The following is a 57,671-nucleotide window of genomic DNA, read 5'->3' as shown; positions in this document are numbered from 1 at the left end:
ACACTGGCTCTTGTTAAAAAGTGTGGGTTTCTTGGAGAAATAACGCTAAGAATCATCGCATCGAGCAAAGCATTTTGATGATTTCCGGCTATGATAATTGGACCATCAGAAGGGATTTTTTCTAACCCCTTGATTTTAAATTCGCTGAAATAAAAGTTACATGCAATTCTAACCCAAATTTTTAATGGATAGTATAATATGTTTCCTAATATAATTTTCATACAGATGCAGGTTGGCCTTTATCAGTAGATCTGAAATTGAAAATCTGGGAAATGATAAGGCCTGAAATTATATGCCAAATTCCCCACCATGCAGCGATTAATGCCATTCCACCTTGCCCCTGGAAATAATTAAAAATTATTACAAGACCTAATCCTGAATTCTGTATACCTGTTTCAATTGTGATAGTTTTCGTATCAGCAGATGTTTTACCACTGATTTTACCAACAGTAAAACCAAGTAACAGAGCAAGTAAGTTATGAATAAGGACTAAGAAAAATACGTAGTGCCAGTATTTTAAGAAAAGATCAAGGTTTTTAGAAAATGCAATAACGATGATAGCCAAGAGTATGATCATCGATACAGATTTTATAATTTTTTTTGCTTTTTCACTGAATACCGGGAAATATTTTCTTGTCAGCATACCAGAAATTAATGGGATTCCTATAATGATGCTTATTGTTTGCATCATTTTCCAGAAGTCTACTTCCACCGCGATATTTTTCTTGTTTCCCAGTAATTCACCCCATACTTCCAGATTCAGCGGAGTGAAAATTATTGCCATAAAGGAAGCTATAATAGTAAGAGTTACAGATAAGGCAACATTACCTTTACTCAAATGAGTGAAGAAGTTAGAAACATTCCCTCCCGGACACGCTGCAACTAATATCATGCCCATGGCCAGGCCGGGTAAAGGATTCATAATCAATACTAAAAGAAATGTTAATGCAGGTAAAAGAATAAACTGAGAAACAACACCCCCAATAGCAGGTTTTGGGTTTTTTATTACTTCTTTGAAAGATTTAAGATTTAAATCCAATGAAACCCCATACATAATAAAGGCGATACTGAGATTTAAAAGAAACAGACTTTCTTCATTGAAATTAAGTCTTATACCATCCAGTTCTGACATTAAGTTTGTTTTTAGGACAGGTGCAAAACTATCTAATTTAAGTTTAAAAGGCTTTAAAAAAATAATTATAGGTTGTTAAATTCTTACATAAACTGGATAAAGCGCTAATAATTTGGATTATTTTTACACAGATAAATTAAACATCTAATAAATGAAAGCTGAAATAATAACTGAAAAAGGAACAATGAATGTGGAGTTTTATGAAAAGGATGCTCCAAATACAGTTAAAAACTTTGTTGATCTATCAAAAAAAGGTTTTTACGATGGTTTGACATTTCACAGGGTTATTCCGGATTTTGTTATTCAGGGAGGATGTCCTGATGGAACCGGGGCAGGAGGACCAGGTTATTCAATAGATTGTGAACTTGATGGTGAAAATCAGTATCACGACAGAGGAGTATTGTCAATGGCACATGCAGGGAGAAATACCGGAGGGTCTCAATTCTTTATTTGCCATAGTCGTAATAACACTGCCCATCTAGACAGAAATCATACGTGTTTTGGGAAAGTAATCGAAGGACTGGAAGTAATTGATGATATCCGTCAAGGAGATAAAATCGAAAAGATAAATATTATTGAAGATTAATATTATTAACGGGCTTTAAATTCATTTTAAGATGAAATTTAAAGCCCTTTTTTCTGACCAATACATTCTATCCTGGTTAAACTCCGTAAATCCTACGTGACCGCCTCTTTCAGGAAATTCGAAAGTGATCATTTTGTTTTTACTTAATACATCAGATGGGTAACACTTTCCAGGTAGAAAAGGATCATTTTTAGCATTAATTATCAGGGTAGGAATTTTTATGTTTGTCACATAATTTATTGAGCTGCATTTAGAGTAATAATCAGAAGCATTTTTGAATCCATGAATGGGGGCAGTATAAAAGTCATCAAAATCGTATAAAGTTTTTATTTTCTTTATATGGGTGGTGGAAAGTTGATCTGGCATTTTAGCGGCTTTTTGTTTTACTTTTTCTATCAAGTTATTTAAAAAGCGTTTTTCATAGATAAAATTAGAAGGCTCAGCAATTTTGTTGCTGCCAGCTTCAAGATCCAATGGAACGGAAAATGCAATTACTTTTTTTACTTGCTCCTGAATGTTTCTTTCTTTTTCACCACTGTATTTTAGTACCAAATTTCCTCCGAGGCTGAATCCGATAAGGAATATTTCATTATAGCCTAAAGAAATGCTATGATTTATGACTAATTCGAGGTCATCTGTAGCTCCACTGTGATAAAACCTCAGATTTTTATTCATTTCCCCACTGCATCCTCGGTAATTCCAGGCAAGAATATCAAAGTTATTATTGTGTAATGCTCTGGCCATTCCTTTTACATATGGCCTGTCGCTACTACCTTCAAGACCATGGCAAACAATTACCAACTTATCATTATTGTCTTGTAACCAGTCAAGATCAAGGAAGTCATCATCCGGAGTGTTTAATCGCTCTCGTTGGTATTCAATTCCATCCACTTTTCTAAATAAGGAAGGTAGTATTGTTTCTATATGGGGGGAGAAATATAAATAAGGAGCTTTGTATTTCATGGGATTTTTGTTTGATGACTCGACTTTACTAATTTAACTAAAGTAGTTAATATTCTGTTTATTGATTTTTGAGATAAAAAAAGCCCGGATAATTCCCGGGCTTATATTTGAAATTTATAATTACTTTATAAATCCTGATTTATATCAAATTTCTCAAGGTAGTCGGCAACTCGTCTTACGAACATTCCGCCAAGCGCACCATCTACAACCCTATGGTCATAACTATGCGATAAGAACATTTTATATCTGATGGCAATCGCATCACCATTTGGAGTTTCAACAACAGCAGGTTTTTTCTGTATAGCTCCTAATGCTAAAATGCCTACTTGAGGTTGCATAATAATAGGAGTTCCCATTACATTACCGAAACTACCTACATTTGAAACAGTGTATGTTCCATTCTGCAAGTCATCTGGTTTAAGCTTGTTATCCCGGGCTCTTTTTGCCAGGTCGTTAACCTTGAGTGTTAAACCAGTAATATTTAACTGGTCTGCATTATGGATGACAGGAACAATTAAATTGCCTGTTGGAAGAGCAACAGCCATTCCAATATTTATATCTTTTTTCTTAACTATCTTATTACCATCTACCTGGATATTGATCATCGGGTAATCTTTGATCGCCTTTACAACAGCTTCAATCATGATAGGTGTAAAAGTCAGGCTTCCACCATATCTGTTCTTGAAATCGTTTTTATTTCTGTTTCTCCAGGTAACTAAGTTGGTTACATCCGCTTCAACGAATGAGGTAACATGAGGAGAAATGCGTTTAGAATCGACCATTCTTTCGGCGATCATTTTACGCATTCTGTCCATTTCTATTATCTCATCATCACCACTGACTGAAACTGGTACAGAAGGTTTTACCTGATGACTCGCAGCCCCATTGCTTGAAACAGATGGCGCAGGAGCAGATGTCTTACGTGTATCGAGATAATTTAAGATGTCCTTTTTTGTGACCCTGTTGTCTTTGCCAGTACCAGGGATTCTCTCTAATTCTTCTTCAGATATATTTTCTTCTTTGGCAATATTTTTAACTAAAGGAGAATAAAAACGATCACTTTCAAATCTGGATTTATCTTCTACAGGTGCCGGAGTAGCTTCAGCGGCAATTTTTTCTTCCTTCCTGGCAGGAGCTTCTTCTTTTTCCTCGACTTTTTCTGAAGTAGTATCTCCGGAATCGCCAGATCCTTCACCTTCAGTTTCTATAACACAAATTGGTTTACCAACTTCTACTACGTCACCTTCTTCAACCAAAATCTCTTTTAATACTCCTGCGTGAGTTGCAGGAACTTCTGTGTCAACTTTATCTGTTGCTACCTCAAGAACTGATTCGTCTTGCTCGATGGTATCACCCACCTGTTTTAGCCAAGTGAGAATAGTGCCTTCCATAACACTTTCTCCCATCTTGGGCATCACCATTTTTTCTAATGCCATGATTCGAGTGTTTTCGATGTTGTTTATTGAGTTCTTCAAAAGTAACAACAATTTCATAGATATTCAATAAGGATCTATTGAAATAATCGTCTGTAAATACCAATCTATTTAAGGTTGTTCAGTATAAAATTTGGGCTTATAACTATTATGTAGAATATAATTCTTACATGATGTGTTTTTTGAGTAAGTTTAAGGCAGCAATTGTTGTATATTCGATATTCATAGCGCGGTCTTTACCTAAATTGATTTTCTTTGCAACCACTTGATTATCATCTGCATATCCTAGCCATATTGTCCCGACAGGCTTTTCTTTAGAGCCCCCTCCGGGGCCGGCAATACCACTTGTTGATATTGCTATATCCGTTTTCAGAAGTTTTCTCGCTCCAACAGCCATTTGTTTAACGGTATCTTCACTTACAGCACCTTCTTTTTCAATAGTTTCCTTTTTGACACCAAGGACATTTATTTTTACATCATTACTGTAGCTGACAACAGAACCAAGGAAATATTCTGAACTTCCCGGAACTGATGTTATTTTATGAGCTAACTTTCCTCCGGTACAACTTTCTGCAGTGGCAATTGTTTTGCCTTTAAATTTTAATACTCTACCAATCGCCTCTTCAAGTTTTTCATCATCGTAACCGTAAATATATTTTTCGATTAGTGGTTTAAATTCATCAACTGTTTTATTTACTTCTTCAATTAATTTTGGTTTATCTTCACCTTTTCCCGTAAATCTTAATTTTACTATTCCCGGAGAGGGTAGATATGCCAGCCTGATATGGGATGGTAGGGCTTTTTCTTTTTCACCTATTATTTCGTGCAACCATGATTCGCCTATTCCAACAGTATTTATTCTGCGATGTACAATCGAAGTGGGCATGAATCGTTTTTTTACCTCAGGAAGGACTCTTTCCTTCATTAGAAACTTCATTTCGTAAGGTACACCGGGCATTGAAACGAATACTGTATTCTTTTTACTTTCCATCCATATTCCTGGAGCAGTACCCATATCATTTTTCAGGTATTTAGCCCGGGTAGGCAATTCTGCTTGTTTCTCATTAAGAGGAGAAAGTTCACGATCCAATCTTTTAAATAATTCAGATAGATCATTTAAAGCTTCTTCTCTCATTTCAAGCTTATCATTGAAATATTCTGCAAGACAGGGTTTAGTAAGATCATCAGGAGTCGGGCCAAGACCGCCGGTGATCAATACAAGATCTGAATCTTTTTCAGCTTCATCAAAAGCTGAAAGAATTTCGCTTTTATCATCACCAATGGTAAGCCTCCTGATAGTTTTTATTCCTGATTCATCTAACAGTGCACTCATCCATTGCGCATTTGTATCTACAATTTGTCCGTAAAGGATTTCATCTCCAATTGTTATGATATATGCTCTAATTTCTTGCATGGTATGGTTGTTGATACAATAATTTAATTAAATTCGAATTTAAGTTATTCTTATTATTAGAACACAATTTTTTAATCACATGAGAAAGAATAGATTATTATACTTGTTTGTTTTTGTATTTACTGCCTGTACTACTGCTCAAATTCAGCAGACTATGGATTCAGTAAATGATGCCATTGGGAGTTCAGGGACCGGATTGACATCTGAAGATGTGTCTAAAGCTTTAAAGCAGGCTCTGAAACAAGGAACTATAAAAGGAACTGAAGAGGCTTCGGAGTTAAATGGTTATTTTGGAAATCCGCTTATTAAAATTCCATTTCCAGATGAAATAGAAAAAGTAGAGACCAGGTTGAGAAGTATAGGTTTGGATAAACCAGTTGATGACTTTATTCTTTCTATGAATAGAGCCGCAGAAAAAGCTGCTATAGAAGCTAAACCTATTTTTATCAATGCAATAACCTCAATGACCATTCAAGATGCATGGAATATTTTAAAAGGAGAGGATGATGCAGCGACCAAATATTTACGTCGAACTACTTACGATCAGTTGGTGGGTAAATTTCAGCCCCCGATTCACAATTCACTAGAAGATGTTAATGCTACTAAATATTATAGTGATGTAGCTACTGCATATAATAAAATTCCTTTTGTAGAGCCTGTTGAGGTAAATCTTGATAAATATGTTACTGAAAAGGCCATTGATGGTTTATTTGAATTGATAAGAAAAGAAGAAGCTAATATTCGGGAAAACCCGATAGCTCGTACAACAGACCTCATGAAAAGAGTTTTTTCACAGCAATAATAAATCATCTTATAAAAGGAGCACTGCTATTTCTTTATGAATGGTAGTGCTTTTTTATTTTGATTTGAATCGATTAATATCAAATAATAAGTCCCTGCTGCTAGGGAAGATATGTTAATTTGGTTTCCATATCCTTTTGTGAGGATTTTACCACTAGCTTCAACAATTTTCCATTCACTAATTGTTGATTCACTATCGATATTTAATTTATCATAGGCTGGATTAGGATAGACTTTTACTGAACTGGAAATAGTGTCAATTATTCCTAATAAGGGTTCATTAATTACTTCAACAGTAATATCACTATAATGATCGCATCCAGCACTATCTGTGGCGACAAGGGTGAATAAAAACTGCCCTGTATCTCTAAAAGAGTACTCTGTTTGTGATCCTGTAGAAATAGCCTCATTCGGTAGAAACCAACGATAGTTTATGAAATTGTTATTATCACATCGAAGATTGACTGTTTTTTCAATGTTCAGGTTTATTGTCTGGGTATCTGCAATGATTACAGGTTTTTTATCCTGTGATTTTTGTAAAATGACTTTTTTAGGTGTGTTAATACTGAATTCAGTAAAATTGACTATAAAAACAGAATCAATTTCTGAATTGATGTTATGTATATAGCTTCTGCCTTTTTGAATTAAGTTATTCAATTCATTATCAGCGTAAAAAAGATAAACACCTTGATCTTCAGGTATTATTTCTATTTCTTGAGCATCATGACATATTGCGATGGTATCCTTAATTGTCACATCAAGTTCTTTGGGAATCAGGTTTTTTTGTAAAATCCCAGTACAACCTGTTGAGTCAACTACTTTTAGTTCAAAATAATGATTCTCAGAATTTTGAAGTACATATCGAACATCAATGGATTCAGAAAGCAATTCTCCATTAATATTCCAATCATAAGATAGATGGGATTTTTCTTTGGCTTTCAGTATAATTGATAGCCCAGAAAAAGGAGAAGGATCATGGGAAAAATAAAAATCTGCATTTGCCTCTCCTACGTTTATAATGATTTCAACCGGTTCTGAATATATGTTATTTTCTCTTCTGGAAATAAAAATTGAAGTATCCTGGTTAACATTAGCGACAATTAGTTCATTTCCAGATGTAATGAGTTCGTTCATTTCAGGATTTGTGAAGAAATACAGGGTTTCTTCAGTATCAATCTTGATTTGCAGATCTTCATTTTTGCATATATTATAATATGTAGTACCGATGTCTGCTTTATATGGTCTGGTTATAACCTCAAGATTACTGCTAAATTCATTCATGCATCCATAAGGACTTTCTATTACCAGAGAGATAGGATAAATGCCTTTTTGATTATATTTAACTACTTCTTTTTGATTTGAAGAAGTTAATCCGTTTCCAAAATCCCATAAATATGATTTTGCTTTGTCAGGATAGGCTTTAAAAATAGCAGTGCTATCAGAGGATTCGCTTAAGTATAATGGATTTTCAGAAATTGAAAAAGTATCCCGGGGTATATCTATGCCAATAGATGCAGTTTTGATAATTCCCATCCCTATGCTATCATAACTATTATAGTAAATGGTCGTGTCGGTTTGAAGCGCTTCTATTAAAAGAGAGGTTCCTTCTGCAATTTTATTTATACCTGAGGGGTCAGAATAAAAGTTAAAAGATCCAATTCCCGGCGTGATTTCTACATCTTCACCTTTACAAATAGTTTGGTAGTATTCTGTCTGCGGATTTTGTAAGATTTCCTGATAGGCTTGAGTAGCAGCGAGTAAATTATTGTTTAAGTTGTTTAATGAATTTCCGGCAGTTAAAACAAAAACTATTTTCTTAAGTTCTCCTGGGTTTATTTTTGAGATTTTTGTTCCTGTAAATGCAGCAATGTTATTTCCATTCCCATTTAGCCCGGCAGCATTTTTTGCTAAGTTAGTTATATAGTCTGCTTTATCTATTTTGGTGAATGTTGAATTCACATCTGATATATTTCCATTCAGATCAGCTAAATCTATTCCTCGACTTATGAATTGATCTTTGCTGATCAATGAAATGCCAGCAAAAATTTTATTATTGGAATCTACCGCATAGGTTAATTTGTTTTCTTCATTGGTAAATAGCCTGTTGGAAGTATCTTCAATTATGGAATAGTCTGATAACAAGGATAGGTAAAAATCATTAACAGGTTCGGGACCTTCGTTGAATATGTTGTATTCCAGAATGATAAAATCAGCATCTGTATCAATGTTATCTGCAAACAAGTGTTGTTCTATTCTGATATTGTCTGAAGGTTTTTTAAATCTGCTGGTGATTTCATCATAATCAGTTTGAGACCTTTCAATTTTTTTTAAGAATCTGTCAGCAACAAAATCTTTGGAATGGATTGGTTGTTTGAAAGAAAGGAAACTATTATCCGCTGAATCTGAGGAGTGAAAGTAAAAGAGTCCTAAACTTCTTGAAATAATTGAATCATTGTATATTAACCCAATCCCATTTTTAAGAGAGTCAGATGTAAAAGCCAATGAACCGGAAGAACCTACAGTCATTTTGAGATTTTTCCCTTCTATCTCAAAGAAGTCTGGTTCAGTAAAAATATCAAAGGTTTGAGATGCAGTATAGTCATTATCTGAAAAATGCAAAGTGAATCTCAGCTGTTGTTTAGGAGGTGTAGAAGGATCGATGTAAATCTTAAACGGATTATCGCTATTGACTTTCCATTTATTGGTTGAAAGACTGCCGATATTAAAAATGGAGTCAATTATTGTAACATAAGGGCTGTTTGATCTCAGAATAGCTTTAGCGTTAGAAGAAGTGCTTAATAGGTTGGATATGGTGGTCTCAATCATTAATGAATCTCCATAAAAAGCATGTTTACCAGATTTTGAATGATAAATCATTTTAATCATTCTTAAAGATGGAGTGGTATAGTCGAGCAATGCTTTTCCTACATTTAATCGACCATGTCCTAATTTTCCGGTATAAGGTTTATTGGTTTCAATTTGATAAATGTCATCAGCAGTTACTCTTATACGTTCCATCACCTGTAACGCTGTTAAATCAGGGTATCTTGCTCTTATCAAAGCAGCTGTAGCCGAAACCATGGCAGTGGAAAGACTTGTTCCCTGAGAATAATATTTAAAGTCATTATTTCCTGTAACATAAATGGATTTACCTGGTGCCATTATATCAATAAAGGGACTGTATGATGCGAAATCAGCTTTTTCATCTTTATAATTAGTAGAACCAACCGATAATACGTTTGTGTATGAAGCAGGGTAAAAATCATATTCACCGTGGGTATTGCCCGCTGCTGCCACAACTACTACATCGAGTTCTAAAACTATATAATTAATTATATCCTCAACATATTTACTTCTGGCATTTGGAGCGCCCCAACTAAGATTTAATACTTTACATCCATTTTCAGCAGCGAAAACCATTGCTTCATAACCCCGATAGAAAAAGTTGGATTGTGAAGTAAATATTTTATATGGGATGTATTTGGTATTAAACCCTACACCGGCTAATCCTAAATTATTATCTGTTACTGAAAAACCGACACCTGTTACAGACGTTCCATGCGAACTTTTATCTGCTTCGGGTTGATTGTCATCATTTGAAAAATCGTAACCTCTGTAATTGTCGATGAGTCCATCCCCATCATCATCAATTCCATTTATAGGATCGTTATGATTGACTTTAATATTGCCAGCCAAATCAGGGTGATCCATATCAACTCCACTATCTAAAATACCAACATACACATTATTGTCACCTTGTTCATGACTCCAGGCCTGATAAGCATTTATAGTTTGCAGATATGTTAACTTTCCTGAGGATGGATCTGCTTCGGGGTCATCTGGTGTATACAAGGGTTGCATCAGGTAAAAAGGTTCTGCATATGCAATACCGTTCATTTTATTTAATCTTTCAATTAATTTTTCAGGTGATGCATCTTTGTCTATTTTCAGGTATACGAATGATGAAAGGATATTGTCTTTGTTGGTTCGGGCTCGACTATGTGATGCTCTTTCAAATGGTTTGGTATACCCATTTACCTTTTCAATTTTCAGGATGTTATTAATTACTTGAGATTCATTAATCCTGCTATTAATAGCATCCGGAGAGGGGCTGCTTTTTAGCTTGACTACAATAATATCATCCGCGATCAACGGCTCAGCCTTTTGGGCAGTTAAGTTAAACGCGACAATAAAAAATAATATGAATAAGTCTCTTTTCACTAAATAGTCAATTTACTCCAAAATTAAAGATTCCTGAAGAAAACTGGCTGTGAAAAAAACTTGATTTCTCAATTAAACTTACTTATTATTAATGAGGACAGTAAAATGGTAATCATGCGGATTTTTTTCATCTGCAGGTATTTTTATTCGGGATACTTCTTTAAACATATTTTTATCTATTTCCGGAAAAAATGCATCACCATCGAAAGTTTCTTTTATTTCAGTAAGATATATTTTATCTGCATCTCCCAGGAACTGCCTATAGATATGTTCTCCACCAATTATGAAAACTTCCGATTCACCTGTTTTTTCTGCTTCTATAAGAGCCTTTTCAGCAGAATTAACAACTATACATCCGGGTGCTTTATATTCAGTATTTCTGGACATAATAATGTTAGTCCTTCCTGGTAATGGACGAAAATTCTCAGGTAAAGATTCATAATTTTTACGCCCCATAATTATGCACCTTTTCCTTGTAACAGCTTTAAAATAATTCATGTCACCAGGCATGTGCCAAATAAGGTCATTATCTTTACCAATAACGTTGTTTTCGCTTTTGGCAGCTATCATACTTATTCTCATAATCAGAAATTATATCCTCTCAACAATTCTTCAGTGGTCATTCTCTTTTTTCCGGCAGCCTGTAGTTCCTCGATTATTAACTTTTTATCACTACAATTAATTTTCAAATATGTTTTATTATCAGTATCGATAGTTCCCGGATCTCCATCTGAAAAATCTTCTGATTTACTCGTTTTAAAAATTTTAAAATTCTTATCCCTAAGAATTGTCCAGGCCGCAGGATAAGGCGATAATCCTCTTATAAAATTATAAACTTCATCTGCTGGTTTACTCCAATCAATTTCACAGGTTTCCTTAAAGATTTTGGGAGCTTTTTTTATTTGAATGCCAACGGTATTTTGGGGTATTGGCTTTTCGTTTTCAATTTTTATTGCTTCAGCAGTTTTAACCACCAGTTTAGCTCCTTTTTTCATCAATCTTTCATATAAGTCGCCTACACTGTCATCTTCATGAATGGGTTCTTTTTCCTGGTAGAGGATATTTCCGGTATCTATTTCGTGTTGCAAGAAGAAAGTAGTTACTCCCGTTTCCTTTTCCCCATTTATTATTGCCCAATTAATGGGTGCAGCACCTCGGTAATTAGGTAAAAGTGAAGCATGAAGGTTAAAAGTACCATATTCAGGCATTGACCAGACAGATTCTGGTAACATTCTGAAAGCTACTACAATCTGTAGGTTTGCATTATAACTCTTTAATGTTTGCTGAAATTCTTCATCTTTTAAATTTGTTGGTTGAAGAACATCAATATTATACTTTTCAGCACAGACTTTAACTGGTGAAGGAGCCGGTTTCCGCCCTCTTCCTTTTGGTTTGTCTGGTGCGGTGATTACTGCTACTATATTAAATTTATTTTCAACGAGTTCTTCAAGAGATGCAACAGCAAATTCAGGAGTTCCCATGAATATTATCCTAAGGTCTCTCATTATTTGAAATTAGGGTTTTGTTTTGCAATATTAGCGAAGCTAAATTTATACTGGAAATTTTAACATTTTTCTGTTTACCTTTTTCTGCTTAAAGGTATCAATGTATAACCATATATAATCTTTTTAACCTATTTTTTCATGTTTAGGAATTATTTATTTTTCTTTCTTATAACTTTTTGTGTCACTTCTTTTACTTATAGCCAAAACGTAAAGCTCGTTGGATCTACCTCTGCCTCAGGGAGTAAAGGAGGAGGGACTATATTCAGATACAGTAGTAGTGATAAGAAATTGGTATCTATCAAAAACTTTCAATCCACACCAAGAGGAATAGAATTTGGTCTTACTGAAGGAACAGATAATTATTATTACGGTATTACTAAAGAAGGTGGAAATGGTGACAAAGGAATTATTTTCAGAGTTACCAAGGATTGGGCAACTTATGAAGTTCTTCATCATTTTAGTAAAGGAAGTTCTCCTTCAGGTCAGGTTTTATTGAATGAAGCCGGTGACAGGCTTTATGGGGTGACATTGAATGGAGGAGCTAATAATTCCGGGCTAGTCTATTCTATAGATATTGACGGTACTGATTTTACTGTATTACACGAATTTGAAAACATAAATGGAAGTAACCCAAATGGTCAATTACTTCTTTCAAGTGGTGTGTTATATGGAACAGCACGGTCAGGAGGAGCAAATTCTGATGGAGTTATCTATAAAATTAATACTGATGGTACTGGTTATTCTGTCATTCATAATTTCAATGATGCATTAACAGGTTCAAATCCTCGTACGGGTATGATTGAAATCGGAGGGATTTTATATGGAACTGCCTATAGTGGTGGTGCAAATGGATCAGGGACATTGTTCAAAATAAAAACAGATGGAAGCATGATGGCTGTAATTGCTGATATGCCTGCTGATGCCAGCAATCCTTCCACGAAATTGATATTAGGTACTGATAATATTATTTATGGAACCACAGAAAATGGTGGAAATAATGATGCTGGTAGTTTTTTTAAAGTACAGCCAAATGGATCAGGGTTTGAGGTGTTTAAGATTTTTAATGCTTCTAATGGTTCCAACCCTTCCTCGTCATTAATAGAATTAAGTAGTACTGAAATTTTAGGAACAACTTTTACCGGAGGAAATTTCAATGCCGGAGTTTTATACAAGGTAAATAAAGATGGTACCGGGTATACTAAATTGATCGATTTTAATTCGACATCCAGTAGATCAAAACCGAAAGGTAATATCATTAAAACATCTTTGAATACTTTAATTATTCCACTTACTCAACAATCGGAAAATGTTATAGCCAACCCTTATGGCGGATTTGTGCAATCAAATTTTTCAGGAACAATCAGCACAGAGTTTTATTTGCCTGAAACAGGTGGTTTTGACCTTCAGACAAGTATTGTAAAGGCTTCGGATGGCCGGTATTATGGTTCGACTTTCAGAGGAGGCGATTTTGATAAAGGGGTTATTTTCTCAATAAATTCAGATGGGTCAGATTATCAGGAATTAATAACACTCGGTGGTAATGAACTAAGGGAAACTTATACTGATATTTTAGAACATTCCAATGGTAAAATGTATGTTGTTACTTCTGGTAATTCAAATGGAAGGTCTTATTTGATTTCATTTACCCCATCAGGTTTTTCTTCAGTAGAAGCAATCACTTCTATTTATGCAAGCAAAGTTGTTGGGAAATTACTTGAAGATCGCGATGGAAATATAGTTGGAATGAATTATTCTGGTGGATCGAATGATTTAGGTACATTCTGGTCATTCAACCCGTCAACATCACAGTATCAAAAATTGTGGGAATTTGATGGTCCCACAGGTCAATATCCGGTAGGTGGAGTTATTCAATCTTCAGTAACCGGTGATTATTATGCCGTTACTTCAGGAGGTGGATCTAATGGGTATGGAACAATAATAAGATTTCCTTATCCGCTTAGTACTTCGTCGATGCCTTTCGTAATTCACGATTTTTCTGCTTCAGAGGGTAGTAAACCATCTGGACTTACAATAGATAATGAGGTTTTATATGGGGTATGTGAAACGGGTGCGAATCTTGACCAAGGATCAATATTTAAATTTGATTTAGGAAGCTCTACTTTTTCAGTATTAAAAAAATTCAATGGAACAGATGGTAAAAAACCAACAGGCCGATTAGCAGTAGCACAAAGCGGTTCTATATTTGGAACTACTACTGAAGGTGGAGCAAATGATCTCGGTGTAATATTTAAGATTGAAACTGATGGTACAGGATTTAATGTAGAATCAGACCTGAATCAATCCTCAGGAGGAATGCCTGTGAATATCCAATTATTGGAAGATGACTTTGATGGTTCTCCGATACAGGAAAAAGAACTTGTTTTCACTCTTAAAGAAGATGAAAATATTACGGTCTCTTTATATGATTATTTCTTTGATGAAGATCCGGATGCATCATTGGTATATTCGAGAGTTGGAGGTTTTGATACCAACTTATTTGACAATGTAGCGGTACTTAATGGTGAGCTTACAATTGATACCAGGCCGGATCAATTTGGTACTTCTGTTGTTGAAATACAGGTTGAAGACACCAAGGGGCAATCAAATATTTTTCAATTTACCATAAATGTAGAGCCGGTAGCAGATACACCATTATTTTCAAATAGTGAAACTACTTATGGACAAATGTCTTCTGCAGGACTGGTAGCCGAAAGAGCTTATGACGATGGAGAAGAAGTAAAATATTTTAAAATTAATACGATCAATGGGGGAACACTTTTTCTTAATGACGGAGTTACTCCAGTGACTCCAGGTGATTTTATCAGTGTAACAGAAGCCAATAAAGGGTTTAAATTCGAACCTTTTGCAGCAGGGACAGGAAGCGTAAGCATTTTTGCTTCCCTATCGGACAATGATTCCGGTATAGGAGGAAATGAGGTTACAGCATCAATAAATATTCTTAAAGCTGACGTTACTATTACTGCTAAAAATATTACCAGGGAGTACGGAGACGAAAACCCTTCTATATCAAGAGCAAATAGTTATGAAATAGCAGGTTTAGTTAATGGTGATAATGCAAATGTTATTGATGCATATCCAAACATTAATTACGGAGCAACAAAATTTTCAAATGTCGGGACTTATCCGATAACACTTTCCGGAGGTAGTGATGATAATTATAACATCATTGGTAACGATGGAATATTAACAATCATCAAGGCTGGTCTAATAGTCAGAGCTGACGACAAATCAAAAATATATGGTGAATTAAATCCTGTTTTTACTTATTCTTTTGAAGGGTTTAAATTATCTGACACAGAAACTGAGTTAGGCGGTTCAGGTTCGTTACTTACCACTGCAGGGCAATATAGTGATGTGGGAGTTTATCCAATTAAAGTTAGTGGTTTTTCATCTCAGAATTATGAACTTATCTATCAGGATGGAAATTTAACTGTTACTAAAAGGGAGCTAACAGTTCAGATAAGTAACGCTGAAAAAACATATGGTGATCCTAATCCGGATTTTAACTTGGGTTTTGCTGGTTTCGCAGGTTCAGATTCTAAATCAGATATTGATAATTTACCTATTGCGAGTACCACAGCTGTTCAGTCATCTGATGCTGGTGTTTATCCAGTCAGTTTATCCGGAGGAAGTGATAATAATTATTCATTTGTACTCGGTGGTGATGCTCAGTTGGTTATTAACAAGGCAATGCTGACAGTTACAATTCAAGATGCTTCTAAAGAATATGGTGAACCTAATCCTGTTTTTAGTGCAGTATATTCCGGGTTCGTGCTGAATCAAAATTCATCAGTTATCGATACTGAAGTAACAACATCTTCTGCAGCAACTGAGTCATCTGACGTAGGTTCATATGAAATAACAGGAGCAAATGCTAGTGATAATAATTATGAATTTACTTATGTTTCAGGAGAGTTGACAATAACTAAGGCACCTCTAACAGCATCTGTTCAGGATGAAAGTCGTGAATATGGAGATGTCAATCCAAACTGGACAATTACTTATAATGGATTCAAAAATGCGGATGACTCAAACGTTATTGATCAGTCACCTGAAGTTTCTCTGGAACAGCCAGGGGCTGAAGGTTATATACCTGGTACATACAGAATCTTGATCCAGGGGGGAGCTGATAATAATTATTATTTTGATCAATATATCACGGGATATCTGACAATTACAAAAGCTCCTCTTTCCGTTACTGCTCCAACAGTTTCTAAAGTATATGGAGAATCAGTTCCATCATTAGCACTTATTTACGATGGATTCAAAAATAATGATAGTCCCTCTGATCTGGATCTTCAACCATCGTTAAGTTCAAGTATAACAACTAATTCTGATGCAGGTGTTTACGAAGTTAGGGTGGTTCCCGGTAATGATCGCAGATATGATATGGTTTACACGAATGGTGGAGTAACAGTTGAAAAAGCTGAGCTTACATTTAAGGCTGATAACAAGTCCAGAGGATATAATCAACCTAATCCAACATTTACCTATCAAATAAGTGGATTCGTGTTGGGCCAAAATCAATCTGTAATAGATCAGATGCCTCAAATTGGAACAGAAGCAACTCAAACATCTGACGCGGGGACCTATCCGATTACATTTACCGGTGGAGTAGACAACAATTACAGCTTTAATTTCATAAATGGCACCTTAACCATTACTGGAATATCAGCAACTATTCAATTTGCAGATCTTAATCAAGATTATGATGGGACACCTAAAACAGTAAGAGTATTTACGAATCCGTCTGGTATTTCATATGATCTTAAATACACCTATAATGGAGAAGTAATTGAAGAAGCTATTTATCCGGGAACATATACAGTTTCAGTTACCATTACAGAACCAAATTATGATGGGTTTGCTACTGCACAGCTTACTATTAATGATGTATTGAGTGTGGGTGATGACTTAGAAACTGAAAGTTTTAAAGCCTGGCCAAATCCAACTAACGGAACCATAACTATCAATATCCCTAAAACGGAATGGAATTCAGTAAGAATCTATGGAATTGATGGAAGGGAAAGTAAGCTGGGTGCTGTGTCTATCTATGAGGATAGAGTTGAGTTAAACCTTGAATCTCACAATGTAGGAACCTATTTAATTCGATTTGTTGGAAATGAACAATCACACGAATTTAAAGTCGTGAAGTACTGATAAGAACATTAATAATAACTAGAAAGGCCGTCATTATGTCGGCCTTTTTTTAGTTTTACATTATGAAGAAAAATACTCATCGAGGATACAGGAAGAAATTTAAAAAGCCAAAACCAGAGAAATTATATTATTTCCTGGCATGGAAACCTTTTGGAATGTTGAGCCAATTCAGCCCTGAAGGTAAGAGAGAAACCTTGGCCGACCTTGGTAAATTACCATCAGATGATATTTATTCTATCGGCCGGTTAGATGGGGATAGTGAAGGGCTTTTGATTTTGACTAATGACGGTCAGTTTAAAGCCGAATTACAAAGCCCTGCCAAGGAGCACTGGAAAGAGTATTGGGTGCAGGTGGAAGGAGATATATCTGAAGAAGATCTTTCCAAATTAGCTGAAGGAGTGGAGATCAGTATTAAGGGAAAAAAATATAAAACGTTACCAGGTCAAGCCTCATTTCTCAGTGAAGAAGAGATATCATGGATTCCGGACCGTTATCCACCCGTACGGCAACATCATAAAACTCCGTGGATAAAATTGAAGATTCAGGAAGGTAAAAACAGACAAGTAAGGAGAATGACTGCTGCAATTGGATATCCCACACTAAGATTATTGCGCTATAGAATTGAAGATGTCACAATAGAAAACATGAGTCCTGGTCAATTAAAAGAAGTAAATAAAGAATGGATATATGACCTCACAAATGTGAAAATTTAATTCTAGTAAAGAAGATATCTTTTTCTTAATTCTTTATAATTCTTCAGATCCTCCCTCCAGGAATCTTTAATTTCTTCAGCACTCTTGCCTTCTTTTATTTGCTTTAATAATTTATCGGTTCCGGAAAGTTTAATAAAAAAGCCTTCACTGGTAAAGAAATTATTAATCTCAGGATATTTATTGTAGGCTTCAATGATTAAATCCATCCTAATCTCCTGAGGTAAAGGCTTGTTTTCAAGATTATAACCATAACAAGTTTTGTTTTCGTGCTTAGGATATTTAGACATACCCTCGATTGAAACAGGTGTAAATTTATACGGACCAAATCCTTCTATTGGCGCTCCATAAATTTGGAATGGTTCATAGGTACCCCTTCCCACGCTTATATTGGTAGGTTCGAAAAGGCATAATGTCGGATACCAGGCAATAGAAGTTTTGTTGGGTAGATTTGGACTAGGCTTAACAGGTAACTCGTAAGGCATGGAATGAGTATATCCACTCATCGGAATAATCTGTAAAGCACATTGATCCTTATTTTCCAGCCATCCTTCTCCATTAATCATTCGAGCAAGTTCAGCAACAGTTAAACCATGAACGATAGGGATTGGATGCATGCCAACAAAGGAAGAATATTTAGGTTCAAGGACGGGCCCATCTATATAATGTCCATTGGGATTAGGTCTGTCTAGAATCATCAATGGAATATTAGCTTCAGCACAAGCTTCCATTACATAATGCATTGTACTGATATAGGTGTAAAACCTAACCCCTACATCTTGAATGTCGAAAATTACAACATCAAGTCCTTCAAGCATTTCCTGTGATGGTTTTTTATTTTTTCCATAAAGGGAATAAACTGGTAAACCTGATTTCTGATCTATACCGTCTTTAATAACTTCTCCAGCGTCAGCGGTACCCCTCAACCCGTGTTCAGGAGCAAATATTTTGCTTACGTTTATATCAGCAGATAAAAGTGTGTCAATAAGATGAACCTCATTAACTAAAGATGAAGCGTTTACTACAAGACCCACTTTTTTATCTTTTAACAGATGAAAGTATTGTGAAGTCCTTTCTGCTCCAGTAGCAAATTTTTCCTGTGATTGAAGGTTACAGGCTAAAAGCAAAAAAAGAATTGTATTAAAAATAATATTCCTTAATAAATACATTAGTTTTGAATTCTGTATTTCAAATTATTCAAATCAAAGCAATAAATTGCAAATATGCCCTTTAATGTTGCCTATTTTATAGCACAAAAGACGAGCCAAACTGAAAAAAGCACTTTTTCGTCTACAGCCACTAAGGTTGCTTCTATAAGTGTTGCTATAGGTATTGGTATTTTGGTGATCTCCTTTGCCATTCTTGGAGGTTTTCAGAAAACCATAAAAAACAAAGCTTACAGCCTCAGCGGACATATAGTCGTATCTCGCTTTAGTCTCAATAGCTCAGTTGAATTGCCCCCGATACCTGGATCTAATGAATTTATTGAAAACTACAAATCCTATGATGGAATAGAACATTTGCAAAGATTTGCCCTCAAAGGAGGTATTTTGAAAACTGAGGAGGAAGTTCAGGGAATAGTTTTAAAAGGTGTTGATGAAAATTATGACTGGGATCGGTTTAAGGTAAATATGATCGCTGGTGAAGCTCCGGATTTTTCTGGTGAGGATGACAGTAAAGAAGTAGTGATGTCAAAAAAACTGATGGACTTACTGAAATTGTCGCTTAATGATACAGTCATGGTGTTTTTTGTTCAGGACCCTGTCCGTTTCAGAAATTTGATCGTCAAAGGTGTATATGAAACCGGACTGGAGGACTTCGATGATAAAGTCGTCTTGGGTGACCTGGCTTTGGTGCAAAATCTTAATAACTGGACCGCAGGGCAAATCGGAGGTTATGAAATATTTGTTGAAGATCTTGAGAATATTGATCAGATACAAGCTACAATTAATGATAATACACCAGCGGGCCAATATGCTGATAAGACAAGTGATAAATACAGGCAAATCTTTGATTGGATGGGATTGATAGACATGAATGTTTTGATCCTGTTGGTGATAACCCTTTTTGTGGCTGGGGTAAATATGATTGCACCTTCATTACTGTTAATGATGGAACGAACTCAAATGATCGGGATGCTAAAAGCACTTGGAGCCAGACAATCCTTAATTATCAGGATCTTTACTATACGATTGTTGAAGATAGTACTGAAAGGGCTGTTTTTTGGGAATATATTTGCGCTTGCTTTCTGCTATATCCAGTACAAATTTAAGTTGATTCCCCTTGATCCGGTAAACTATTATATGAGTTATGTGCCAATAGAATGGAATTGGAAGGCTTTTATTTTAGTAAATTTATTAACCTTCGTATTAATTGGTATTATAATCTTATTACCGGCTTATATTATTAGTCGAGTCAAACCAGTTAAAGCTATTCGCTTTGACTAACATGTTTTGGGGGGTATTTTCTGAATAGACTATTGACTTTCATGCTGATCACCCCAAAAATTGCCTCTTTAAAAATATTTACAGACATTTTAGATTGACCTTTAGCCCGGTCAGTAAAAATTATTGGAATCTCTTTAATTTTGAAACCATAATTCCAGGCTTTAAATTTCATTTCAATCTGAAAGGCATATCCAATGAATCTAATTTTGTCTAATTCTATACGTTGAAGAACCTTTCTTGAATAGCATTTAAATCCTGCTGTGGCATCATAAATCGGCATTCCTGTGATGAATTGAACGTACTTTGAAGCAAAGTATGACATTAACACTCTGCCCATAGGCCAGTTAACAACATTTACTCCGGTTAAATATCTTGAACCAATTGCAAGATCAGCCCCGTCATCATTGCAGGCATGATATAATTTTACCAGATCTTTTGGGTTATGAGAAAAATCTGCATCCATTTCGAAAACAAAATCATAATCATTTTCGAGAGCATATTTGAAACCAGTTATATAGGCTGTGCCTAATCCTAGTTTACCTTTTCTTTCTATAAGGTGCAGCCTGTCTTTAAATTCTTTTTGTAATTCTTTGACTATTTCACCTGTTCCATCAGGTGATCCGTCATCAACAATTAGCAAGTGAAAAGCTACAGGCAAGGAGAATACCTCCCACACCATCTCCTCGATGTTTTCTTTTTCGTTATAGGTTGGTATAATTACAAGGGCTTTACTCATAATCTTATTTAAGAGTAACAAATATATGATCTTTCTGGGCAGATAAACAGACAATGTTAACGCAAATTTTCATAAATCTTGTTAATTAGCGGTATGCAACTTAACATGGATAGATACAAAAATAAAGCCATTTTTCTTGATCGTGATGGTGTAATTAACAGAGAACGAGGAGAATACACGTTTAAAATTTCTGATTTTGAGATCTTGCCAGGTGTTGTTGAAGGATTAAAAAAATTAAAGCGAGAAGGATTTAAATTATTAATAATTACAAATCAAGCCGGGATATCACGAGGTCTTTATTCAAGAAAAGATATGCAGGAATGCCATGATTATTTGCATCAACAAACTGATGAAATTATAGATGCCATTTACTATTGCCCATGGCATCCTTCTGTAAGTAAATCACTTTCAAGAAAACCTGCTTCTTTGATGTTTGAAAGAGCAATCAATAAATTTAATATTGATCCTGAGATTTCATTTATGATTGGCGATAAAGACCGGGACCTTCTTCCTGCAAGAGAATTAAATATAACAACAATAGGTACTGGCAATAAATTCGAATATGCCGATCATGTTGTAAAAACATTCAATGAGTTTGTTAAATACGTATTATCCTAATTAAAAGGGTTTTAGTTTAATTTTTTCTATTTCTTTTTGTATAATTGTTGGATACAGATACAACAAGAGCTGATTTTTTCATCGCTAATTATAAATTAATGGGCCCTGAGAAAAAAATATTTTTAAGGGTTTTAACACTTAGCATCTTTGCTACGATTTTATTGTTATTAAATAATCTTTTTATTGCAAAAGATGCAAGGCTGGTTATATTCGAAATTTTAGCTTTTATTTTTATAGTATCACTATATTTTATTTCAAGGAAAATCTCTGATATAAGCCTAGTAAGCAAAATATTTGGAATTGCTGTTCTGCTTATTTTAAATGTGACCTGGTTTCAATCCGGAGGGTTTAGAAGTTCAATCCCCTATCTATTTATATTAATAGTATTGTTCTTATTAGTAGTATTTAATAATACATGGAGAAGGTGGGTGGTTCCTGCAATAATTATAAATATCCTGGCTTTATTTTTTCTGGAATATAAGTACCCTGAAAAAGTAAATAGCTTTGATTACCCTGAAGTTTTATTTAGTCATGGCCTTATTCTAGTTATCGTGATTTCCTTAGCGGGATATATGTTGTCGCGGTACAAGAAATATTATCTGAAAGTCCAGTACAGGCATGAAAAAGCAATTAGTCTTTTGAAAGAGAAAAACCAAAAAATTGAAGAACAGCATTCTTTGATAACAGAACAAAATAAACAGCTTCAAAATTACAATAAAGGTCTGCAGGATAATGTATTTAAATATAATCTGGAGCTTGAGAAGAAAAATAAGGAACTTCAGAATAAAAATGAGAACCTGGAGAAGTTTGCTTCTATAATTGCTCACGATTTAAAACTTCCTATTTCTCAAATTTCAGGTTTACTACAGATCATTCCTGCAGATTTTACGGATGATTTTAGAGTAGAGGAAATTATTTATAGAATAAGAGCTTCTGCCAGTCAACTTAAGGAAATAACTGATGACCTTTCAAGGGTTGTTGATGTTCAATTAACTAAGGAAATCGATTCTGTAAATATTTCTGATATTTTGATTTCAGTATTAAAAAACCTGGAAAAATATGCTTGTGAAAATGGAACAAAAATATATTCTGAAGTCGAAAATGATATCATAGCAAGAGGGAACCCTGATTTTTATTCTAATATTTTTAATAATATTATTCATAATGCTATCAAATTTTCTTCAAAAGAAGATAAACCAGAAGTTAAAGTCTGTTTGAATTCAAAAAGTGATATAGCATATTTTAATGTTATCGATAACGGGATAGGGTATTCAGGCTATAAGAATGAGGTTGGAATAGGAATGTATAGTGCAGGAGGGGAGCCGCTTAGCGGAAAAGGTTATGGATTATATTTAGTTAAATCCCAATTGGATAAAATTGGCGGTCATATAAATATAAATGGAAAAGAAATTAAAGGAACGGAAGTTAAAATTTCCATTCCTTTAAATGATATTGATTAGTTATTTGTTGTAGCCCAGTATATCAAGCATACCTTCATGCTTTTGTTCTTCACTAAATAAATAAGAAGTGATTTCTCCATTTTCATCTCTGTCAATTACCACATGTTTAGGGGCAGGAATCAGGCAATGCTGAATACCTCCGTACCCGCCTAAGGTTTCCTGGTAAGCGCCTGTATGGAAAAAGCCAATGTAGAGAGGTTCATCACTTTCGATTTTAGGAAGAAAAACTTCAGAACTGTGCATCTCTGAGTTGTAGTAATCCATACTATCACAGGTCAGACCACCGAGATTTACTTTGTGAAAATTATCATTCCATTTATTTACCGATAATAAGATCCATTTTTGATTTAATCCCCAGCTATCAGGCAGGTTGGTAATAAATGAAGAATCGATCATATACCAGAGTTCCTTATCATTTTGAAGTTTTTGATCAAGAATGTTATAGATGAAAGCTCCTGCTTCTCCAACGGTATAACTTCCGAATTCTGTAAATATATTCGGCACCGGAACATGATTTTTATTGCAGATCCATTTTATATTTTCAATAATTTGATCAACAATAGCTTCATAGTCAAATTCAAATCCCAGAGATGTTTTTATAGGGAAGCCGCCTCCAATATCTATAGTGTCTAATTCCGGACAAATCTTTTTTAGTTCACAATATTTGTAAATAAATCTACTCAATTCACTCCAGTAATAGGCAGTATCCCTTATTCCTGTATTAATAAAGAAATGAAGCATTTTCAGCTTACCCTTAGACTTATTTTTTATTTTATCTTTATAGAAATCAACGATCTCATTATAACGAATACCTAATCTGGAGGTATAGAATTCAAATTTTGGTTCTTCATCAGCTGCGACCCTTAAACCCAATTTATATTCCCCTTTCACATTTTCTTCATAATAATCCAGTTCGCGCATATTATCAAGAACGGGGATGCAATTGTGAAAACCATCATTTAATAAATTGGTGATATACTCAGTATAAGTCGGACGTTTAAAACCATTGCAAACGATATAGTGATCTTTGGTTATTTTCCCATCTCTGAATAATGACTCTACAATCTTTATATCAAAAGCAGAAGAGGTTTCAATATGGACTTTGTTTTTTAAGGCCTCATCGATCACAAACTTAAAGTGAGATGACTTTGTACAATAACAATAGGTATAATCACCATCGTAATTATGTTTTTTCATGGCCTTATGAAACCATTCCCTGGCTGCATTTATATTTTGACCTATTTTCGGTAGATAAGTCAGTCTCAAGGGTGTTCCATATTGTTTAATGATTTCCATTAACGGAATATCATTAAATAAAAGTTCGTTATTGCTGACTTTAAACTCTTCCTGTGGGAAATAAAAAGTCTGTTCAATAAGATCAAAATAACTTTTCATTCAATATTTATTAATTAAGGCATTTAATTAACCGCAATAATCAGATTTTTTCGCCGAATTTATGCTATTTAATAAGACGAAAAATAGATCATTACTAAAAGAACTTATTTAATGTAAGATTACATAAATAAAATGTAATCCTATAAAAATAGGAAATAATGACTCCCTACAAAAATCTTTGGATTAACTAAAGTGAATTTGAACTGGTTTTATAATCCAATACTTTTATTTTTGCGCATCCAGTTTTGTATTTTTGAACATTGAAAAATCTTAAGATTAGCCCAGATGAATAAAGTAAAACTTATAGAGGTACGCTCAGAAATAGCTGCAGGTACCAGGGGAGCCAGCCTTGGAATTGAAGCTTTAAAAGTTGCCAGCCTGGACAAGGATTCCCAATATTTTGGCACATTTGATTCGGTCAATGTTGATGATCAGAATAATTTACTTTTTTTAAAGAATAATTATCCTCACGCAAAGCATATTGATGGTGTTCATACTATGGTTCGAAGAGTTTGTTCTACTGTTAATGATGTAATGAATGAAAAAAGATTTCCGATTGTACTGGCAGGTGATCATTCTACTGCTGCCGGCACTATCTGTGGTATCAAAAAGAACAGACCAAACCAAAGATTAGGTGTAATATGGATTGATGCACATGCAGACCTTCATTCGCCTTACACTACACCTTCGGGAAATATGCATGGTATGCCTTTAGCTATGGTTACTGGCCTGGATAATAAAGAAATGCAGATCAATGACATCACAGAAGGAACTCGTGAGATATGGGAAGAAATAAAAAACGTCGGAGTAAAGGGACCAAAAATTGATCCAAGTGATATTGTATTTATTTCAGTAAGAGATACCGAAGAACCGGAAAAACATCTAATGGAAAAGTATGGCATTAAAAACTTTACACCAGAAGAAATAAGTAGAAAAGGAATAGAGCAGGTGGCTAAAGAAGCAACTGAAAGGCTTAGTCACTGCGAAAATATATATGTTTCTTTTGATGTTGACAGTATTGATTCACGCATATCAAAGGGTACTGGTACACCAGTTCCCGGTGGATTGTCAGTTGAAGAAGCAAAACTTCTTAATGAAGAAATAATCAAGGATAAAAAAGTTTGTTGCTGGGAGATAGTTGAAGTAAATCCAACCCTTGATACTGAAAATTTAATGGCAGAAAATGCCTTCGATATTCTTGAGAATACGACAAAATCACTTATAGAAAATTTCTGATTAATAGTTATACGCGAAGAAGATGAATTTAGAAGAAACGATCATTAGTAATATTAAAGATGCTTTCAAAAAAGTATTTGATCATGAATTAACAGAAGATATTTCCCTTCAACCGACAAGGAAAGAGTTTGAAGGTACATATACTTTTGTTGTTTTTCCTTTCCTTCGCGTAACCAGGAAGAGCCCGGAAGAATCCGGGGCTGCAATCGGAGATTATCTTAAGGAAAATTGTGATGTAGTAAAAGATTTTAATACTGTTAAAGGTTTTTTAAATCTTATACTTACCGATAACGCATTCATCGATAATATCAATGACATTATCTCGAATGAAAACTTTGGTACTTTACCTCAGAAAGACGAAAGATTTTGTATCGAATACTCTTCTCCAAATACAAATAAACCGCTTCATCTTGGCCATTTGAGAAATAACTTTCTGGGATATTCTACGGCAAATATTCTTAAAGCCAATGGATATTCTGTGGATAAAGTTCAGATAATTAATGACCGGGGAATTCATATTTGTAAATCTATGGTCGCTTATCTGAAGTTTGGTGAAGGAGAAACTCCTCAATCAGCTGGTATTAAAGGCGATCACCTTGTAGGTAATTATTATGTAGCCTTTGATAAAGCATATAAGCAGGAAATTGCTGCATTGGTAGCTGATGGAATGGATGAGGAAGAAGCTAAGAAGAAGGCGCCAATTCTTCTCGAAGCCCAGGAAATGCTTAAACAGTGGGAAGCCGGAGATAAGGAAACTGTTGATCTTTGGAAAAAGATGAATGGTTGGGTTTATGAAGGATTCGAACAGACCTATGACCGAATGGGAGTAGATTTCGATAAATATTATTATGAGTCTGAAACTTATCTTTTGGGTAAGGACCTGGTTAATGAAGGGCTTGAAAAAGGTGTTTTCTACAAAAAGGATGATGGATCGGTTTGGGCTGATCTGAATGAAGAAAAATTAGATGAAAAACTTCTATTAAGAAGTGATGGTACAGCGGTTTATATGACGCAGGATTTAGGTACTGCTGATCAGCGATATAAGGACTTGAATTTTGATAAGTCTATCTACGTAGTTGGAAACGAGCAGGATTATCATTTTACTGTTCTTTTTACTTTGTTAAAGAAACTGGGTAAGCCTTTTGCAGATGGTTTATATCACCTTTCTTATGGAATGGTTGATTTGCCTACCGGAAAAATGAAGTCACGGGAAGGTACAGTAGTTGATGCCGATGACCTGATGAGTGAAATGGTTGATACTGCCCGGGAACACACCGAAGAATTAGGTAAGATCGATGGGTTTGATGACGAACAGGCTAAAGAACTTTATGATACCCTGGGATTAGGTGCTTTAAAGTATTTTCTTCTTAAAGTCGATCCTAAGAAAAGAATGCTTTTTGACCCGAAAGAATCAATTGAATTTCAAGGACACACAGGACCATTTATTCAGTATACCCATGCTCGAATCTCAGCTATTTTAAGAAAGGCTGATCAGCTTGGAATTGAATATCAAAAAAACATTTCGGGATCACTTGAAATATCAGATACTGAGAAAGATCTTATTTACCTGATCTCTGAATATCATAACAAGCTTAAACTTGCGGCGGAAGAATTAAGTCCTGCTGTAATAGCAAATTATGCTTATGACCTGGCTAAGGAATATAACAGGTTTTATGCAGAGCTTTCTATTCTTGGAGAAGATGATAAGGATCTTCGTACTTTCAGAGTCGCGTTAAGTGCTCAGATAGCCAGAGTAATAAACTTATCTATGGGATTATTAGGTATTACGGTACCGGAAAGAATGTAATATGAAGGCATGGATTGAAGCTTTCAGATTAAGAACATTGCCTCTCGCTTTAGCGTGCGTGGGAATGGGAGCAGTACTTGCAAAGGCTGATGGCTTTTGGAGTACAACTATTTTTATTCTTACTATCCTGACCACCATACTTTTGCAGGTACTTTCTAATCTGGCAAATGATTATGGAGATAGCATTCACGGGGCAGACTCGGCAGACAGGCTGGGACCAGCTAGAGCTGTTCAATCAGGAGCTATTTCCAAATCGCAGATGAAATGGGCAGTAATAGCTTGTGCTGCCTTAGCTTTTATTAGTGGTGTAGGACTTCTCATAGCTTCATTCGGAGATAACCTTAAATTACTATTTATATTTCTTGGTCTTGGGTTAGCTGCATTGTTTGCTGCAATTAATTATACCGCAGGAAATAATCCTTATGGTTATAAAGGTTTCGGAGACCTTTTTGTCATGATCTTTTTTGGCTATGTAGGTGTTGGTGGGACCTATTTTTTATTTTCTGAAACAATTAGGCCAGATATTCTTCTACCTGCTACAAGTTGTGGTCTGCTCGCCACAGGAGTATTGAATGTTAATAATATCAGAGATATAGAATCAGACAGGAAAGCAGGGAAGTACAGTATACCGGTTAGAATTGGAAGAAGTAACAGTTTGATCTACCATGCTTTTCTTCTATTCGGAGCGATAGTTTGTGCTGCTGTTTTTACTTTCTATAATTATTCATCACCATGGCAATGGTTGTTTTTACTGGTTATCCCTCTTTTAGCTAAAAATTTATATGGAGTAATTAACATTACAGATCCAAAACACCTCGATCCTTATCTCAAACAATTAGCAGCCTCAACACTTGTTTTCGTTATACTTTTTGGTATCGGATTGATATACCCTTGACTTATATCACTGGCTACAATGATATTTGATAGCTGAGTAATTAAGCTGTAAACATATTTTTACTGGATAGTATTAGTCTGGTAATAAAGTATATGCAGCAGAATTCCAATCAAGAGGTATTAGAGGGAATTTCGATATCTAAGAAATGTCGTCATTGTAATGATGCTCTTCCGGATCATCAGGATGATATTATATTTTTTGAGAATGAAACATTTTGCTGTACAGGATGTAAAACAGCTTTTGAAATTCTCTCTGCCAATGGTCTTCAAGATTATTATAAAATTGACATTGAGCCTGGACTTAAAGTTTCAGAGGATAATGAAATCTACGACTTTTTGGAGAATGAGGAAATTCAATCATCTCTTTTAAAATATTCATCTGAGGATTTTAATAAAGTAGTATTCCAGGTTCCTGCTATTCATTGTAGTTCTTGTCTTTGGTTACTCGAAAACCTTTACAGACTTCATGATGGTGTCATACGTTCTGTTGTTGACTTTGGTAAAAAGAAAGTAACAATTGACTACAATCCTGAATTACTTTCCTTAAAAGAATTAGCCGTACTTCTCAAGAAGATCGGTTATTCCCCTCATATTTCCCTGGAAGATGAGCAAGCTGAACAAATCGATAATGAATCGAGAAGTTTGATGATCAGGATAGGAGTTGCCGGTTTTGCATTCGGCAATATTATGCTTATGAGCTTTCCTGAATACTTAGGTCTGGATGATGATCTGGGTGAATTTGCTCCATATTTTGGCTTAGTGAATTTTTTACTGGCAATCCCTGTATTTTTTTATTGCAGTACAGTGTATTTTAAATCGGCATGGAGTGGATTGAAACAAAAATATTTAAATATCGATGTTCCTGTTTCCATTGGTATAATCACCTTGTTTTTTTATAGTTCTTATGAGGTTTTTTCTGGTACCGGACCAGGTTATTTCGATTCATTGGCCGGACTGCTGTTTTTTCTGCTTACAGGCAGATGGTTTCAAAACAGGACTTACAGAAACCTATCATTCGACCGAAGTTTTACATCATACTTTCCCCTGGCTGTACATAGAATAAAAGATGACCTGACCAGGGAAGTAATTCCTGTACGAAATCTTACTATAGGAGATGTTATACAAATCAGGAATACTGAAGTTATCCCTGTTGATTGTATTGTTAAGGATGATTCGGCTTTGATTGATTATAGTTTCGTTACCGGGGAGTCGCGTCCTGTTAAAAAAGGAAAGGGTGAACTAATATTTGCCGGAGGAAAGCTGATCGGAAAATCAGCATCTTTCGAAGTGAAAAAGGTATTGTCTCAAAGTTATCTTACCTCACTATGGAATAATGAGATCTTCAATAAATCAGATGAATTTGTTGCTGATAAAATTTTAAACAGAGTTGCGAAATATTTCACATGGGTGATTTTATTTCTTGCCTTTTCTTTTGCCATAGGATGGTATTTTATTGACCCGGGAAAAACTGTAAGCGTATTTACGGCAATTTTAATAGTAGCATGTCCTTGTGCACTTTCTTTAACCATACCTTATACATTTGGTAGCGCACAAAGTGTATTAGGTAATATCGGATTTTACTTACGTAACTCTGACCTCATAGAAAAGCTTTTAAAGATCGACCACATCATTTTTGATAAAACCGGGACTCTTACTACAAAGGATAATTCTAAAGTTAATTTCATCGGGTACAAGCCCTTGTTAAGAAGCCAAAAAGCAAATATTGCAACATTGTGTAGTCAATCGGTGCATCCTCTCAGTGTAGCAATTTCAGAATATTTGTTAGAATCGAATACAAAGCTTGATGCTATAATCGATGATTTTACAGAGGTTTCAGGGAAAGGAATATCCGGAAAAGTAGATAACGAAATTTATAAACTGGGATCAAAAGAATTTATTAATACTGAAGTAGCCATTCCCTCTTCATCGGTGTGTCTTTCCATCAATAATGAATTTATTGGATATTTTGAGATAAAACCTGAATACCGGGAAGGGATTGATGATCTGTTTGATCAGCTTTCCCAAATGAAATACGACTTATCCGTTTTAAGTGGAGATAACGATAATGAGAAATCCAATTTAGCAGATCTTTCAGGAAATAAAGCTGAGTTGCATTTCAACAAAAAACCTGATCAAAAACTTGAGAATGTAATTGACCTAAAGAAAGGAGGGGAAAAGGTTTTAATGGTAGGAGATGGACTTAATGATGCAGGAGCATTAAAGGCTGCTAATTTCGGCCTTGCTGTTACTGATCAAACCACTTCATTTACTCCGGCCAGTGACGCGATAGTCATTGGGAATAATCTCTCAAAACTACCTCAAATATTAAAATTCGCTAAAAATTCCGGTAAAGTATTATGGGTAGGTATAACCATTTCTCTTTTATATAACCTGGTTGGATTATCCTTTGCAGCAGCCGGTATGCTGACTCCGGTATTTGCTGCAATTCTCATGCCCCTGAGTTCAATCACTATTGTGGCTTTTTCCACTTTGGTAATAAAATTTATTGGTAAAAAAATCTTTTCAAAATGAAAATAATAATAATCCTCATAGCCACTAGCCTGGTAGTTGCCCTTACTTTTTTGGTCTTGTTTATCAGGGCAGTAAAGGCAGGGCAGTTTGATGATACCGATGCTCCGGCTCGGAGAATGTTGTTCGATAACAAGTCTGAAAATCAGTCAGATTCCACTTAGCATGATTTATATCACCAGTTGAAATGAATCCTGTCAGCGGGGAAAAATGCGCTGAAAGATACCTTAGCGATTAAATACAGAAAATAGATTACAGAAATCAAATAAGATTATGACACTAGAAAAGTTTGAGTACGATAACCGGATAGTCAGGGCATTTATAGTTGCCACTGTGGTATTTGGGTTAGTCGGTATGCTCGTGGGGCTTACCATAGCTATTCAGTTATTTTACCCTGATCTTAATCTGGGTATTCCTTATACTACTTTCGGAAGGCTAAGACCTCTACATACCAATGCTATCATCTTTGCATTTGTAGGTAACAGTGTTTTTGCCGGAGTTTATTATTCCCTGCAGCGATTATTAAAAGCCAGGATGTTCAGTGATGCATTATCATGGATCAATTTCTGGGGATGGCAATCAATAATTGTAGCGGCAGCAATCACTCTTCCTCTGGGTATTACAACTTCAAAGGAATATGCTGAACTCGAATGGCCGATTGATATTGCAATCACCGTTATTTGGGTAATCTTCGGTATTAATATGATCGGAACTATCCTGAAAAGGAGAGAGCGACATATGTATGTTGCTGTATGGTTTTACATTGCCACGTTCATCACAGTGGCGGTATTGCATGTTGTTAACTCATTCGAGATGCCGGTGACTTTTCTTAAGAGTTACTCATGGTACGCTGGAGTACAAGATGCATTGGTTCAATGGTGGTATGGGCATAATGCTGTGGCATTCTTCCTGACAACTCCTGTATTAGGACTGATGTATTACTTCCTGCCAAAAGCAGCTAACAGGCCTGTTTACTCTTATCGATTGTCGATCATTCACTTCTGGTCTTTGATATTTATATATATCTGGGCAGGACCTCACCACTTACTTTATACTTCTTTACCAGACTGGGCTCAGTCTTTAGGTACTGTCTTCTCAATCATGCTTATCGCACCAAGTTGGGGAGGTATGTTAAACGGACTTCTTACTCTTAGAGGAGCATGGGATAAGGTTCGCGAAGATCCTGTTCTTAAATTCATGGTAGTTGCAGTTACCGCTTATGGTATGGCAACACTCGAGGGACCACTTTTATCTCTTAAAAACATTAATGCCATTGCTCACTTTAGTGACTGGATTATTGCTCACGTTCACATTGGTGGTCTTGGCTGGAATGGATTCCTTGCATTTGGTATGCTTTACTATCTGATTCCGAAAATGTATCAGACTAAGCTTTACTCTACCAAATTGGCTAATACTCACTTCTGGATAGGAACCCTGGGAATTGTGATTTATGCTCTTCCAATGTATGTAGCAGGAGTTGTTCAGAGTCTGATGTGGAAACAATTTACTCCTGATGGCTTATTAGTTTATGGTAACTTCCTTGAAACCGTGAATTCGATTAAGCCAATGTACATAATGAGGGCTGTTGGTGGTGCACTTTACCTCACAGGGGCAATTATGATGTCTTACAACCTGGTTAAAACTGCAAAACAAGGTAAATTCTTATCAAATGAAGCAGATGAAGCACCTGCTCTTGAAAAGAAAAAGATTACAGGTGGACACTGGCATAGTGTTCTTGAAAGAAAGCCGGTATTATTTACTGTTCTTGCTTTTGTGGCGATTGTGATTGGTGGAGTGATCGAAATGGTGCCGACATTCCTTGTGAAATCAAATGTACCTACAATTAGTAGTGTAAAGCCTTACACACCGCTAGAGCTTGAAGGTAGAGATATTTACATAAGAGAAGGCTGTAATAACTGCCACTCTCAGATGATCAGGCCTTTCCGAAGTGAAACTGTAAGATATGGAGAGTATTCTAAAGCCGGTGAATTCGTTTATGATCATCCTTTCCTTTGGGGGTCCAAAAGAACAGGTCCTGATCTTCATAGAGTTGGTGACCGACTCACTGAAAGCTGGCACTTTAGTCATATGTATGAACCAACAAGTACTTCGCCAGGTTCGATTATGCCTCCTTATCCTTGGCTTTATGAAGATGTAGTTGATCCGGAAACTGTTTTGCCAAAGATTTCAGCAATGCGAAACCTTGGGGTACCGTACCAGGAAGGTTATGAAAAAATAGCCGTTCAGGATTATATGGCTCAGGCAAACAAGGTGGTAGAAGAGATTAAGTCTCAAAATGAGGAGCTCAAAGACCAGGTGATCGTACCAGAGTCAGAGATCGTAGCCCTGATCGCTTACCTTGAAAGACTGGGTAAAGATATAAAGGCAGGAAATAGTACAGAAGAAACCGCAAATAAATAAAATTATGTTTAAGCATTATTTCGAACAAATTGATAACGTGGCCATCTGGCCAATAATCAGCCTGATAATATTTGTGGTATTCTTCGTTGGCTTGACTATCTACGTGATGAGTCATGACAAAGAGACTATTGATGAGATAGCTTCTATACCACTAGCTGATGATGATGTTTTACCTGAATCCGGAGAAAAATCATGAAATACTTATCTCAAATTTTAAATAAAGCAATATTAATTCCGGTACTGGCATTTTTCACTGTGAGCTATGCCAGTGCTCAGGAAGAAAGTGAGGGATTATACGAAACAATCCAAAATCTTTCTGAGACAGAACTAATCCTGGGTGTGTTAACGCTTGGTCTTCTGGTAGTTGCATTACTGGTGCTGTTAGCAGTAATTTATACCCTTAGCGTTGTTAAAATGATCGTTCGGGAGAAGAGGGTAAAAGAAGGACTTCCGGTTGAAGAGAAATCCGAGACTACCTGGAGTAGCTGGCTTACTAAAGTCAATGATGCTGTCCCTGTAGAAGAGGAAGAGGAGATCGAACTTGACCATGATTATGATGGCATCAGAGAACTAGATAATCACCTTCCACCGTGGTGGAAAGCTTTATTCTGGGTCAGTATTGTCTGGGGTATCGGATATATGCTTGTTTACCATGTGTTTGATGCAGCGCCTTTACAAGCTGAGGAATATGAAATAGCAGTAGCTGAAGCTAGAGCTGAAGCTGAAAAAATGGCTAATGTTATTGATGAATCAAGCCTTTCCTTTACTGATGATCCAGCACATATTGAAAATGGAAAACTGGTATTTGAGGCGAATTGTGCAGTATGTCATAGAAATGATATGGGAGGCCAGGTTGGTCCGAATTTAACTGATGAGTATTGGATCCATGGAGGTTCTGCTGAGGATATTTATATGACCATCAAAAATGGGGTTCCTGAAAAAGGGATGATCTCATGGGAGGATCAGTTAACTAAAGTTCAGATACGAAATGTAACATCTTATATTCATAGTCTGTACGATACTGAGCCAGATAATCCAAAAGAACCTCAGGGGGAAGTATATAAATACGAAGAAGAATAGACAGAGAGACAGATAATGAGTGAAAACAAAAAAAGCGTTCAGGAAGATCTTTATTCATACGATGAAGAATTTCGGGATACGATAGCTACTGTTGATAGTGAGGGGAAAAGGGTTTGGGTTTATCCTAAAAAGCCTAAAGGAAGATATTATAATGCAAGAAACATTGTTACAATTATATTGCTGATTCTTTTCTTTGGAGCTCCTTTTATTAAAATCAATGGCAACCCGTTTTTACTTATAAATATTTTCGATAGAGAATTTTATGTTCTGGGGCAGGCATTTTGGCCCCAGGACTTTTTTCTATTAGCATTGATCCTGATAATATTCTTTGTATTTATTATTCTGTTTACAACTGCTTTTGGTCGGTTGTGGTGCGGATGGGCGTGTCCGCAAACCATTTTTATGGAAATGGTTTTTCGAAAAATTGAATACTGGATTGATGGAGATGCAAACAAGCAAAGAAAGCTGGCAAAACAAAAATGGAATAGTGAAAAGATATTTAAAAGAGGACTGAAGTATGGTATTTTTCTGATCATTTCAATCCTGATAGCTCATACGGCAATGGCCTACCTGGTAGGGATTGAAACTGTTGAAAAATTAGTGACTTCTCCACCTACAGAAAACTGGAGTGGTTTTCTCGGTTTGGTCTTTTTTACCGGGACATTTTATTGGGTTTTTACTTATTTCCGTGAACAGGCTTGTACTGTAGTTTGCCCATATGGTCGATTGCAAGGCGTTTTACTCGATAAAGATAGTATAGTAGTGGCATACGATTGGGTAAGAGGTGAACCAAGAGGAAAGCTAAAACGTGGACAAGTTCAGGAAGATAAGGGGGATTGTATCGATTGCAAGCTTTGTGTTCATGTTTGTCCGACTGGGATTGATATACGTAATGGCACGCAATTAGAATGTGTAAATTGTACAGCTTGTATTGATGCCTGTGATGAGGTAATGACTAAGATTGGTAAGCCGAAAGGGTTGATAAGATATGCCTCATTTAACAGTATAAAAGATGGTGTTAAAAAATTAATCACACCTCGTAGAATAGCCTATACAGGAGTGTTAGGTGTCCTTTTGATATTGTTTAGCTTTCTTTTGTTTACGCGTAGCGATATTAGTTTAACAATACAGAAAAAACCAGGCTTTACATATCAAAAAGAGGATGAAACTGGGCTTTATATCAATTTGTTCGACGTTCAACTTACAAATAAAACGCAGAGAACTCAGAGAATAGAATTAAAAGTAATTGATAATCCAAATGCATTATTGAGTGTTGGTGATTCTAAAGATATGATTCTTGAGCCGGCAGAAAGATATGAGGGAAGTCTTCTTTTGAAATTTGATGATAAAGATCTCTCTGAGACTAAAACACCTGTAAAAATAGGTGTATACAATGAAAAAGGAGATTTGATAGATAGTGAAAAAGTGAATTTTCTTGGACCAATAAAATATTAAATCATGAATTGGGGACATAAAATTATTATTGCTTTTGTAGCATTTATTGCCATCATGGGAACCCTGGTTACTGTGGCGATGAAACAAGATTTCTACCTTGTTGAAAAAGAATATTATAAAGAAGAACTAGCTTATCAGGAGGTAATTGATAAAATGAGAAATTTCAATAATCTTGATGTTAAGCCGGGAATAGAGTTAAACGATAATCAAAAAACTCTTTCATTAACCTTCGCAAAAGGAAATATTCCGGTTGAGGGCTTAGTTCACTTTTACAGGGTTGATAATCCTAATCTGGATAGAAAAATAACTCTGTCAAATAAAGGAGATGAATCTTCTTATGTCTTTGATCTTGAAGGCATGACTAAGGGGCAGTATCTACTAAAACTGAAATGGAAAGATGCTTCTCTGGAATATTACACTGAAAAGCCAGTATTTATCCAATGATACTTCCAGCATTGATATTAGGACTGACTGGTAGCTGGCATTGTGTATTAATGTGTGGCCCACTCGATATGATGGTTACTACAAAAAGTAAAGGCAGTGCTTTTATTAGTCGAAAGTTACTTTACCATTCAGGTAGGTTGGTTACCTATGCCTTGCTGGGGCTTGCAATTGGTCTTGCCGGAGCAGGATTGAAATTCACCGGTATCCAGCATTATTTTGCAATTCTCATTGGGCTAATGTTAATGGTGCTTGCTTTATTCAACGGAATAAAGAAGTTTGAGAAAATCGTTTCCAAGCCTGTTACAAAATTACTCTCCGGATTAAAAAATAAAGTAAGCAGTGCATATAAAACTCAAAGCTCAATTGGTGTTTTCCTAATGGGAATGTTTAATGGCTTCTTACCATGTGGGCTTGTGTATGTGGCACTGGCAACTGCTCTCGTACAACCTGACATAAAGCAGTCTGTTCTTTTTATGGTACTTTTTGGATTAGGTACATGGCCGGCTCTAATGTTTATTTCTATATTTCCAATTGTTCGTTCCGGAGTATTGCGGCTTTTGAGTTCGGGCAGAGCTGCTATTTTTGTTTTTATAATCGGTCTTTTAGTGGTTGCGCGCACTTTTTATGTGATCAGCCCTGATTTTCAGGAAGTCGTGCGCAAAGGAGGTGATGCAGCGATTACAATCTGTGGTGGCTGATCCACTATTCTTTTGTTCCTCGCTTAAATCTTATGTATTTTTACAAAAAAGAAAGAAATGGGACGTCAGAAGAAAAATAAATTTAAAGATAGAGAAGGAGTAGTTTACTCCACTAGTGATGATTTTGAATACTCATATGAAGGTGATCAGGAAGAAGAAACTCTTCAACCTTCTGAACAAGATTTGAGAATCTGGCTGGACAGAAAAGGCGGAGGAAAGATAGCCACAGTTGTTAAAGGATTCGTTGGTTCTGATGACGATCTTAAAGAACTGGGTAAGGAATTAAAATCTAAATGTGGTGTTGGAGGATCTGCTAAAAATGGAGAGATCATTATCCAGGGTGATAATAGAGATAAGGTTTTAAATTATCTGACCGACAAAGGGTATCGAGCAAAGAAATCTGGTGGTTAATTAACCAGGTAAAGAGTTTTTTAATTCATTAGTGAACGACTCTTCCAATTGCGGATCCATTGAAATGTCTAATGTTTTACCGTCATTAAACTTCAGTCTAAGACGTTTATGGGATAAAGCCGGTGCTGGCTTGTAAGAATTGACATTTTCTACCGATTCAAGCTTCGATAAGTCCAGTTTATTAGTATATAAAAACCCACTGAAAATATATAAGTAATTGTTATGGACTCTGTAATAAGTTCTGATAAAGGTCAGTACCAATAAAAACACAGAACCTGCAATTGCTGAGAATGCCCACCAATCTTTAACTACACCATAAGTGGTTACAATTAATAAGATCGTGACTATAGTAAGATATAATCCTCCTGGTTTGCTTTTTACTACCATACTTTGAAATTACAAAATATTCTTGCCGATAACCAGCCTCAAGGCTTAAGTATTATTTGAAAAAAACTTTTATAGCCTTTTTTATTTAAAAAAAGGAGCATACATTTGCCTTTGATGTACAAGGAAAATAAAAATATGATCACAATGATTCAGGCTGTTGCCCAAGCAGCTCCATGTGTTCATGTACATCATCTTTTCCATCATTCCTCCTGAGGAGGAATAATATTTATATATCGCCCATAACGGGGGTTTTCCCCATATTGACAATCTGAAAACATTTTTTCAGCTAATCTATTATATTCAATCAAGAAGATATTTATCATGACGAAATTAAAAATAGCAGTACAAAAATCCGGAAGGCTCAGTGAAGACTCGTTAAAGCTAATAAAAGAATGCGGTATAAAATTCAATAATGGGAGAGGTACATTAAAAGCAGAAGCTTCAAATTTCCCTATAGAATTTCTTTTCTTAAGAGATGATGATATACCAGGATATGTCGAAGATGGTATTGCTGACCTGGGGATAGTTGGAGAAAATGTGCTGGTAGAAAAATCTAAAGGCCTGGACATAAATAAGAGGCTTGGATTTTCAAAATGTCGACTTTCCCTTGCTGTTCCAAAATCAGAAAATTATACTGATATTAATTATTTTGAAGGGAAAAATATTGCAACCTCTTATCCTAACCTACTACAGAAATACCTGGATGAAAAAGGTATAAACGCAGATATTCACGAAATATCCGGATCAGTTGAAATTGCTCCCGGGATCGGTCTTGCTGAAGGTGTTTGTGATATTGTCAGTTCGGGGAGTACCTTGTTTATGAATGGTTTAAAAGAGGTGGAAGTCATATTTAAGTCTGAGGCTGTATTGATCTCATCTCCTGATATGCCTGCTGATAAAAAGGAGATCTTAAACAAGCTGATTTTTCGAATAGATTCGGTACTAAATAGTAAGAATAATAAATACATTCTACTTAATGCTCCTAATGATAAAGTGGAGGAGATCATAGAAATACTTCCAGGCATGAGAAGTCCGACAGTATTACCGCTGGCTCAGGAAGGATGGAGCAGCCTTCATTCTGTCATCAACGAAGATGAGTTTTGGGATAGAATTGAAAAGCTTAAAGATGCTGGTGCTGAAGGTATCCTGGTTGTCCCTATAGAAAAAATGATCCAATAATTCTTTAAGAAGCTTAGCAATGAAAATAATAAAAAACCCTTCACGTAGTAACTGGAAAGAAATACTTGCCAGACCTACCTCTGATATTTCAGAGATGGAAAATGTGGTCAAGCCAATTCTCGAGGAAATAAAAAAATCAGGAGATACTGCATTGGATAGGTATTGCCAAAAGTTTGACGGTATTGGAATTGAAGATGTCAGGATAGCTAGTGACCAGATTTCGAAATCTGAAGAAAGTATTTCTGAAGAATTGAAATCGGCAATTGATCAGGCAGCAATTAATATCAGGAAGTTTCATGAAAGCCAGGTTGTGGAAGAGAAGGAAGTTGAAACTATGCCAGGTGTAACTTGCTACCGCAAGTCTGTTGGAATAGAAAAAGTCGGACTCTATATTCCAGGAGGCACTGCCCCTTTATTTTCTACGATATTGATGCTTGCTATACCCGCTAAAATTGCTGGTTGTAAGGAAATAATTTTATGTACGCCTCCAAATGTGAAATCGGGAGTCCATCCTGCTATGCTGTATGCTGCCAAGGTAGCTGGTGTTTCTGAAATTTACAAGATTGGAGGAGCACAAGCTATAGCAGCAATGGCTTATGGTACACAATCTGTACCTCAGGTTTATAAGATTTTTGGTCCTGGCAACCAATTTGTAACTGCAGCAAAACAATTACTAAATAGCGAAGGTGTTGCGATAGACATGCCTGCAGGTCCTTCTGAAGTGTTGGTTTATGCCGGAGAAGGAGCTGACCCTGAATTTATTGCTGCAGATCTTCTTTCACAAGCTGAACACGGTGTTGACAGCCAGGTTGTTTTTGTGACAGTGGAGGAAGATATGATACAAAAGGTTCAGAATGAGTTAACAATTCAGCTTGAAAAACTTCCCCGAAAGAATCTCGCAGAAAAAGCACTTGAGAATTCAATGTCTATTTTTATGAGGGATGAAAAAAATGCGATTGAACTGATTAATTCATACGCTCCGGAACATCTTATATTATGTGGAAAAAATGCTGATGAAATTTCCGGTGAAATAATCAATGCCGGATCAGTTTTTATTGGTAACTATACTCCTGAATCAGCAGGTGATTATGCAAGTGGTACTAATCATACCCTTCCTACAAATGGTTTCGCAAGAGCGTATAGTGGCGTGTCTGTTGACAGTTTCGTGAAAAAAATAACCTTTCAGAAAATAACCGAAAAAGGGTTGCGAAATATTGGCAATACCGTGATGGAAATGGCTGAAGCTGAAAATCTTGATGCTCACAAAAATGCGGTAAAGGTTCGTTTATCTAAACTTGCTTCAAATGATTAATATAGATAATCTGATTAGGACTCATATTAAGGCTTTGAAGCCTTATTCTTCGGCTAGAGATGAGTTTGATGGCCTTGCTTCAGTATTTCTGGATGCAAATGAAAATCCATTTGGGTCAGCTGATGGTAATAAGTATAACCGATATCCGGATCCTTTACAGCAAACTGTCAAAGGTAAACTCGGACTTCTTAAAAATATTGATCCGGATAAAATTTTCTTAGGAAATGGGAGTGACGAACCGATAGATCTTCTTTTCAGAATATTTTGTGAACCTGGAGAAGACAGGGTGATAATCACTCCACCTACCTATGGAATGTATAAAGTTTCAGCAGATATCAATAATGTGGAATGCTTGGAGGTTCCTCTGTTAAGAAATTATCAATTGAATGTTGAAACAATAATTGATACTATTGAAAAAGATAAAAAGATAAAACTAATCTTTTTATGCTCCCCGAATAATCCTACCGGAAACCTGATGCATGAAAAGGATATAGAAGCTATTCTTAAATCCTTTGGAGGCATTGTTGTAATTGATGAAGCCTATATTGACTTTACAACTTCTCAAAGCTGGAGCCAAAGATTAGAAGAGTATCCTAATTTGGTAGTATTGCAAACATTTTCGAAGGCATGGGGCATGGCAGGGCTTAGATTAGGCATGGCCTACGCAGACCCGAAAATTATTGGTTTTTTAAATAAAGTTAAGCCACCCTATAATATCAATGAGGCAACTCAGGAAGCAGCATCAAAAGCACTGGATAATTTTAAACAAGTCGATGAGTGGGTGGCATTAGTAATTGCAGAAAGGAAAAGATTAATCCAGGAAATAGTTAAACTTTCAGCGGTTAAAAATGTATATCCTTCAGATGCAAACTTTATTCTGGTTAAGATTCATAAGGCGGCAGAATTATATAGAAGTTTGATAAAAAAGGGAATAGTCGTAAGAAATCGTTCCAATGTAGTGTTATGTGATGACTGTTTGAGAATTACCATTGGTACAAAAAATGAAAACGATATTTTACTAAGTGAATTAACAGCATTAGTTGTTGATAAATTAAATGCGTGAATTAAATGAAAAAAGTACTTTTTATAGATAGAGACGGAACCATAATTGTGGAACCACCGACTGATTTTCAGGTAGATAGTCTTGAGAAACTATCTTTTTTACCAGGTGCGATATCAAATTTGAAGAAGATCAGTCAATTGACTGATTACTACTTAGTTATGGTGACTAACCAGGATGGGTTGGGCACCGATTCATTTCCTGAAGATACCTTTTGGCCGGCTCATGAAAAAATGCTCGAGATTTTAGAATCAGAAGGAATTGTTTTTGATGCTATTCATATCGATCGGTCATTTGAACATGAGAAGTTACCTACTCGTAAGCCTGGAACTGGAATGTTGTCAGAATATATTAATGGTAATTTTGACCTTAGCGGTTCATATGTCATTGGAGATCGGGAAACAGATATAGAGCTTGCTAAAAATTTAGGGGCAAAAGGTATTCTTATAAGTAATCAAAAATCTGACGATGCTATTTTATCCACATCTTCATGGGATGAGATAGCTAAATTTCTGGCAATGCCGGATAGAACCGGATCTGTGATCAGGAAAACAAATGAAACCGATATTAGTATTTCACTTAATCTTGACGGAAAGGGAAAGACAGAAATTGATACTGGGTTGGGATTTTTTGATCATATGTTAGATCAGCTAGGCAAACATGGGGGTATTGATCTGAATATAAAAGTAAATGGAGATTTACAGGTTGATGAACATCATACAATTGAGGATACAGCTCTTGCATTAGGAGAGGCTTTTCTGGAAGCCCTAAAAGATAAGAGAGGAATAAATAGATATGGGTTTTTATTACCTATGGATGATTCTCTAGCCCAGGTTGCTATTGATTTCGGAGGTAGACCCTGGCTTGTCTGGGAGGCTGAATTCAGAAGGGAAATGATCGGTGATATGCCTACTGAAATGTTTTATCATTTTTTTAAATCATTTTGCGACTCAGCAAAGGCAAACTTAAATATTAAGGTGGAAGGAGATAATGAGCATCATAAAATAGAAGCAATATTTAAAGCCTGGGCAAAATCGATTAAATTGGCTGTATCTAGAAATGAAAATGAACTAGATCAATTACCATCAACCAAAGGATTATTATAATGGCCAGCATTAAGAGTAGTTACTATAAATATTTGCTTTCCCTTCAGGATAAAAAGAGGGGAGGCAGAACTGCTCATCCTAAGGTTGTTAGAAAAGTTTTTAATAAACTGGCTTCAAAAGTAAGCCATTTATCAGGTCTTGAACAGGTAAAGTTTAAAGTCAATGGAATTGGAGTATCCCGAATCACTTCAGGAAAGGTTAGTGAGAAGCAGGCTATAGTTTTTATTCATGGAGGAGGATATTGTTTTGGTTCGGTAAGAACACATCTCTCATTGATGGGGCAGGTTTCAAAATCCTGCCACTTACCAGTCTTTGGAGTGGAATATAGCCTGGCACCTGAAAATAAATATCCTAAGGCCATTGAAGAAATCAGTCTGGTGATTGACTATCTTCGTGAAAGTTATCCTGAAATCAGGAAAATTCACCTGATGGGAGATTCCAGTGGGGGAGGACTAGCCCTGGCAACCGCCTTATATCGCAGAGATAAATTAAAACCTAATGTAGATAGCCTGGTATTGTTGTCTCCATGGGTTAATTTAGATGTGAATTCGGGAATATACGACCTTCCTTCAGGAAAGGATCATATGTTTCAACCATCAGATTTGAAATGGATGGCATCTTATTATGCTACCACCGAACAAATCAAATCACATGAAGAATATGCCTCACCCCTTGGGTGTGACTTGTATTCTCTTCCGCCAATGTTTATACAAGTAGGTAGCCATGAAATTCTTCTTCATGATGCTGTAAAGCTTGCCGAAAAAGCCGCTTCTTCTGGAAATAAAGTTGAGCTGGATATCTGGGATAAAATGTTTCATGTATGGCACTTTTTAGCTCCTAGTTTACCGGAAGCTAATAAGGCTTTATTAAAAGTTGCACAATTCATCGTAAACTCCGAATGATTCATAGAATGATTCTTTGCTCAGTTAATTCCTTTTTATAACTTCAGGGCTTAAATTTTTTTAGTCCATGGTCTATATTCTGTTTGTTGTTGGGTTTGTTATATTGGTCAAGGGAGCTGATATAATGGTTGAAGGTGCTTCTTCGTTGGCAAAGCGGTATAATATTTCTGACTTCATCATTGGTTTGACTATTGTTTCTATCGGAACCAGTATGCCGGAATTACTGGTAAATATAATGGCCGGTATACAAGGTAAAAGTGAAATTGGAGTAGGAAATGTCCTTGGTTCAAATATTGCAAATATTTTGTTGGTCCTCGGGTTATCAGCTTGCGTAAACAGTTTACCAATAAAGAAAAATACCCTTTTTATTGAAATACCTTTTAGCCTGACAGCAACTCTTCTTGTAGGTTATCTGGCAAATGTGGCTATATTTTCAGATCATAAGAATGGGTTAATGCTGGATTTGGGCGAAGGGATCGTCTTATTGTTTTTCTTCGCTTTGTTTCTCGGTTATATCTATAACTATGCAAGGGAGAAAAAGGATGATATAATTGAAGGAAGCATTGTTACTCAACCTGTTGTTAAAAGTATTGCGTTTATTGTTCTGGGAGTATTAGGGCTTTTCTTTGGAGGTAAATGGGTCGTTGATGGAGCAATTGAGCTCTCTAAAATGTTTGGGTTTAGTGAGAGCTTTATTGGTTTGACACTAGTTGCTCTGGGTACGTCACTTCCCGAACTGGTCACCTCCCTTGTGGCAGTATCCAAAAGGAAAACACAATTGGCTGTAGGTAATGTTATTGGAAGTAATATCTTTAATTTATTATGGATATTGGGTATAAGTTCAATAATTAATCCGATAGAATTTGAAACAGTGAACAATACAGATGTCCTGATGATTATCATAAGTTCCAGCCTGCTTATACTTTCAATAATTGTCGGTAAAAGATCGGTTATCACACGATATGAAGGGGTTGTTTTCCTACTTGTTTATGCTGGATATATTTATCACCTCTTCCTCCGCGGGTAGTTTCTGTTAATTCTTATCAAATTGACTGGTATTAACTGATAAAGGGTGTTATTTTTGTGCCCATGTCAGAGCAAATACTTATCATCGATTTCGGTTCGCAGTATACACAGCTGATAGCCAGGCGTGTTCGTGAACTTAATGTTTATTGTGAGATCCATCCATATAATAATATTCCTGAGATCTCTGAAAATGTCAAAGGTGTAATTTTTTCAGGTAGCCCTTGTTCAGTAAGAGATGAGGATTCACCGAGAATTCCAATAGAAAAATTCCGAGGAAAGTTACCAGTTCTGGGTGTATGTTACGGTGCCCAGCTTTTAGCATTCAGCGAAGGAGGTTTTGTAACACCTTCTGAAAACAGGGAATATGGACGCGCAAATCTTAGTAAGGTTAATTCATTAAATCCGTTATTTGATGGAGTAGATATTGATAGCCAGGTTTGGATGTCACATGGTGATACGATTAAAGATCTGCCGGATTCTTTTGAGATCATTGCTTCCACAAGGTCAGTAAATGTAGCTGCATATCACGTAAAAGATGAAGATACCTATGGAATTCAGTTTCACCCTGAGGTGACACATTCTACAGACGGTAAGACAATATTGAGGAATTTCATCGTTAATATTTGCGATTGTAGTCAGGATTGGACACCAGCCCATTTCATTGATGAAACTGTCGAACAATTAAAGGAACAGTTAGGGAATGATAAAGTTGTGCTTGGTCTTTCAGGTGGCGTGGATAGTTCTGTAGCAGCAATGCTTATACACGAGGCAATAGGAAAAAACCTACATTGTATATTTGTAGATAACGGACTGCTAAGAAAGCATGAATATGAAGATGTTCTTGAGTCTTACAAGCATATGGGCCTTAATGTTAAAGGTGTTGATGCAAAAGAGTTGTTTTATGATGAATTAAAAGGTAAAACAGATCCTGAAGCCAAAAGAAAAGCTATCGGAAAAGTTTTTATAGATGTTTTTGATACAGAAGCTCATAAAATTCAAGATGTTAAGTGGTTGGCTCAGGGAACGATTTACCCGGATGTTATTGAATCAGTTTCTGTAAAGGGACCTTCAGCAACTATAAAATCTCACCATAATGTAGGTGGTCTTCCTGAAAAAATGAACTTAAAAGTGGTAGAGCCTTTAAATAGTTTATTCAAAGATGAAGTTAGAAAGGTTGGATCAGCTCTTGGGCTTGATGAGGCTATTTTAAACAGACATCCTTTTCCTGGACCTGGTCTGGCAATAAGAATTCTTGGTGATGTTACACCAGAGAAAGTTCATGTACTTCAGGAAGTAGATTATATTTTTATCCAGGGATTGAAAACAGCAAATCTGTATAATCAGGTTTGGCAGGCAGGAGCAGTTTTATTGCCAATTAACTCAGTTGGAGTAATGGGTGATGAAAGAACTTATGAAAGAGTAGTAGCTTTAAGAGCTGTTACCAGTGTGGATGGAATGACAGCAGACTGGTGTCATTTACCATACGAGTTCCTTGCTGAGATTTCAAATACTATTATAAATAAAGTAAAAGGCGTAAACAGAGTTGTTTACGATATTAGCTCTAAACCACCAGCAACTATCGAGTGGGAATAGGGAAAATGATCTTATTATGAAGAAATTCTTTCTGTTATTGATTTTTTGCTTTGCAACGCTGAACATTTTTGCTCAAGAATCAGCAAAGCTTCGTTATGAAAATGGTAAATCCCTTTTCAGAGAAGGTAAATATGCATTAGCTCGTGAAAATTTCGAGACTGTACTTGAAAGTGAAAATAACGGCGGAGCTTATGCTGAATTAGCATCATATTATTATGCGCTTTCAAGTTTGCGGTTAGGTGAACTCGACAGGGCAAAAAATATGTATTTGCAAATACTCAACAAATATTCTGACTGGCCTTATATCGATGAGGTTAAATACGGTTTGGCTGATGCGTATTTTCAATCCGGAAATATATTTGAGGCAGTAGAAATGCTCAAATCCATTAAAAATAAGAATCTCAGAGAAGAAGGTCGTAATATGAAAATGTACTACCTTCTAGCTGTAAGCGATTTGAGTTACCTTACTGAATTACTTCAAAAATATCCTAAGGATAAAGACCTTGCTATTTTGCTAGCAGAAAGAATTTATCTTCAACCACTTTACGAGCAAGACAGAAACCTTCTCGATTTTCTGGTAAAAGAATATGATCTCGATGCTGAAAGATATAATGCCCTGGGTGGGTTGCGAAATATTAAAAAGGATGAGTATGATGTAGCAGTAATGCTGCCATTCCAAAGTGATCGTTTCCGCGGAGCTAAAACAAAGAAAAACTTTGTGATGGATCTGTATGAGGGGATTAAAATAGCAGTCGATTCACTTGAAAGAGAGGGAGTAAATATTAAATTATTTGCCTTCGATACCAAAGTTGATTCATTACATACTGCTAAAATAATTAAATCTGGAGACCTTGATCGCATGGATTTAATTATAGGGCCACTATATGAAGGGCCTTTTAAAGCAGTTTCACAGTTCGGATTTGATAAGAAAATTAATGTCATTCATCCTTTAAGTGATAAAGTTGAATATATCACTGAGAATCCTTTCAGTTATCTTCTAAAAAGTAGCTACGTTACTCAAGCAATGAACGCTGCGAATTATGCTGCTCAAAATCTCGACAGGAATAAAAATTACATGGTGTTTTACTCTGACAATTATCGAGATAGTCTGATGGCGGCAACATATAAAAAATACCTGACTGAGGAAGGTTTTACCAATCTCATCTTTAAGAAAGTGAAAGTTGATCAAATTCAGGAATCAATGGATTTCCTTTCAAAGATGAATGAAGAAAGGGTTTTTAAAGTAGCAGAGGATAGTGTCGGACATATTTTTCTTGCAAGTCATGATAAAAGGTTGATAGCGAAAGCATTGAGTACTCTTGATATAAGAGATGAAAAAATTCCGATGATTACAACTGATGAAATTTTTGATATAAGCACTCTTTCTTATGATCAGGTAGAAAGACTGGGAGTGAGAATTATTTCTACTGATTATGTTGATCGTGAGAATGGAACCTTCACATCATTCAGAAATTTTTATATAGATAGGACTGGAACTTTACCAACCAAGTATTTATGTCTAGGATTTGATATGATGTATTACTTTGGAAAACAAATGGATTCAAATGGTAAATACTTTCAGCTAGAAATTGATGATGAATATTCGGAAGGGCAATTAACTCCAGCTTACAATTTCTTTCAGTCAAACGATAACAGGTACACACCAATTATTCAATTTGTGGATGCAAAATTATTGCTTCCAGACCAAATAGACGATCTAAAATATGAACCGATCAATAGAGACAAGTAAAAAGTTATTTAACGAAGCTCAAAATTATATCCCTGGTGGAGTAAATTCTCCTGTAAGGGCTTTTAAGGCTGTCGGAGGTGATCCTCTATTCATAAAATCAGCCAAGGGAGCCTTTATGTATGATGAAGACGGGAATGCCTATTATGATCTTATCAATAGCTGGGGCCCGATGATTATCGGACACGCCCATCCTGAGATTGAAAGTGCAGTGAAAGAGGCGATCGGAAACTCTTTATCTTTTGGAGCTCCAAATGCTAAAGAAGTTGAAATTGCTGAATTGATCACAGAAATGGTTCCTTCTATAGAAAAGGTAAGGATGGTTAATTCGGGAACCGAAGCTACTATGTCAGCTATTCGATTGGCAAGAGGTTATACTAACAGGAATAAAATAATTAAAATGGAAGGATGCTATCATGGTCATGGTGATAGCTTTTTAATTGCAGCGGGAAGTGGTGCAATGACTTTGGGTACACCAAATAGTCCTGGTGTTACTCAGGGTACTGCCAATGATACTTTGACTGTTCCATTTAATGATCTGGAATCAGTTGATAAATTGATCGATGAAACAGGTGATGATATCGCCGCAATAATCTTAGAGCCTGTGGCAGGAAATATGGGCTGCGTTCTTCCTGAGGATGGATATTTAGAAGGGCTTAGAAAAAGATGTGATGATAATGGTATATTATTAATCTTTGATGAGGTCATGACAGGATTCAGACTAGCTCCAGGTGGGGCACAGGAAGTATATGGGGTTATTCCTGATATGACTACACTTGGTAAAATTATCGGAGGTGGAATGCCGGTAGGAGCCTATGGTGGTAAAAAAGAGATCATGGAATTTGTAGCACCAACAGGCCCTGTATACCAGGCTGGAACCCTTTCAGGAAATCCAGTAGCTATGGCTGCAGGTTTAGCTATGTTAAATCATCTAAAGAATAATCCACAAGTATATACTACCCTAAGTACCCTGACAGAAAAACTACATAAAGGTATCCAGGAAATTCACGATAAAAAGAATTTACCTTATACTATCAATAGGCTGGGTTCGATGATTTCTGTGTTCTTTACTGATAAAACAGTTACTGATCTTGAAACTGCTAAAACCTGTGACACGGAATTGTTTGGTAAATATTTTCAGGCAATGCTCGATGAAGGTGTTTATTTACCACCGGCACAATTTGAGTCATGGTTTCTTTCTTATTCTTTAAAGGAAGAGGATATAGATAAAATAATTGATGCTCATGAAAAAGCAATCGATAAAGTATTGTGATTTGAATATATCGTAATAAAAAAGGCTGTAATTTATCATTGCAGCCTTTTTTTATTTATTTATCTAAAATAGATATAAGCTCAGCATCAGTTCAATTAAAAAGGCTATTAACAAAAATGAAATATAAAAATATCCTAGGATATTAAATTTCACAAATGTTTTAAACCAGCCCTGCTTGTATACTCTGATAAAAGAGATATAACTGTAAGTGGAAACAAGAATAAAAGAGAAAAATGCAAGACCAGCATCAAGATCATATTTGACTGTTATTAATAAGGTTAACCCATATACCAGATAGGCAAAAGAATGTAAATACAATGCATGGATAATGTGATGAATGTACAGAAAATTTCTTCTGATATAAAGAAGTTTAAGCATCCCTGCAAAAACAGGAAGTAATATAAACATCATTATTGGCAGGTTTTTGAGTATATAGCCTATTAAATACCTCTTATCACTCCTGATTATTTTTATAGATTGGTATGTTAAAGCATATGTTAGTTTTTCCGACTTGTTAACATCCAGACTATCAATACATTGTTCGATAGAAAGGGATTCATCTTGCGCCAGGCTATATAATTTTTCCGTAAAATCAAGATTTGTATCCCAACCACCATTTTCAACTGAATCAATTTTTAAATCCTTAATTATATTCGGTTTTTCTTTATTTAATGAGTCGGGAAGTTTCAGTCCTGTATCTTTTTCAATTTCTTTCTTTATAGCTTCCCAATTAACACTATCTCTCGATTTAAGATTTATAAGAGAATCAATTTTACTTAAAGAGGCAGGGTCATCTGAAGAAACTCTATTAAAAACTTTTTCAGATTGGGTTTCAATATCCTCTGCTACTTTTTTGCCGATATATCCTATTACGAAAAAATAGAATAATGATAGCACAAGATACATTCTTACCGGATTGAAGTATTTATTTCTCTTTCCGGCATTATAGGTATTGGTCAGTTTACCGGGCTTAAATAAAAATGGAACAAAACTTTTAGGTAGTTTTCCGTCAAGAGCGAATGCATTTGAAATAAATTCTGATAAAATTATCCCTACAGAGACATTTTGATCTGTATTTTCCTGACCACACTTAGGACAATAATTATCCTGTATTTTAAGTGGAGTATTACAATTCAGACAATAAGGATGTTTTCGCTGAGATTTCATTGAAGCGAAAATACGAAATGATTTTAAAAATCAAATTACAATCCAGTTCTTACATCAAAAGTCTTTATGATAGTATTTACTAATTATCATGTTGAAGAGATATTAATTTATAAGTATTATTGTATTGATATTTAAATACTTTATAATATTCCCGAATATCACTATATTTATACGTTGTAAAAATTTTTTTATACTGTGGTCAAACGTCTTTTCACTTTTTTAATAATCTTTATCGCCGGAGCGGTAAACGTATTTGGGCAGGGTAAAACTGTAACTTATAAAGAGTTATACGATGACCCCTATGATACGAAAAAGTTATTTATTCATTTTCAACCACTTTATGGAGAGGTTTGGAGCACAAATACTAATATAGGATTTGGGCTGGAAGTTGAGTATCTGTTAGAAGATAAACTTCAGATCAGGGCATCTGCTAGAAAAGCATATGGACAGGCATTTGATCTTACAAGGGATGCAGCAGTAAAAAATTCAACAGTAAATACGAATATTGAATCGCCCTGGAACATATTAAATTATTACGAGGCGGGTGTTACTTATCATATCAAGGATTTTGAATCAGATTCAGAAACTAAGATCGTTCTTTATTCTGACAGATATAGAAAAAATAATAAATGGGCAGCATCTACTCCCGAACTTATTAAAATTCCCAGCAAGGTAAGAAAAATCTACGGTGCCAGATTAGGGGGTATATATTACGATTCATCAGTAGATCTGGATCGAGCAATGAAAAATCAGGGTACGACAATGAGCTCTCCATCAGGTGAGCCTTTTCCGAATGATGCAAAGGTCTATTCTAATATGAGTAGCTATGCAATTTACCTGGGAGGATCTATGTCCTGGTATAAAAATATTGCAGTTGATCCGGATCGAAGTTTTGGAGTGCTGATTAATGACCTGATGTTTACAACTTACTTAGATCTTATTTATGCTCCGGGATTACGGGTAGAAGATGTTTTCTATAATGGCGAGATTTATAGTTCTGACAATATCGAATTGACTAAATTCGGATTCAGAGCTGGAATCCAGGGGAAATTCAATAGAACATGGGGATGGAGTTACAATATTGAAACCGGACTCAGACCAACAGTTAAAACTCAAGGATTCTATATTTTAGGAAAAATCAGTTTCCCTGTATTTGCAACAAAACTTGAAAACACAAGGGAAGCATTTGGAAAATGATATTTTGACATTATTAACATATAAAAGGGACTTTCGGGTCCCTTTTTTTATTTTTACATCATGGAATTAGTAGTAAAAAACATAAAAACTTTAGCTCAGGTTGAAGAAAATATAAGAAAAACTGTTTCTGGTGAAGATATAAAATCTGTCCCGACAATAGAAAATGCCTGGATGCATGTTAAAGATGGCATCATAGAAAATTTTGGAGAGATGAAAGACTTTCCTGCAGAACTGTCGGAAATAGAAGAAGTAGATGCAACTGGTAGAATTGTTCTTCCAGCCTGGGTAGATTCTCATACCCACTTAGTATTTGCCGGAACCAGAGAATCCGAATTTGTTGATAAAATAAATGGCCTTAGTTATGCAGAAATAGCTCGTCGTGGTGGGGGCATACTTAATAGTGCTAAGCGACTTCAAGCAACTTCTGATGACGATTTGTTTGAACAAACTCTTGTCAGAGCAAATCAGATCATGTCGATGGGTACAGGTACTGTTGAGATAAAAAGTGGTTATGGTTTAACATTGAAGGACGAAGTCAAAATGCTCCGCGTTGCCAAAAGAATAGGAGAGGAGACACCATTAAATGTTAAGACAACCTTTCTCGGAGCCCATGCTGTTCCAAAAGATATGAATAAGGAAGAATATCTTGACTTGGTAATTAAGGAGATGATTCCACAGGTTGCTGAGGAGAAATTGGCGGAATATTGTGATGTTTTTTGTGAAGAAGGGTTCTTTTCTCAAGATGAAACAGAAAAAGTGCTTTTGGCAGCACAGGAATACGGTCTAAAACCAAAGGTACATGCTAATCAACTGAATTTCTCAGGAGGTGTACAGGTTGGAGTCAAATGTGGGGCTATAAGTGTAGATCATCTGGAATCCAGTGGAGCTGAAGAGATTGAAGTTTTAAAAGGAAGTAATACGATACCCACACTTTTACCTGGTGCAGCATTTTTTATACGTACTTCTTATCCTCCGGCAAGAGATATGATTGAGGCAGGATTGCCAGTATGCCTTGCTACAGATTTTAATCCCGGGAGTTCCCCAACCGGAAATATGAATTTCATGATGTCTCTGGCTTGTGTACAGATGCGCATGACTCCTGAAGAAGCTATTAATGCTTCAACAATCAATGCGGCAGCAGCACTTGAAATGTCTGATAAGGTAGGAAGTATTGCAAAAGGCAAACAGGCTGATTTTATTATCACCAATAAAATTCCTTCCTTAGATTTTATACCGTATAATTACGCGCATAATCATATCCATAAATTATATATAAAAGGACAGAAAGTGATTCAAAATGAATTTTAGTCAAAAAGCCCGGAATTTTAAACCGGGCTTTTTTTTATAATATTTGATATAATTCATCAAGATTTGGAGTTAAAATGATCTCCGTTCTTCTGTTTTTTGATCTGCCTTGAGCGTTTTCATTACTTGAGACCGGGTGATGTTCACCTCTTCCTGAAGCAATGATTAATTTTGGGTCTATGCCGTTTTTGATAAGGGTTCGAACAACCTCAGTAGCTCTCATTACTGATAGATCCCAATTATCACTCATGTATTTGCTTTGAGCACTGATCGGTACATTGTCAGTATGCCCTTCAACCATAATATTTATGTCTTCTTGTGTACTTATTGCTTCTGCTAATTGATTAAGCGCCTTTTTACCCTTAGGATCAATTTCTTTGCTACCTGATTTGAATAATAATTGTTCTGATAAGGATACGTAAACCTTACCTTCTTTAATACTGACTGTCAGATCGTTCTCTTTAAAATTTAAAAGTGCTTTACTTACAATATTTCTGATCTTTTCTACTGCAGCATTTTTTTCTTCTATCAAGGCTTCTAATTCCTGAATTTTTGCAATTCTATTGTTGAGGTCAGAGGAAAGTTTTTCATTAACCTTGATCGCTGAATCTAGTTTGTTTTCCTTTTCTACAAGTTGCTTATGTTTATCTGATAAGCTACTTGTCAAACTTGATTTTGTTTGCTGCAATTCAGATCGTAGTGAATCATTTTGTGATTCCAAAAATTGATTTTTTTGACTTAAAGCCTTTTTGTAATCTTTTAATGCAGCATTTTCAGCAAATAGTCTTGAGTTTTCAACTAAAGCCTCATCATGCCTCTTCTTAGAAACTACACAACTGGAAAGCATGATTAATATCAAAAAGTAATATATTTTCATAGGTACTAAAGTTGGTTTGATTTTGTATATTGAGCGCAATTAAAACCAAAATATTGTCAATAAACCATCAAAAACAATGAAATATACCGAAGGAATGTTAAAAGAAGATGCTTTAAAAGGCAAAACCATTGTAATTACTGGCGGAGGAACCGGTTTGGGTAGATCAATGGGAAAGTATTTTCTTGAATTAGGTGCAAACCTTGTTATAACCAGTAGGAAATTAGATGTTCTTAAGGAATCAGCTAAAGAACTTGAAGAGGAAACTGGTGGAAAGGTTCTTCCTCTATCTTGTGATGTGAGAGAATACGAGCAAGTTGAGAAGGTTATTAACGATGCTACTGATCATTTTGGTAAGATTGATGGGTTTTTAAATAATGCTGCTGGTAACTTTATTTCTCCAACAGAAAGGCTTTCACACCGAGCGTTTGATACTGTGGTTGATATAGTCTTAAGAGGTACTTACAACTGCACTTTAGCGATGGGAAAAAAATGGATAGATGATGAGAATCCCGGAGTGTTTTTAAATATTGTTACCACATACGCCTGGACTGGTACTGGCTATACCGTTCCATCAGCATGTGCTAAAGCGGGGGTTTTAGCATTGACCAGATCGCTAGCAGTTGAATGGGCAAAATATAATATCAGAACAAATGCCATAGCTCCCGGGCCGTTTCCTACAAAAGGTGCGTGGGAAAGATTGCTGCCAGGAGATCTTGCAGAAAAATTCAGCATGAAAAATAAAGTTCCGGTTGGTAGACATGGAGAACATCAGGAACTTGCTAACCTTGCTGCTTATTTAATGTCCGATTATTCAGCTTATGTTAATGGAGATGTAATTACAATTGATGGTGGAGAATGGTTGAAAGGAGCAGGACAATTTAATATGCTTGAGGAAGTAACTCCTGAAATGTGGGATATGCTCGAACAAATGAGGAAGAAGTAATTTCACTTAAAATTTTTGAAAATTAAAAGGGTCCAATTGCGACCCTTTTTTAATTTTTAAATTCAAATAATTAAAACCTTACACTGTATAAAAATTTATTTATCTCCTAAAAAAAAAATTATCTTGCAGATAAAAAACTTCTGGCTCTGAATATATTCCAATAATTTGAACTTTAGTTCTTTCTTGGATTTGTACAAAGTTATTAAGTTTTAATGCTAATATTATTAGCCTGGATTATTCTTTTTCAGTTCAAAAATTAGGATTTAAACTTCAATTTAATCCGTTTTTTATTTTTCTGTAAATGAGTAGATTAGGTGCCGTGTATGATAATTACAATTATTTTATAGGCTTAAAATTTATATATAAACTTGAAAATATTCAATAATAACTTTCAAATAGTACATCGGGTGTGACACTACTTATAACCTAGAATAATTATATTGCGTTAATATTAATGAACAGAGAGAACAATAAAAGATTGTAAATCACTGTTTTATAATTAAGAAGTAAATAGTGTTTATTATTTGGTTTAAGAAAACAATCAAGTGTTGAGTCACTTGAAATTGTTGATCGTGTGTAGTGGTAAAAAAAGCTGTCCTCCTGGACAGCTTTTTGTTTTTATGCTTATTTTTTATTGATCTTGTTTTTGACTCATTCGTTTTCTTTCGTTTTCGTCAAGATAGATCTTTCGCATTCTCATATTTTCAGGAGTAACTTCAAGATATTCATCCTTTTGAATATATTCTAATGCTTCTTCAAGACTAAACTTTTTCGGAGGAGCAATTTTTACACTTTCATCCGAACCTGAAGCTCTGACGTTACTTAATTTTTTGCCTTTTTGTACATTTACTACCAGGTCGTTATCTCGAGAATGCTCTCCTATTACCTGGCCTGCGTATAGCTCATCTCCTGGTGCTATGAAAAATGTTCCTCTATCCTGTAATTTATCAATAGAGTATGCAGTACAAGGACCTGCATCCATACTGATAATTGATCCGTTTATTCTTCCAGGGATTGAACCTTTAAAAGGTTCATATCCTTTATATCGGTGCGTCATAATGGCTTCACCAGCTGTGGCTGTTAAAACCTGGTTTCTAAGTCCTATCAATCCTCTTGAAGGTATGATAAACTCTAAGTGTTGCAGATCTCCCTTAGGCTCCATAACTACTAACTCACCTTTTCTTTGAGTAGCAAGTTCAATTACTTTACCCGAAGAAGTTTCAGGTACGTCTACCACCAATGATTCTATAGGCTCGTGCTTTACACCATCTATTTCTTTATATAGTACCTGTGGCTGACCAACCTGTAACTCGTACCCTTCTCTTCTCATAGTTTCGATGAGAACAGATAAATGAAGAACACCACGACCGTAAACAATAAATTTATCTTCACTTGCGGTTTCCTGAATTCTTAAAGCAAGGTTCTTTTCAGTCTCTTTAAATAGTCTGTCTCTCAGGTGCCTTGAAGTAACGAATTTACCTTCTTTCCCGAAGAAAGGAGAGTTGTTGATAGTAAACAACATACTCATAGTAGGTTCGTCTATGGCAATACGTGGAAGGGGTTCAGGATTTTCAATATCTGTTAAAGTATCTCCAATATCAAAACCTTCGATACCTACTAGGGCGCAGATATCACCACTTTCAACTTTGTCAGTCTTTTGTCTTCCGAGTCCTTCAAAAACCTGGATTTCTTTTACTTTTACTTTCTTAACAGTACCATCTTTTTTGCAAAGGCCATATTGCTTACCTTCTTCGATCATTCCACGGTAGATTCTACCAATTGCTATTCTACCTGTGAATGAACTAAAGTCCAAAGAAGTAATCTGCATTTGAGGAGTACCCTCATTTTTAGGCGCTGGTGGAATAAATTCTAATATAGCATCCAATAACGGAGTTATTTCATTCGTTGGTTTTTGCCAGTCTGTACTCATCCAGCCCTCTTTCGAAGAACCATAGATGGTCGGGAAGTCCAACTGCTCTTCAGTTGCATCAAGATTAAACATCAGATCGAAAACCTGTTCGTGAACTTCATCAGGACGGCAGTTAGGTTTGTCAACCTTATTTATTACAACAATTGGTTTTAAACCAAGTTTTATTGCTTTATCTAATACAAATCTGGTCTGAGGCATCGGTCCCTCAAAAGCATCGACTAAAAGTAAAACACCATCAGCCATTTTTAATACTCGCTCTACTTCACCACCAAAATCGGCGTGACCTGGAGTATCAATGATATTTATTTTTACATCTTTATACTTAACAGATACATTTTTGGAAAGAATTGTAATTCCTCGCTCTCTTTCCAAATCATTATTGTCTAGAATCAGTTCACCTGATTCTTCATTGTCGCGAAATAATTTACTCGCATAAATAATTTTGTCAACCAATGTTGTTTTACCATGGTCAACGTGGGCAATGATCGCCACATTTCTAATTTCCTGCATATGCCATTTAATTTGGGCGCAAAATTACACAAACAGATCGTATAAAACTTGTTATTATCTGTTAATTAATTGTGACCAAAATTAATCTGACTCTCAGGATGTTATTTATCTGAAGTCTGCTTCTATTCTGTCTGTAGCCAGATTGGTAGTAACTACTTCCATTTCATAGGCTGTTTCCTTATTTATTTGATTATTCCCATCACCATTTAATGTAAATGCTGTGATTGAAATAATGATTCCTGCTGCTGATAATGTTGCTATTAATTTTTTCATGATTCTTATTTTTTTATATAAAGTGTTTTTTTGCTTAATGATTACCCTCTGATGTCCTCACCTCTTCTTACTACATCACCGCGAATGTCTTCACCTCTTCTGACCACGTCCGCTTTTTCATCTTCGACAGGGATTTGAGGTTCAACATTTTCAGTTTCACAAGCGAATGTTAAAGCTGCGATAGCTGCAATAGCGAAAGTTTTGTATAGATTTTTCATAGCGTTAAAAATTTGAATGTTTAAAAATGATTAAATAATTATCCTCTGATGTCTTCACCTCTTCTGACCACATCACCGCGAATGTCTTC

At 35.6% G+C, this 57,671-nt stretch carries 48 protein-coding genes (1 of these 48 running past the window's edge); 31 read left to right on the top strand and 17 right to left on the bottom strand.

Going from position 1 to position 57,671, the window contains the following annotated elements; genetic code table 11:
* Together OO013_RS01540 and OO013_RS01535 are read right to left on the bottom strand one after the other, a co-directional pair.
* On the bottom strand, nt 1–221 hold the 5' portion of the coding sequence (locus OO013_RS01540) for a lysophospholipid acyltransferase family protein (protein ID WP_266054768.1). Its footprint begins 814 nt before the window's first position; 221 of the gene's 1,035 nt are visible here — the first part of the coding sequence; the start codon lies at nt 219–221; its stop codon lies beyond the left edge, outside the window.
* Entirely contained in the window at nt 218–1,132 is a 915-nt protein-coding gene (locus OO013_RS01535; RefSeq protein WP_266054767.1) for a bile acid:sodium symporter family protein, read from the bottom strand. Before OO013_RS01535 ends, OO013_RS01540 begins: the two co-directional genes overlap by 4 nt.
* A 151-nt stretch (nt 1,133–1,283) precedes the next feature.
* Between OO013_RS01535 and OO013_RS01530 the strand changes: the two genes are divergently transcribed.
* Nucleotides 1,284–1,718, top strand: a complete 435-nt coding sequence (locus tag OO013_RS01530) for a peptidylprolyl isomerase (protein WP_266054766.1) — start codon at nt 1,284–1,286, stop codon at nt 1,716–1,718.
* 21 nt (nt 1,719–1,739) lie between these two features.
* Here the strand turns inward: OO013_RS01530 and OO013_RS01525 are convergent, their stop codons facing one another.
* From OO013_RS01525 to OO013_RS01515, 3 genes are all read right to left on the bottom strand, one after another.
* The gene (locus OO013_RS01525) at nt 1,740–2,681 is read right to left on the bottom strand and encodes a YheT family hydrolase (RefSeq protein WP_266054765.1); all 942 of its coding nucleotides are present in this window, start codon (nt 2,679–2,681) and stop codon (nt 1,740–1,742) included.
* Between the two features lie 125 nt (nt 2,682–2,806).
* A complete protein-coding gene (locus tag OO013_RS01520; RefSeq protein WP_266054764.1) occupies nt 2,807–4,117 on the bottom strand; it encodes a dihydrolipoamide acetyltransferase family protein in 1,311 nt (436 codons plus the stop codon).
* 163 nt (nt 4,118–4,280) lie between these two features.
* A complete protein-coding gene (locus tag OO013_RS01515; protein WP_266054763.1) occupies nt 4,281–5,528 on the bottom strand; it encodes a competence/damage-inducible protein A in 1,248 nt (415 codons plus the stop codon).
* Between the two features lie 79 nt (nt 5,529–5,607).
* On the opposite strand from OO013_RS01515, the gene OO013_RS01510 reads away from it, so the two are divergent.
* On the top strand, nt 5,608–6,330 hold the full coding sequence (locus OO013_RS01510) for a DUF4197 domain-containing protein (RefSeq protein ID WP_266054762.1): 723 nt from the start codon (nt 5,608–5,610) through the stop codon (nt 6,328–6,330).
* A gap of 26 nt (nt 6,331–6,356) precedes the next feature.
* Here the strand turns inward: OO013_RS01510 and OO013_RS01505 are convergent, their stop codons facing one another.
* The 3 genes from OO013_RS01505 to fmt all read right to left on the bottom strand — a co-directional run bounded on the left by OO013_RS01505 (nt 6,357) and on the right by fmt (nt 12,058).
* Nucleotides 6,357–10,550, bottom strand: coding sequence for a S8 family serine peptidase (locus tag OO013_RS01505; protein ID WP_266054760.1), 4,194 nt, complete (start codon nt 10,548–10,550; stop codon nt 6,357–6,359).
* A 78-nt stretch (nt 10,551–10,628) separates the two neighbouring features.
* Nucleotides 10,629–11,132, bottom strand: coding sequence for a dihydrofolate reductase (locus tag OO013_RS01500; RefSeq protein ID WP_266054759.1), 504 nt, complete (start codon nt 11,130–11,132; stop codon nt 10,629–10,631).
* A 2-nt stretch (nt 11,133–11,134) separates the two neighbouring features.
* Complete coding sequence (fmt, locus tag OO013_RS01495) at nt 11,135–12,058, bottom strand: methionyl-tRNA formyltransferase (protein WP_266055339.1); 924 nt, start codon at nt 12,056–12,058, stop codon at nt 11,135–11,137.
* A gap of 135 nt (nt 12,059–12,193) precedes the next feature.
* On the opposite strand from fmt, the gene OO013_RS01490 reads away from it, so the two are divergent.
* Together OO013_RS01490 and OO013_RS01485 are read left to right on the top strand one after the other, a co-directional pair.
* A complete protein-coding gene (locus tag OO013_RS01490) occupies nt 12,194–17,236 on the top strand; it encodes a choice-of-anchor tandem repeat GloVer-containing protein (RefSeq protein ID WP_266054758.1) in 5,043 nt (1,680 codons plus the stop codon).
* A gap of 62 nt (nt 17,237–17,298) precedes the next feature.
* Nucleotides 17,299–17,949, top strand: a complete 651-nt coding sequence (locus OO013_RS01485; protein ID WP_266054757.1) for a pseudouridine synthase — start codon at nt 17,299–17,301, stop codon at nt 17,947–17,949.
* 2 nt (nt 17,950–17,951) lie between these two features.
* On the opposite strand, the gene OO013_RS01480 is transcribed toward OO013_RS01485, so the two are convergent.
* On the bottom strand, nt 17,952–19,115 hold the full coding sequence (locus OO013_RS01480) for an exo-beta-N-acetylmuramidase NamZ family protein (protein WP_266054755.1): 1,164 nt from the start codon (nt 19,113–19,115) through the stop codon (nt 17,952–17,954).
* A 54-nt stretch (nt 19,116–19,169) separates the two neighbouring features.
* Between OO013_RS01480 and OO013_RS01475 the strand changes: the two genes are divergently transcribed.
* A complete protein-coding gene (locus OO013_RS01475; protein WP_266054754.1) occupies nt 19,170–20,393 on the top strand; it encodes an ABC transporter permease in 1,224 nt (407 codons plus the stop codon).
* Here the strand turns inward: OO013_RS01475 and OO013_RS01470 are convergent.
* A complete protein-coding gene (locus tag OO013_RS01470; RefSeq protein WP_266054753.1) occupies nt 20,377–21,129 on the bottom strand; it encodes a polyprenol monophosphomannose synthase in 753 nt (250 codons plus the stop codon). The two genes, OO013_RS01475 and OO013_RS01470, sit on opposite strands and share 17 nt — an antisense overlap.
* 105 nt (nt 21,130–21,234) lie before the next feature.
* Between OO013_RS01470 and OO013_RS01465 the strand changes: the two genes are divergently transcribed.
* Together OO013_RS01465 and OO013_RS01460 are read left to right on the top strand one after the other, a co-directional pair.
* Nucleotides 21,235–21,747: a D-glycero-alpha-D-manno-heptose-1,7-bisphosphate 7-phosphatase gene (locus OO013_RS01465; RefSeq protein WP_266054752.1), complete on the top strand. Its 513-nt coding sequence runs from the start codon at nt 21,235–21,237 to the stop codon at nt 21,745–21,747.
* Between the two features lie 323 nt (nt 21,748–22,070).
* Nucleotides 22,071–23,207: a sensor histidine kinase gene (locus OO013_RS01460; protein WP_266054751.1), complete on the top strand. Its 1,137-nt coding sequence runs from the start codon at nt 22,071–22,073 to the stop codon at nt 23,205–23,207.
* Here OO013_RS01460 and OO013_RS01455 read toward each other — a convergent pair whose 3' ends face one another.
* Nucleotides 23,208–24,602: a type III PLP-dependent enzyme domain-containing protein gene (locus OO013_RS01455; protein ID WP_266054750.1), complete on the bottom strand. Its 1,395-nt coding sequence runs from the start codon at nt 24,600–24,602 to the stop codon at nt 23,208–23,210.
* Nucleotides 24,603–24,887: 285 nt separating this feature from the next.
* On the opposite strand from OO013_RS01455, the gene rocF reads away from it, so the two are divergent.
* The 12 genes from rocF to OO013_RS01395 all read left to right on the top strand — a co-directional run bounded on the left by rocF (nt 24,888) and on the right by OO013_RS01395 (nt 37,577).
* Nucleotides 24,888–25,838: an arginase gene (gene rocF, locus OO013_RS01450; RefSeq protein ID WP_266054749.1), complete on the top strand. Its 951-nt coding sequence runs from the start codon at nt 24,888–24,890 to the stop codon at nt 25,836–25,838.
* A gap of 22 nt (nt 25,839–25,860) precedes the next feature.
* Complete coding sequence (gene argS, locus OO013_RS01445; protein ID WP_266054748.1) at nt 25,861–27,645, top strand: arginine--tRNA ligase; 1,785 nt, start codon at nt 25,861–25,863, stop codon at nt 27,643–27,645.
* Between the two features lies 1 nt (nt 27,646).
* Complete coding sequence (locus tag OO013_RS01440; protein ID WP_266054747.1) at nt 27,647–28,540, top strand: 1,4-dihydroxy-2-naphthoate polyprenyltransferase; 894 nt, start codon at nt 27,647–27,649, stop codon at nt 28,538–28,540.
* Between the two features lie 92 nt (nt 28,541–28,632).
* Nucleotides 28,633–31,071 carry a heavy metal translocating P-type ATPase gene (locus OO013_RS01435; RefSeq protein WP_266054746.1) on the top strand — a complete coding sequence of 813 codons (2,439 nt, stop codon included), beginning with the start codon at nt 28,633–28,635 and terminating at the stop codon, nt 31,069–31,071.
* The gene (ccoS, locus tag OO013_RS01430; RefSeq protein ID WP_266054745.1) at nt 31,068–31,232 is read left to right on the top strand and encodes a cbb3-type cytochrome oxidase assembly protein CcoS; all 165 of its coding nucleotides are present in this window, start codon (nt 31,068–31,070) and stop codon (nt 31,230–31,232) included. The genes OO013_RS01435 and ccoS overlap by 4 nt, the downstream gene beginning before the upstream one ends.
* A gap of 109 nt (nt 31,233–31,341) precedes the next feature.
* Nucleotides 31,342–33,489: a cytochrome-c oxidase, cbb3-type subunit I gene (ccoN, locus tag OO013_RS01425; protein WP_266054744.1), complete on the top strand. Its 2,148-nt coding sequence runs from the start codon at nt 31,342–31,344 to the stop codon at nt 33,487–33,489.
* Nucleotides 33,490–33,493: 4 nt separating this feature from the next.
* Nucleotides 33,494–33,685 carry a cbb3-type cytochrome oxidase subunit 3 gene (locus OO013_RS01420; protein ID WP_266054743.1) on the top strand — a complete coding sequence of 64 codons (192 nt, stop codon included), beginning with the start codon at nt 33,494–33,496 and terminating at the stop codon, nt 33,683–33,685.
* A complete protein-coding gene (locus OO013_RS01415; protein ID WP_266054742.1) occupies nt 33,682–34,569 on the top strand; it encodes a cbb3-type cytochrome c oxidase N-terminal domain-containing protein in 888 nt (295 codons plus the stop codon). Before OO013_RS01420 ends, OO013_RS01415 begins: the two co-directional genes overlap by 4 nt.
* Nucleotides 34,570–34,584: 15 nt before the next feature.
* The gene (gene ccoG / locus OO013_RS01410; RefSeq protein WP_266054741.1) at nt 34,585–36,024 is read left to right on the top strand and encodes a cytochrome c oxidase accessory protein CcoG; all 1,440 of its coding nucleotides are present in this window, start codon (nt 34,585–34,587) and stop codon (nt 36,022–36,024) included.
* A 3-nt stretch (nt 36,025–36,027) separates the two neighbouring features.
* Nucleotides 36,028–36,468, top strand: coding sequence for a FixH family protein (locus OO013_RS01405; RefSeq protein WP_266054740.1), 441 nt, complete (start codon nt 36,028–36,030; stop codon nt 36,466–36,468).
* Complete coding sequence (locus OO013_RS01400) at nt 36,465–37,166, top strand: sulfite exporter TauE/SafE family protein (RefSeq protein ID WP_266054738.1); 702 nt, start codon at nt 36,465–36,467, stop codon at nt 37,164–37,166. The genes OO013_RS01405 and OO013_RS01400 overlap by 4 nt, the downstream gene beginning before the upstream one ends.
* Nucleotides 37,167–37,223: 57 nt before the next feature.
* The gene (locus OO013_RS01395) at nt 37,224–37,577 is read left to right on the top strand and encodes a translation initiation factor (RefSeq protein ID WP_266054737.1); all 354 of its coding nucleotides are present in this window, start codon (nt 37,224–37,226) and stop codon (nt 37,575–37,577) included.
* Here OO013_RS01395 and OO013_RS01390 read toward each other — a convergent pair whose 3' ends face one another.
* Nucleotides 37,578–37,964: a PH domain-containing protein gene (locus OO013_RS01390; RefSeq protein WP_266054736.1), complete on the bottom strand. Its 387-nt coding sequence runs from the start codon at nt 37,962–37,964 to the stop codon at nt 37,578–37,580.
* A 321-nt stretch (nt 37,965–38,285) separates the two neighbouring features.
* On the opposite strand from OO013_RS01390, the gene hisG reads away from it, so the two are divergent.
* From hisG to hemL, 9 genes are all read left to right on the top strand, one after another.
* Nucleotides 38,286–39,143 carry an ATP phosphoribosyltransferase gene (gene hisG, locus OO013_RS01385; protein WP_305067173.1) on the top strand — a complete coding sequence of 286 codons (858 nt, stop codon included), beginning with the start codon at nt 38,286–38,288 and terminating at the stop codon, nt 39,141–39,143.
* Between the two features lie 19 nt (nt 39,144–39,162).
* The gene (hisD, locus tag OO013_RS01380) at nt 39,163–40,455 is read left to right on the top strand and encodes a histidinol dehydrogenase (RefSeq protein ID WP_266054735.1); all 1,293 of its coding nucleotides are present in this window, start codon (nt 39,163–39,165) and stop codon (nt 40,453–40,455) included.
* Nucleotides 40,448–41,518 (top strand): histidinol-phosphate transaminase, encoded by a 1,071-nt coding sequence (hisC, locus tag OO013_RS01375; protein ID WP_266054734.1) that lies wholly within the window; start codon nt 40,448–40,450, stop codon nt 41,516–41,518. Before hisD ends, hisC begins: the two co-directional genes overlap by 8 nt.
* 5 nt (nt 41,519–41,523) lie before the next feature.
* Nucleotides 41,524–42,621 carry a bifunctional histidinol-phosphatase/imidazoleglycerol-phosphate dehydratase HisB gene (hisB, locus tag OO013_RS01370; protein ID WP_266054733.1) on the top strand — a complete coding sequence of 366 codons (1,098 nt, stop codon included), beginning with the start codon at nt 41,524–41,526 and terminating at the stop codon, nt 42,619–42,621.
* Entirely contained in the window at nt 42,621–43,523 is a 903-nt protein-coding gene (locus OO013_RS01365) for an alpha/beta hydrolase (RefSeq protein WP_266054732.1), read from the top strand. The genes hisB and OO013_RS01365 overlap by 1 nt, the downstream gene beginning before the upstream one ends.
* A 67-nt stretch (nt 43,524–43,590) precedes the next feature.
* Entirely contained in the window at nt 43,591–44,550 is a 960-nt protein-coding gene (locus OO013_RS01360; protein WP_266054731.1) for a calcium/sodium antiporter, read from the top strand.
* Between the two features lie 62 nt (nt 44,551–44,612).
* Nucleotides 44,613–46,142, top strand: coding sequence for a glutamine-hydrolyzing GMP synthase (gene guaA, locus OO013_RS01355; protein ID WP_266054730.1), 1,530 nt, complete (start codon nt 44,613–44,615; stop codon nt 46,140–46,142).
* A 16-nt stretch (nt 46,143–46,158) separates the two neighbouring features.
* On the top strand, nt 46,159–47,892 hold the full coding sequence (locus OO013_RS01350) for a tetratricopeptide repeat protein (RefSeq protein ID WP_266054729.1): 1,734 nt from the start codon (nt 46,159–46,161) through the stop codon (nt 47,890–47,892).
* The gene (gene hemL / locus OO013_RS01345; protein WP_266054727.1) at nt 47,867–49,162 is read left to right on the top strand and encodes a glutamate-1-semialdehyde 2,1-aminomutase; all 1,296 of its coding nucleotides are present in this window, start codon (nt 47,867–47,869) and stop codon (nt 49,160–49,162) included. Before OO013_RS01350 ends, hemL begins: the two co-directional genes overlap by 26 nt.
* A gap of 63 nt (nt 49,163–49,225) precedes the next feature.
* On the opposite strand, the gene OO013_RS01340 is transcribed toward hemL, so the two are convergent.
* Nucleotides 49,226–50,329 (bottom strand): DUF3667 domain-containing protein, encoded by a 1,104-nt coding sequence (locus OO013_RS01340; protein ID WP_266054726.1) that lies wholly within the window; start codon nt 50,327–50,329, stop codon nt 49,226–49,228.
* Between the two features lie 195 nt (nt 50,330–50,524).
* Between OO013_RS01340 and OO013_RS01335 the strand changes: the two genes are divergently transcribed.
* Nucleotides 50,525–51,526: a hypothetical protein gene (locus OO013_RS01335; protein ID WP_266054725.1), complete on the top strand. Its 1,002-nt coding sequence runs from the start codon at nt 50,525–50,527 to the stop codon at nt 51,524–51,526.
* A gap of 60 nt (nt 51,527–51,586) precedes the next feature.
* On the top strand, nt 51,587–52,834 hold the full coding sequence (gene hutI / locus OO013_RS01330) for an imidazolonepropionase (RefSeq protein WP_266054724.1): 1,248 nt from the start codon (nt 51,587–51,589) through the stop codon (nt 52,832–52,834).
* Nucleotides 52,835–52,868: 34 nt separating this feature from the next.
* Here hutI and OO013_RS01325 read toward each other — a convergent pair whose 3' ends face one another.
* Nucleotides 52,869–53,708: an OmpA/MotB family protein gene (locus OO013_RS01325; protein WP_266054723.1), complete on the bottom strand. Its 840-nt coding sequence runs from the start codon at nt 53,706–53,708 to the stop codon at nt 52,869–52,871.
* A 76-nt stretch (nt 53,709–53,784) separates the two neighbouring features.
* Here OO013_RS01325 and OO013_RS01320 point away from each other — a divergent pair, with 76 nt between their 5' ends.
* Complete coding sequence (locus OO013_RS01320; RefSeq protein ID WP_266054722.1) at nt 53,785–54,651, top strand: SDR family oxidoreductase; 867 nt, start codon at nt 53,785–53,787, stop codon at nt 54,649–54,651.
* A 631-nt stretch (nt 54,652–55,282) separates the two neighbouring features.
* On the opposite strand, the gene typA is transcribed toward OO013_RS01320, so the two are convergent.
* The 3 genes from typA to OO013_RS01305 form a co-directional block, all read right to left on the bottom strand.
* Nucleotides 55,283–57,091 (bottom strand): translational GTPase TypA, encoded by a 1,809-nt coding sequence (typA, locus tag OO013_RS01315; protein ID WP_266054721.1) that lies wholly within the window; start codon nt 57,089–57,091, stop codon nt 55,283–55,285.
* 105 nt (nt 57,092–57,196) lie between these two features.
* Entirely contained in the window at nt 57,197–57,364 is a 168-nt protein-coding gene (locus OO013_RS01310; protein ID WP_266054720.1) for a hypothetical protein, read from the bottom strand.
* A gap of 41 nt (nt 57,365–57,405) precedes the next feature.
* Nucleotides 57,406–57,582, bottom strand: a complete 177-nt coding sequence (locus tag OO013_RS01305; protein ID WP_266054719.1) for a hypothetical protein — start codon at nt 57,580–57,582, stop codon at nt 57,406–57,408.
* Nucleotides 57,583–57,671 lie beyond the last annotated feature (89 nt).

Source organism: Mangrovivirga halotolerans, assembly GCF_026241165.1.
In the GTDB taxonomy this organism is placed as follows: Bacteria; Bacteroidota; Bacteroidia; order Cytophagales; family Cyclobacteriaceae; genus Mangrovivirga; species Mangrovivirga halotolerans.
The sequence above is the reverse complement of the archived record's forward strand: the minus strand, read 5'-3'. Positions and strand labels throughout refer to the sequence as shown.

Coding starts and splice junctions, on each gene's coding strand:
- guaA (WP_266054730.1), top strand. CDS start 44,613: ATGTCAGAGCAAATACTTATCATCGATTTCGGTTCGCAGTATACACAG.
- OO013_RS01420 (WP_266054743.1), top strand. CDS start 33,494: ATGTTTAAGCATTATTTCGAACAAATTGATAACGTGGCCATCTGGCCA.
- rocF (WP_266054749.1), top strand. CDS start 24,888: ATGAATAAAGTAAAACTTATAGAGGTACGCTCAGAAATAGCTGCAGGT.
- OO013_RS01520 (WP_266054764.1), bottom strand. CDS start 4,117: ATGGCATTAGAAAAAATGGTGATGCCCAAGATGGGAGAAAGTGTTATG.
- OO013_RS01365 (WP_266054732.1), top strand. CDS start 42,621: ATGGCCAGCATTAAGAGTAGTTACTATAAATATTTGCTTTCCCTTCAG.
- hutI (WP_266054724.1), top strand. CDS start 51,587: ATGGAATTAGTAGTAAAAAACATAAAAACTTTAGCTCAGGTTGAAGAA.
- OO013_RS01535 (WP_266054767.1), bottom strand. CDS start 1,132: ATGTCAGAACTGGATGGTATAAGACTTAATTTCAATGAAGAAAGTCTG.
- OO013_RS01510 (WP_266054762.1), top strand. CDS start 5,608: ATGAGAAAGAATAGATTATTATACTTGTTTGTTTTTGTATTTACTGCC.
- OO013_RS01305 (WP_266054719.1), bottom strand. CDS start 57,582: ATGAAAAATCTATACAAAACTTTCGCTATTGCAGCTATCGCAGCTTTA.
- OO013_RS01320 (WP_266054722.1), top strand. CDS start 53,785: ATGAAATATACCGAAGGAATGTTAAAAGAAGATGCTTTAAAAGGCAAA.
- OO013_RS01465 (WP_266054752.1), top strand. CDS start 21,235: ATGGATAGATACAAAAATAAAGCCATTTTTCTTGATCGTGATGGTGTA.
- OO013_RS01500 (WP_266054759.1), bottom strand. CDS start 11,132: ATGAGAATAAGTATGATAGCTGCCAAAAGCGAAAACAACGTTATTGGT.
- OO013_RS01470 (WP_266054753.1), bottom strand. CDS start 21,129: ATGAGTAAAGCCCTTGTAATTATACCAACCTATAACGAAAAAGAAAAC.
- hisD (WP_266054735.1), top strand. CDS start 39,163: ATGAAAATAATAAAAAACCCTTCACGTAGTAACTGGAAAGAAATACTT.
- ccoS (WP_266054745.1), top strand. CDS start 31,068: ATGAAAATAATAATAATCCTCATAGCCACTAGCCTGGTAGTTGCCCTT.
- OO013_RS01400 (WP_266054738.1), top strand. CDS start 36,465: ATGATACTTCCAGCATTGATATTAGGACTGACTGGTAGCTGGCATTGT.
- OO013_RS01485 (WP_266054757.1), top strand. CDS start 17,299: ATGAAGAAAAATACTCATCGAGGATACAGGAAGAAATTTAAAAAGCCA.
- OO013_RS01350 (WP_266054729.1), top strand. CDS start 46,159: ATGAAGAAATTCTTTCTGTTATTGATTTTTTGCTTTGCAACGCTGAAC.
- hisB (WP_266054733.1), top strand. CDS start 41,524: ATGAAAAAAGTACTTTTTATAGATAGAGACGGAACCATAATTGTGGAA.
- typA (WP_266054721.1), bottom strand. CDS start 57,091: ATGCAGGAAATTAGAAATGTGGCGATCATTGCCCACGTTGACCATGGT.
- OO013_RS01390 (WP_266054736.1), bottom strand. CDS start 37,964: ATGGTAGTAAAAAGCAAACCAGGAGGATTATATCTTACTATAGTCACG.
- OO013_RS01480 (WP_266054755.1), bottom strand. CDS start 19,115: ATGTATTTATTAAGGAATATTATTTTTAATACAATTCTTTTTTTGCTT.
- OO013_RS01395 (WP_266054737.1), top strand. CDS start 37,224: ATGGGACGTCAGAAGAAAAATAAATTTAAAGATAGAGAAGGAGTAGTT.
- ccoG (WP_266054741.1), top strand. CDS start 34,585: ATGAGTGAAAACAAAAAAAGCGTTCAGGAAGATCTTTATTCATACGAT.
- hisG (WP_305067173.1), top strand. CDS start 38,286: ATGACGAAATTAAAAATAGCAGTACAAAAATCCGGAAGGCTCAGTGAA.
- OO013_RS01455 (WP_266054750.1), bottom strand. CDS start 24,602: ATGAAAAGTTATTTTGATCTTATTGAACAGACTTTTTATTTCCCACAG.
- OO013_RS01310 (WP_266054720.1), bottom strand. CDS start 57,364: ATGAAAAAATTAATAGCAACATTATCAGCAGCAGGAATCATTATTTCA.
- OO013_RS01530 (WP_266054766.1), top strand. CDS start 1,284: ATGAAAGCTGAAATAATAACTGAAAAAGGAACAATGAATGTGGAGTTT.
- OO013_RS01340 (WP_266054726.1), bottom strand. CDS start 50,329: ATGAAATCTCAGCGAAAACATCCTTATTGTCTGAATTGTAATACTCCA.
- OO013_RS01405 (WP_266054740.1), top strand. CDS start 36,028: ATGAATTGGGGACATAAAATTATTATTGCTTTTGTAGCATTTATTGCC.
- ccoN (WP_266054744.1), top strand. CDS start 31,342: ATGACACTAGAAAAGTTTGAGTACGATAACCGGATAGTCAGGGCATTT.
- hisC (WP_266054734.1), top strand. CDS start 40,448: ATGATTAATATAGATAATCTGATTAGGACTCATATTAAGGCTTTGAAG.
- OO013_RS01525 (WP_266054765.1), bottom strand. CDS start 2,681: ATGAAATACAAAGCTCCTTATTTATATTTCTCCCCCCATATAGAAACA.
- OO013_RS01415 (WP_266054742.1), top strand. CDS start 33,682: ATGAAATACTTATCTCAAATTTTAAATAAAGCAATATTAATTCCGGTA.
- OO013_RS01515 (WP_266054763.1), bottom strand. CDS start 5,528: ATGCAAGAAATTAGAGCATATATCATAACAATTGGAGATGAAATCCTT.
- OO013_RS01325 (WP_266054723.1), bottom strand. CDS start 53,708: ATGAAAATATATTACTTTTTGATATTAATCATGCTTTCCAGTTGTGTA.
- OO013_RS01490 (WP_266054758.1), top strand. CDS start 12,194: ATGTTTAGGAATTATTTATTTTTCTTTCTTATAACTTTTTGTGTCACT.
- OO013_RS01435 (WP_266054746.1), top strand. CDS start 28,633: ATGCAGCAGAATTCCAATCAAGAGGTATTAGAGGGAATTTCGATATCT.
- argS (WP_266054748.1), top strand. CDS start 25,861: ATGAATTTAGAAGAAACGATCATTAGTAATATTAAAGATGCTTTCAAA.
- OO013_RS01475 (WP_266054754.1), top strand. CDS start 19,170: ATGCCCTTTAATGTTGCCTATTTTATAGCACAAAAGACGAGCCAAACT.
- OO013_RS01360 (WP_266054731.1), top strand. CDS start 43,591: ATGGTCTATATTCTGTTTGTTGTTGGGTTTGTTATATTGGTCAAGGGA.
- OO013_RS01440 (WP_266054747.1), top strand. CDS start 27,647: ATGAAGGCATGGATTGAAGCTTTCAGATTAAGAACATTGCCTCTCGCT.
- hemL (WP_266054727.1), top strand. CDS start 47,867: ATGAACCGATCAATAGAGACAAGTAAAAAGTTATTTAACGAAGCTCAA.